Annotated in this window: 45 protein-coding genes and 4 pseudogenes (2 of these 49 running past the window's edge); 22 read left to right on the top strand and 27 right to left on the bottom strand. The window is 47.2% G+C overall.

Annotated features, from left to right (window positions below; genetic code table 11):
• A protein-coding gene (locus tag I3X05_RS17365) for a bifunctional metallophosphatase/5'-nucleotidase (RefSeq protein ID WP_045572224.1) crosses the window boundary here: on the bottom strand, nucleotides 1–318 show its 5' portion. The gene continues 1,443 nt to the left of window position 1, outside the view; 318 of the gene's 1,761 nt are visible here — the first part of the coding sequence; it begins with the start codon at nucleotides 316–318; its stop codon lies off the left edge, out of view.
• A 246-nt stretch (nucleotides 319–564) separates the two neighbouring features.
• On the opposite strand from I3X05_RS17365, the gene I3X05_RS17370 reads away from it, so the two are divergent.
• The gene (locus I3X05_RS17370; protein WP_193187133.1) at nucleotides 565–2,199 is read left to right on the top strand and encodes an ATP-dependent endonuclease; all 1,635 of its coding nucleotides are present in this window, start codon (nucleotides 565–567) and stop codon (nucleotides 2,197–2,199) included.
• A 209-nt stretch (nucleotides 2,200–2,408) separates the two neighbouring features.
• On the opposite strand, the gene I3X05_RS17375 is transcribed toward I3X05_RS17370, so the two are convergent.
• Entirely contained in the window at nucleotides 2,409–2,882 is a 474-nt protein-coding gene (locus I3X05_RS17375) for a DUF1097 domain-containing protein (RefSeq protein ID WP_039427557.1), read from the bottom strand.
• Between the two features lie 213 nt (nucleotides 2,883–3,095).
• On the bottom strand, nucleotides 3,096–4,001 hold the full coding sequence (locus tag I3X05_RS17380) for a LysR substrate-binding domain-containing protein (RefSeq protein WP_039435159.1): 906 nt from the start codon (nucleotides 3,999–4,001) through the stop codon (nucleotides 3,096–3,098).
• 261 nt (nucleotides 4,002–4,262) lie between these two features.
• Here I3X05_RS17380 and focA point away from each other — a divergent pair, with 261 nt between their 5' ends.
• Nucleotides 4,263–5,714 (top strand): formate transporter FocA, encoded by a 1,452-nt coding sequence (gene focA, locus I3X05_RS17385; RefSeq protein ID WP_337971334.1) that lies wholly within the window; start codon nucleotides 4,263–4,265, stop codon nucleotides 5,712–5,714.
• Nucleotides 5,715–5,775: 61 nt separating this feature from the next.
• Here focA and I3X05_RS17390 read toward each other — a convergent pair whose 3' ends face one another.
• Both I3X05_RS17390 and I3X05_RS17395 read right to left on the bottom strand, forming a co-directional pair.
• A complete protein-coding gene (locus I3X05_RS17390) occupies nucleotides 5,776–6,345 on the bottom strand; it encodes a YceI family protein (RefSeq protein WP_337971335.1) in 570 nt (189 codons plus the stop codon).
• Nucleotides 6,342–6,884 (bottom strand): cytochrome b, encoded by a 543-nt coding sequence (locus I3X05_RS17395; protein WP_045572296.1) that lies wholly within the window; start codon nucleotides 6,882–6,884, stop codon nucleotides 6,342–6,344. The genes I3X05_RS17390 and I3X05_RS17395 overlap by 4 nt, the downstream gene beginning before the upstream one ends.
• A gap of 411 nt (nucleotides 6,885–7,295) precedes the next feature.
• Here I3X05_RS17395 and I3X05_RS17400 point away from each other — a divergent pair, with 411 nt between their 5' ends.
• Entirely contained in the window at nucleotides 7,296–7,931 is a 636-nt protein-coding gene (locus I3X05_RS17400; protein WP_045572220.1) for a hypothetical protein, read from the top strand.
• A gap of 262 nt (nucleotides 7,932–8,193) precedes the next feature.
• Nucleotides 8,194–8,997: an EAL domain-containing protein gene (locus I3X05_RS17405; RefSeq protein WP_193167670.1), complete on the top strand. Its 804-nt coding sequence runs from the start codon at nucleotides 8,194–8,196 to the stop codon at nucleotides 8,995–8,997.
• On the opposite strand, the gene I3X05_RS17410 is transcribed toward I3X05_RS17405, so the two are convergent.
• Nucleotides 8,998–10,260, bottom strand: a complete 1,263-nt coding sequence (locus I3X05_RS17410; protein WP_045572218.1) for a DEAD/DEAH box helicase — start codon at nucleotides 10,258–10,260, stop codon at nucleotides 8,998–9,000. It lies immediately after the preceding gene.
• Nucleotides 10,261–10,306: 46 nt separating this feature from the next.
• A complete protein-coding gene (locus tag I3X05_RS17415) occupies nucleotides 10,307–10,909 on the bottom strand; it encodes an ACP phosphodiesterase (RefSeq protein WP_045572217.1) in 603 nt (200 codons plus the stop codon).
• Nucleotides 10,910–11,422: 513 nt separating this feature from the next.
• Here I3X05_RS17415 and I3X05_RS17420 point away from each other — a divergent pair.
• Nucleotides 11,423–12,856 (top strand): methyl-accepting chemotaxis protein, encoded by a 1,434-nt coding sequence (locus tag I3X05_RS17420; RefSeq protein WP_193167669.1) that lies wholly within the window; start codon nucleotides 11,423–11,425, stop codon nucleotides 12,854–12,856.
• Between the two features lie 410 nt (nucleotides 12,857–13,266).
• On the opposite strand, the gene I3X05_RS17425 is transcribed toward I3X05_RS17420, so the two are convergent.
• Nucleotides 13,267–13,953: an HAD-IA family hydrolase gene (locus tag I3X05_RS17425; protein ID WP_045572215.1), complete on the bottom strand. Its 687-nt coding sequence runs from the start codon at nucleotides 13,951–13,953 to the stop codon at nucleotides 13,267–13,269.
• A 305-nt stretch (nucleotides 13,954–14,258) separates the two neighbouring features.
• Nucleotides 14,259–14,762 (bottom strand): hypothetical protein, encoded by a 504-nt coding sequence (locus I3X05_RS17430; RefSeq protein ID WP_193187121.1) that lies wholly within the window; start codon nucleotides 14,760–14,762, stop codon nucleotides 14,259–14,261.
• 309 nt (nucleotides 14,763–15,071) lie between these two features.
• On the opposite strand from I3X05_RS17430, the gene I3X05_RS17435 reads away from it, so the two are divergent.
• The 3 genes from I3X05_RS17435 to I3X05_RS17445 all read left to right on the top strand — a co-directional run bounded on the left by I3X05_RS17435 (nucleotide 15,072) and on the right by I3X05_RS17445 (nucleotide 18,901).
• Nucleotides 15,072–15,554 (top strand): CreA family protein, encoded by a 483-nt coding sequence (locus tag I3X05_RS17435; RefSeq protein WP_045572213.1) that lies wholly within the window; start codon nucleotides 15,072–15,074, stop codon nucleotides 15,552–15,554.
• A 115-nt stretch (nucleotides 15,555–15,669) separates the two neighbouring features.
• The gene (locus tag I3X05_RS17440; protein WP_337971336.1) at nucleotides 15,670–16,974 is read left to right on the top strand and encodes an inosine/guanosine kinase; all 1,305 of its coding nucleotides are present in this window, start codon (nucleotides 15,670–15,672) and stop codon (nucleotides 16,972–16,974) included.
• Nucleotides 16,975–17,152: 178 nt separating this feature from the next.
• Nucleotides 17,153–18,901 (top strand): formate--tetrahydrofolate ligase, encoded by a 1,749-nt coding sequence (locus I3X05_RS17445; protein WP_337971337.1) that lies wholly within the window; start codon nucleotides 17,153–17,155, stop codon nucleotides 18,899–18,901.
• 105 nt (nucleotides 18,902–19,006) lie between these two features.
• Here the strand turns inward: I3X05_RS17445 and I3X05_RS17450 are convergent, their stop codons facing one another.
• Nucleotides 19,007–19,414, bottom strand: a complete 408-nt coding sequence (locus I3X05_RS17450) for an ATP-binding cassette domain-containing protein (RefSeq protein ID WP_045572210.1) — start codon at nucleotides 19,412–19,414, stop codon at nucleotides 19,007–19,009.
• Between the two features lie 100 nt (nucleotides 19,415–19,514).
• Between I3X05_RS17450 and glgC the strand changes: the two genes are divergently transcribed.
• Nucleotides 19,515–20,729 (top strand): glucose-1-phosphate adenylyltransferase, encoded by a 1,215-nt coding sequence (gene glgC, locus I3X05_RS17455; RefSeq protein WP_045572209.1) that lies wholly within the window; start codon nucleotides 19,515–19,517, stop codon nucleotides 20,727–20,729.
• Nucleotides 20,730–20,806: 77 nt separating this feature from the next.
• Here the strand turns inward: glgC and I3X05_RS17460 are convergent, their stop codons facing one another.
• Complete coding sequence (locus I3X05_RS17460) at nucleotides 20,807–23,959, bottom strand: chitinase C-terminal domain-containing protein (RefSeq protein ID WP_337971338.1); 3,153 nt, start codon at nucleotides 23,957–23,959, stop codon at nucleotides 20,807–20,809.
• Nucleotides 23,960–24,322: 363 nt separating this feature from the next.
• Nucleotides 24,323–25,210: an AraC family transcriptional regulator gene (locus I3X05_RS17465; RefSeq protein WP_193157709.1), complete on the bottom strand. Its 888-nt coding sequence runs from the start codon at nucleotides 25,208–25,210 to the stop codon at nucleotides 24,323–24,325.
• Between the two features lie 128 nt (nucleotides 25,211–25,338).
• Here I3X05_RS17465 and I3X05_RS17470 point away from each other — a divergent pair, with 128 nt between their 5' ends.
• Nucleotides 25,339–26,487, top strand: coding sequence for an iron-containing alcohol dehydrogenase (locus I3X05_RS17470; RefSeq protein WP_193157708.1), 1,149 nt, complete (start codon nucleotides 25,339–25,341; stop codon nucleotides 26,485–26,487).
• Between the two features lie 117 nt (nucleotides 26,488–26,604).
• On the opposite strand, the pseudogene I3X05_RS17475 reads toward I3X05_RS17470, so the two are convergent.
• The 4 genes and pseudogenes from I3X05_RS17475 to I3X05_RS17485 all read right to left on the bottom strand — a co-directional run.
• Nucleotides 26,605–27,453, bottom strand: a pseudogene (locus I3X05_RS17475) (sigma-54-dependent transcriptional regulator); the annotation flags it as partial.
• 129 nt (nucleotides 27,454–27,582) lie between these two features.
• Nucleotides 27,583–27,876: pseudogene (locus I3X05_RS23835) on the bottom strand (response regulator); the annotation flags it as partial.
• Nucleotides 27,866–30,217: an ATP-binding protein gene (locus I3X05_RS17480; protein ID WP_226978086.1), complete on the bottom strand. Its 2,352-nt coding sequence runs from the start codon at nucleotides 30,215–30,217 to the stop codon at nucleotides 27,866–27,868. The pseudogene I3X05_RS23835 and the gene I3X05_RS17480, both read right to left, overlap by 11 nt.
• 10 nt (nucleotides 30,218–30,227) lie before the next feature.
• Nucleotides 30,228–31,526 carry an ABC transporter substrate-binding protein gene (locus tag I3X05_RS17485; RefSeq protein WP_139046429.1) on the bottom strand — a complete coding sequence of 433 codons (1,299 nt, stop codon included), beginning with the start codon at nucleotides 31,524–31,526 and terminating at the stop codon, nucleotides 30,228–30,230.
• A gap of 279 nt (nucleotides 31,527–31,805) precedes the next feature.
• Between I3X05_RS17485 and I3X05_RS17490 the strand changes: the two genes are divergently transcribed.
• On the top strand, nucleotides 31,806–33,185 hold the full coding sequence (locus I3X05_RS17490) for an MFS transporter (RefSeq protein ID WP_045572202.1): 1,380 nt from the start codon (nucleotides 31,806–31,808) through the stop codon (nucleotides 33,183–33,185).
• 81 nt (nucleotides 33,186–33,266) lie between these two features.
• Entirely contained in the window at nucleotides 33,267–34,736 is a 1,470-nt protein-coding gene (pyk, locus tag I3X05_RS17495) for a pyruvate kinase (protein WP_193157706.1), read from the top strand.
• Nucleotides 34,737–34,864: 128 nt separating this feature from the next.
• On the opposite strand, the gene I3X05_RS17500 is transcribed toward pyk, so the two are convergent.
• Genes I3X05_RS17500 through I3X05_RS17510 form a run of 3 tightly spaced genes read right to left on the bottom strand, consistent with a single transcriptional unit; the run spans nucleotide 34,865 to nucleotide 39,701 of the window.
• Nucleotides 34,865–35,410, bottom strand: coding sequence for a GNAT family N-acetyltransferase (locus I3X05_RS17500; protein ID WP_193157705.1), 546 nt, complete (start codon nucleotides 35,408–35,410; stop codon nucleotides 34,865–34,867).
• Nucleotides 35,400–38,501: an efflux RND transporter permease subunit gene (locus I3X05_RS17505; RefSeq protein WP_337971339.1), complete on the bottom strand. Its 3,102-nt coding sequence runs from the start codon at nucleotides 38,499–38,501 to the stop codon at nucleotides 35,400–35,402. Before I3X05_RS17505 ends, I3X05_RS17500 begins: the two co-directional genes overlap by 11 nt.
• 21 nt (nucleotides 38,502–38,522) lie before the next feature.
• Entirely contained in the window at nucleotides 38,523–39,701 is a 1,179-nt protein-coding gene (locus I3X05_RS17510; protein ID WP_337971340.1) for an efflux RND transporter periplasmic adaptor subunit, read from the bottom strand.
• 102 nt (nucleotides 39,702–39,803) lie between these two features.
• Here I3X05_RS17510 and I3X05_RS17515 point away from each other — a divergent pair, with 102 nt between their 5' ends.
• Together I3X05_RS17515 and I3X05_RS17520 are read left to right on the top strand one after the other, a co-directional pair.
• The gene (locus tag I3X05_RS17515; RefSeq protein WP_337971341.1) at nucleotides 39,804–40,580 is read left to right on the top strand and encodes a response regulator; all 777 of its coding nucleotides are present in this window, start codon (nucleotides 39,804–39,806) and stop codon (nucleotides 40,578–40,580) included.
• A complete protein-coding gene (locus I3X05_RS17520) occupies nucleotides 40,577–41,647 on the top strand; it encodes an ATP-binding protein (protein WP_337971342.1) in 1,071 nt (356 codons plus the stop codon). Before I3X05_RS17515 ends, I3X05_RS17520 begins: the two co-directional genes overlap by 4 nt.
• Nucleotides 41,648–41,943: 296 nt before the next feature.
• Here the strand turns inward: I3X05_RS17520 and I3X05_RS17525 are convergent, their stop codons facing one another.
• Nucleotides 41,944–42,867, bottom strand: a complete 924-nt coding sequence (locus I3X05_RS17525) for a DMT family transporter (RefSeq protein WP_337971343.1) — start codon at nucleotides 42,865–42,867, stop codon at nucleotides 41,944–41,946.
• Nucleotides 42,868–42,958: 91 nt separating this feature from the next.
• On the opposite strand from I3X05_RS17525, the gene I3X05_RS17530 reads away from it, so the two are divergent.
• Entirely contained in the window at nucleotides 42,959–43,879 is a 921-nt protein-coding gene (locus tag I3X05_RS17530; protein WP_045572195.1) for a LysR substrate-binding domain-containing protein, read from the top strand.
• Nucleotides 43,880–44,045: 166 nt separating this feature from the next.
• Here the strand turns inward: I3X05_RS17530 and I3X05_RS17535 are convergent, their stop codons facing one another.
• Nucleotides 44,046–44,573 (bottom strand): RNA-binding S4 domain-containing protein, encoded by a 528-nt coding sequence (locus I3X05_RS17535; RefSeq protein ID WP_045572194.1) that lies wholly within the window; start codon nucleotides 44,571–44,573, stop codon nucleotides 44,046–44,048.
• A 178-nt stretch (nucleotides 44,574–44,751) separates the two neighbouring features.
• Between I3X05_RS17535 and I3X05_RS17540 the strand changes: the two genes are divergently transcribed.
• The 3 genes from I3X05_RS17540 (at nucleotide 44,752) to I3X05_RS17550 (ending at nucleotide 49,075) form a co-directional block, all read left to right on the top strand.
• On the top strand, nucleotides 44,752–45,558 hold the full coding sequence (locus I3X05_RS17540; RefSeq protein WP_337971344.1) for a substrate-binding periplasmic protein: 807 nt from the start codon (nucleotides 44,752–44,754) through the stop codon (nucleotides 45,556–45,558).
• A gap of 26 nt (nucleotides 45,559–45,584) precedes the next feature.
• Complete coding sequence (locus I3X05_RS17545; protein ID WP_337971345.1) at nucleotides 45,585–46,511, top strand: endonuclease/exonuclease/phosphatase family protein; 927 nt, start codon at nucleotides 45,585–45,587, stop codon at nucleotides 46,509–46,511.
• Between the two features lie 377 nt (nucleotides 46,512–46,888).
• A complete protein-coding gene (locus I3X05_RS17550) occupies nucleotides 46,889–49,075 on the top strand; it encodes a chitinase (RefSeq protein WP_337971346.1) in 2,187 nt (728 codons plus the stop codon).
• Between the two features lie 178 nt (nucleotides 49,076–49,253).
• Here I3X05_RS17550 and I3X05_RS17555 read toward each other — a convergent pair.
• The 3 genes and pseudogenes from I3X05_RS17555 to cra all read right to left on the bottom strand — a co-directional run.
• Nucleotides 49,254–49,429 (bottom strand): annotated as a pseudogene (locus I3X05_RS17555) (IS3 family transposase); the annotation flags it as partial.
• Nucleotides 49,425–49,541 (bottom strand): annotated as a pseudogene (locus I3X05_RS17560) (transposase); the annotation flags it as partial. The pseudogenes I3X05_RS17555 and I3X05_RS17560, both read right to left, overlap by 5 nt.
• A gap of 22 nt (nucleotides 49,542–49,563) precedes the next feature.
• The gene (cra, locus tag I3X05_RS17565; protein WP_337971347.1) at nucleotides 49,564–50,544 is read right to left on the bottom strand and encodes a catabolite repressor/activator; all 981 of its coding nucleotides are present in this window, start codon (nucleotides 50,542–50,544) and stop codon (nucleotides 49,564–49,566) included.
• A 293-nt stretch (nucleotides 50,545–50,837) separates the two neighbouring features.
• Between cra and fruB the strand changes: the two genes are divergently transcribed.
• The 4 genes from fruB (at nucleotide 50,838) to I3X05_RS17585 (ending at nucleotide 55,575) form a co-directional block, all read left to right on the top strand.
• Nucleotides 50,838–51,977, top strand: a complete 1,140-nt coding sequence (gene fruB / locus I3X05_RS17570) for a fused PTS fructose transporter subunit IIA/HPr protein (protein ID WP_193167659.1) — start codon at nucleotides 50,838–50,840, stop codon at nucleotides 51,975–51,977.
• 12 nt (nucleotides 51,978–51,989) lie between these two features.
• Nucleotides 51,990–52,949 (top strand): 1-phosphofructokinase, encoded by a 960-nt coding sequence (gene pfkB / locus I3X05_RS17575; protein WP_337971348.1) that lies wholly within the window; start codon nucleotides 51,990–51,992, stop codon nucleotides 52,947–52,949.
• Between the two features lie 36 nt (nucleotides 52,950–52,985).
• Complete coding sequence (gene fruA, locus I3X05_RS17580) at nucleotides 52,986–54,731, top strand: PTS fructose transporter subunit IIBC (protein ID WP_193187214.1); 1,746 nt, start codon at nucleotides 52,986–52,988, stop codon at nucleotides 54,729–54,731.
• A 271-nt stretch (nucleotides 54,732–55,002) separates the two neighbouring features.
• Nucleotides 55,003–55,575, top strand: coding sequence for a porin family protein (locus I3X05_RS17585; RefSeq protein WP_045572187.1), 573 nt, complete (start codon nucleotides 55,003–55,005; stop codon nucleotides 55,573–55,575).
• Between the two features lie 73 nt (nucleotides 55,576–55,648).
• On the opposite strand, the gene I3X05_RS17590 is transcribed toward I3X05_RS17585, so the two are convergent.
• The 3 genes in view from I3X05_RS17590 to I3X05_RS17600 are tightly spaced (at most 29 nt apart) and all read right to left on the bottom strand, a layout consistent with a single transcriptional unit that may run on beyond the window.
• On the bottom strand, nucleotides 55,649–56,461 hold the full coding sequence (locus tag I3X05_RS17590; protein WP_337971349.1) for a hypothetical protein: 813 nt from the start codon (nucleotides 56,459–56,461) through the stop codon (nucleotides 55,649–55,651).
• A gap of 29 nt (nucleotides 56,462–56,490) precedes the next feature.
• Complete coding sequence (locus I3X05_RS17595) at nucleotides 56,491–57,654, bottom strand: MFS transporter (RefSeq protein ID WP_337971350.1); 1,164 nt, start codon at nucleotides 57,652–57,654, stop codon at nucleotides 56,491–56,493.
• Nucleotides 57,648–57,671, bottom strand: partial view of a hypothetical protein gene (locus tag I3X05_RS17600; RefSeq protein ID WP_045572184.1) — the end only. The gene runs 813 nt beyond the window's last position; the window shows 24 of its 837 coding nt (coding positions 814–837); its start codon lies beyond the right edge, outside the window; it ends in the stop codon at nucleotides 57,648–57,650. The genes I3X05_RS17595 and I3X05_RS17600 overlap by 7 nt, the downstream gene beginning before the upstream one ends.

Genomic DNA, 57,671 nt, shown 5'->3' on the forward strand with positions numbered 1-57,671 from the left:
GGCCAAGGTATTGAGCAGATCCGCATTGGCTTTGCCTTTAAATAGGGAAAAATAGAGCGTGCCTTGGAAACAATCTCCAGCGTGCAAGAAAAGAAACCCTTTTTTCTGTCTCTCCGCTTCTTGTTTGATCTGTTGGGCGCGAGTCGCGATACGAGCAAAGCCGCCTGCACTTACGTAAGGTTCAATGAGGTTCTCGCCGATTTGAATCGCGAGCTGTAATGACGTTGGCTCAAAATAGGAATGAGTGTCATTGATGTGTGCCAGTTTCAGCGTGACTGGCTTATGCGTTTTTATCATAGTCACTTTCTCTCTCTTCATTCCTTTATACTTAGAACAGAATGATGACAGAATCGTGAATTTTATGAAACTCCAATGCAAAAAGAAAAAGTGACTGAGTCGGTTGTCACAGCCTGTTGGTCATGAATGTTTAATAAATCGCCAAGCGCACGCAATTTGTGACTCCATAACAAACAAGCGCTTAGAAATTGACATATGCTTACTATCAGCACCTTTCACTTTACATTCAGATAATTAGTGGTGCAGCGATGTCTCAGGAGGATGCCTATGTTGTTAGAACGGATCGAAGTTGCTGGCTTTCGTGGTATCAAACGGTTATCCCTTGCGTTTGATGAATTAACCACTTTAATTGGCGAAAATACCTGGGGTAAATCGTCTCTGTTGGATGCCTTGTCGGTGGTCCTGCCTCCTAATGGCGTGCCATACCAATTTCAGATGTCCGATTTTCATGTCGACTACTCCATTTCTCATCCACAAACGCAGCATCTACAAATTGTGCTCTGTTTTCGTTCTACCGACAGACACGAAAACAAAGCGGGCCGTTACCGACGATTGAAACCGGTTTGGTGCAGAGATGACAACGGCGATCACCGTATTTTTTACCGTATCAGCGCGTCGCGTAACGGCTACGACATTTCGACCAGTTACGCCTTTTTGAATCTTGATGGTTCGACCAAAAGCCTTCACCATTCGGAAAAAATTGCCCAAGAGCTAATGTCATTGCACCCGGTGATTCGCCTGCGTGACTCTCGCCAGTTTCCTGAACTACCAGGCTCAACAGCCAACGGTAAAAATGCACGGATTGAAAAACGTATCGACAATACCTGCCGCAGGCTGATGGCCATTCCTGGCCATGTGAACAAGGGGGAAATGCGCAGCAGTTTAAAATCAATGCATTCTCTGATTGAACATTACTTCTCTTTCAAAAGTGTCAGTAAAAATGACCCGCGCAAACCACGCGATGGCCTGTTCTACAATTCAACCTCTTCTGAAAAAAACCTTAGCCAATTTATTGAAGAGACGAACAACAAACAGACCAGACTCCTTTTGATGGGCTTGCTAAACGCCTATCTACAAGCTAAAGGTCCGGGCGATTTACGCCGTTGTGCAAGGCCGATTTTGATCATTGAAGATCCTGAAGGTCGTCTGCATCCCACACATCTCGCTCGCGCTTGGAGCTTGCTGCAAATGTTGCCCATGCAGAAGATTCTCACCACCAACAGTGGCGCGCTGCTGGGTTCTGTGCCACTGGCCTCGCTTCGCCGCTTAATTCGTCAATCGGATCGCACCATCGCTAAATCGATTCAGTCGCACCGCTTTAGCGTCGATGAGTTGCGCAAGATTGGTTTTCACATTCGCTTTCACCGCTCTGGAGCGCTGTTTGCCCGTTGCTGGTTGTTGGTAGAAGGAGAAACCGAGGTATGGCTGTTTAACGAGCTGGCCAATCAATGCGGCTATAATCTGGCCGCGGAGGGAGTACAGATCATCGAGTTCGCACAGTCTGGCTTACGTTCTTTGATCAAAGTGGCTAAAGCATTTGGCATCGATTGGCATGTTGTCACCGATGGCGACGCCGCAGGGAAAAAATACGCAACAACCGTGCGTTCGATGCTCGGCCACGACCAAGCACGCCATCGCTTAACCGAATTACCCGATCACGACATTGAGCATTTTCTATATAATCATGGCTTTGATAAGTTCTTTAGGGACCTTATCAAAATTCCTTATGAACATCCGATCCCGGCGAAAAAAGTCGTCACGCGTGTATTGAAGAAACACGCTAAGCCCGATTTGGCGCTGGCGATTGTTTCTCACTGTGAGCTCAATGGCGTGGAATGTATCCCGGTGTTGCTGCGTTGGACACTGAAACGCGTGGTAACGATGGCCAATGGCAACACCTAGTTGCATGAAGAGATACCAATACATTTCAAATAAACATCAATGCGAATGATGACACATATCAACTTGGCTGCATCTCCCATCCAAAACACCGAAGAGAAAAAAAGCGCATCTGAAAAGATGCGCTTGTATCAAGTATCATATTGACTGATAGAAAGTATAAAGCGGGATTAAACTCTACACAGGGATACAAATAGATCGGGGGGTCTACCTCACGCTTGCCTTGCAAGTGATGTAGTGACTGATTTCTGGTGAAGCCACAGGCCAGATGTTTTCATCAGGTAACCAAAGACGCCGCCCAACAACAGTGAAGGGACAACCAACTGCCAGTTACCATCCGCAGCAAATGTTGCACACGAACCGATGAACGTTCCGGGAATGTAAGCCAACCAAGTTTGTTTCGCTTGAATACACATAAGAAACGCCACTACAGCGGTTATCACATAGCCAAGAATCTCAAGGCCAGCGAATGTCGAACCGTAGATGATCACCATCGCCCAAAACACACCTGTCATATTGGTGAGCAAGCTTTCAATCAAGCCCTTAACACCAGCGTTAGGCGAGGCAAAATAGCTGGTGCATCCTAAGAAGCCAGCCCAAGATAAAAGCCCAAACGAGATGGCAATCCATCCCCAAATGCCAGACAGAATGCCTGTTGTCAGCGAAATAGCGACTAATGTACTCATAGTATTCTCGACCCAAACCGGTGAGTAACTGCATCTGCATACTCACAACTCAATCAGGCAACAATACTAAGTGAAACGCCTTCACCCTCTAGTGATAATGATCACAATAGGAAATAATAGTTTTCACTTATTGCATTGATAATTTGACGCAACCGATAAATCAACAGATTTAGGTATGATTGTTTTGAGTCTAAAAACTGAACTGTACTCTGCTTACAACACCGTTGGACGCCCTTTCATCATACGTAGCCCCTCCCTCTTGATGCACTCAAGCAAAGGATTTTCTGCCATATCTGCGCGCCAGATGAAGGACAAGGTCCGTTCCATACTGAGCTCAGGCACATTCAGCGCAACCAGACGCCCCGCTTCGATGTGACGCTCAACGTCTAAATACGGCAAGCACGTCAGATATGAGCCATTTTCCACCAAACTTCTCAGCACTGGGACGTGTTCATACTCACGCCACACATCCAAGTCTTCCACCAAATGATGAATGGAACTATCAAAAACTTTGCGAGTGCCCGAACCATGCTCACGCAATACCCAGCGGGCCTGTTCAAGCTGCGCTAAACTGACCGTGTCACGTTTGGCAAAAGGATGGTTGGCCGAAGCAACCACCGTTAGGTGATCGCGGCACCAGACTTCCTGATTGAGCCGATTGTCATCACAGCGCCCTTCAATGATGCCGAGGTCATAGCGGTAATCCAGCACGCCCTCAATCACCCCTTTGGTACTTTTGACCCCAAGAGAAATGCGCATCTCTGGAAAGTCGTTATCAATAATACTGATGAGATCGGGAACCAAGTGTTCCGCTGGGGTCTGACTCGCGCCAAGTCGGATTTCACCACTGAGCAAATGCTGCTCATAAAACCCCATTTCGATTTGCTGCGCGTCTTGCAACAATCGTTTCGCTTTCGGCCGAAGCCACATTCCCCAATGTGTCAAAGCCATCTGCTTACCTTGGCGCTCAAACAGCGGGCGCCCAAGCATTTTCTCCAGTTGAGCTAACGACATACTCGTTGCCGATTGGGTGAGTGCCAATTTGTCCGCCGCCTGACTGACACTGCCAGAATCGGCAACGGCATCAAATACTGCCAACTGTTTTAACGAATAGCGCAAAATTTCCTCCCTAAATTCAAGCGTCTCATCAAATTGATGAGCAATGGGTTTCATTTTACGCTTCTCTTTTTACATATCAAAGAATTTGATGAGCTTTCTAAAAATTATCAATTTTACCTCTAGATAACCGCCCCTTAATCTGATTGTGCGGTTCGGGAACACCGCACTCACTAACAACGTCAGGGCTTATAACTTAAGGCTTGGATTAACAAATATAAATGAGCTAAGGAGCAACAATGAATTCAGAAAAAAGGAGTCGATATGTCAGTGGCTACCTCTGAAAACACACAATACTTTTCACCAAAAGAGATGATGGCAGAAGCAGAGAAATTCGCACTCAGCAAGGCGAATAAAACCAGCGCCATGACACTTGGGCTCGCCATTATGGCTGGTGCATTTATCGGCTTGGCGTTTCTTTTCTATATCACAGTAACAACGGGGAGCAGCAGTGCGGGCTGGGGATTAAGCCGCCTGGCTGGCGGGCTCGCATTCAGCATGGGGCTTATTCTGATTGTCATCTGCGGCGGGGAGCTATTCACCAGTTCGGTTCTATCAAGCATCTCTTGGGCAAATCGACAGATCAGCTTTGGCAAAATGCTCTCTATTTGGGGAAAAGTGTATGTCGGCAACTTTATCGGCGCGATGTTCTTGCTGCTGCTGGTGACCTCTGCCGGGCTGTATCAAATGGATGGTGGTCAATGGGGATTGAATGCACTCAATATTGCCCAGCACAAACTGCACCACACCACGGTTGAAGCATTTTCGTTAGGTATCTTATGTAACCTGTTGGTCTGCTTGGCAATTTGGCTGACATTTAGCTCCGCTAACGCGATGACAAAAGCCACAATGACCATGTTACCCGTGGCCATGTTTGTCAGCAGCGGCTTTGAGCACTGTGTGGCGAACATGTTTATGGTACCGCTTGGAATAGTCATCGCCAACTTTGCACCGGACGCGTTTTGGTCGCAAATCGGTGTATCGGCAAGCCACTATACCGATCTCAACATTGGCCACTTTATCACGGCGAATCTCATCCCGGTAACGCTTGGCAACATCGTCGGTGGCGCGGTACTGGTCGGGTTAGCAAACTGGTGCCTCTATCGCCGCCCATCACTGAAGGCGGCCAACATCAGCACAATTACACAAACAAAAAATATTACGTCAGTTAAGGAATTTACTATGAAAAACGCTTATATCGTCAAGGACATCATGAATAACGCGCCCGTGGTACTAGGGGTTGAAATGCCGATTGCCACTGCACTCGACACCTTGTTAGACAATCAACTGGTCAGTGCTCCAGTGGTCGATATCGAAGGCCGTTTGGTCGGTTTCCTCTCCGCTCACGATGTGATGGTCGACCTATGGTGTCAAGATTATATTCCCAATGCCGAGCAGAAGGTGGTGGATCTGATGAGCCGTGATGTGATTGCAATTGATATCAATGACCGCTTAGTCGACGTGGTGGAGTTTCTTTGTATTGATAAGGAGCAGCTTTATCCGACCAGCAGTATGGGCATCGCCACCCGCATGACGTCTCTCTCTTTGGAAGAGCGCGCGAAAAGTATGAAAGTGAGCAAGCCACATGTCTTGCCCGTGCTGGAAAATGGCAAACTCGCTGGCGTGGTCTCGCGCAAAGAAGTACTTGCGGCGCTACGACCAATCTACGGCGAGCGACTAAACCTGGTGATGTCTCGCGAATTAGAAAGAGCTTAATACGCTCTCTAATACAGCAAAGCCTCCGAGATGGAGGCTTTGCTTTTTGTTGAATCAAACCTTACTTTTTGATCCCTTCAACATGCAATTCCATGTCCACGTAGCTAGACGCGCCCATGACCGCGATATTGAAATCGGCCAATTCTAAGCGAGTTTCACCGGTAAAACCAACACGCTCACCGCCCCATGGATCTTTACCTGCACCCACAAACTCTGCGGCAATCGTGATAGGTTTAGTGACACCGTGTAGCGTCAAGTCACCCATAACATCCAGTTTACCATTGCCTTTGTCCACCACTTTGGTACTGGTGAACGTCGCTGAATCAAATTTACCCGCATCGATGAAATCGCTGCTGCGGATATGCTTGTCACGCTCTGCATGATTAGAATCTAGGCTGCGAGTGTCAACGACAACCTGCACTTTAGAAGCGGCGATATTGTTTTGATCGTAGCTCAACTCACCAGAAAACTTATTGAAACGCCCTTTGATAAAACTATAACCCAAATGGCTAACTTTGAAGTTAACTGACGCGTGTGCCCCTTTTGTATCAATCACATAATCCGCCGCGTTGGCAGTAAATGGCAGTGCCATCGCAAACGCAAGCCCTGTAGCAAGCAGTGATTTTTTCATTTTGAAGCTCCTATCATTTTTCTTAACGTATTGTCCTTGTTGACAAAGTGATGTTTTAAGGCAGCAAGCGCGTGAAGTGCCGCTAAACCGATCAGCAGCCAAGCTGCGTAGAAATGGACCGTACCGGCGATGTCTGACTGGTTTGCAAACAACTCACCCAAACTCGGCACAGTAAACCAACCGAACACTTCAATCCCACGGCCATCAGAGGTGGAGATGAGATAACCTGATATGAAAATCACCATCATCAGAAGATAAATCGAATGATGGGCCGCTTTAGCTGCCGCAATTTCCAGCTTAGAACCTTCTATTTTTGGAGAAGCGGTAAGTGCTTTCCATAGCAGTCTAAACACAGTGACGAGCAACAGAAGAATGCCAACTGAACGATGCCAGTCTGGTGCAGTTTTGTACCATTCACTGTAGTAAGAAAGATCGACCATCCATAAACCGACAGCAAACATGGCGACAATCACCACCGCCGAAAGCCAGTGTAAGATCCGAGCCACCGCATTGTATTGTGTTACCTGAGTTTCCTTCATGTGTAGATCACCACCCATTGCGAAATAGTTAATAAGCATAAGTCTCGGACTTAATATAACTTTTTAAACAAACTAAACGAAATTATTTACCAACTTTTACCCATCAGCGACCTAGCCAGATGAATCAACTTGTTCGAAAATTTCGAAGGAACTTCAAACACCTGAGAATAGGTCATTTTTATACAAGTACATTGTGAGATACATAGCTCTTTCCATTTGATTTATCGATAGTTTTTTCAATAGGGGCCAGATAACACAGTTGCATAGGATGACAGGTAAGAGGAGTTAACACTATGTTAAAAGGCGCAAAAATATGATGTTTTGATCAAGAACTTGTAAGCAAATGTTAGTTGGAGAAAATCAAACATGCTAACCTCACCCGCCGTGAAACGTATTTGATAGGGAAATGACTTGCTACTCGATTTGGTTATAAAAAGCGTCAATAACTTTCAGGATGATTGTTTGAAGCTTTGCGAGAAACACTATCCAGCAGTGCATAATCACGGGATGAATGAGCATCATCTCGCTTTGGCGTTTGCGCGTCGCATGCAAAACACCCTCCGACTGTTTAACCATGAGAGTGTGATTGAAGCGTTGGAAACCGTTGAGCAGCCCGATCTCCCCCATCAGTACCGAATCTCGTCGGATATCGGCACAGTGTGGGTGCTGTCGCATCACATGATCAGCGCGGGAAAAACATGTCGCGACAATCTATTGGCGTCCATCACCGAGTGGCAAAGTGAATATGGTTATGCTATCCAACCAAACGATCTGCTGTTTTTGGTAGGCGATCATTGGATAAGCCGCAGTAAAACCAGCCGTGAACTGCTCTATTGGTGGATGGGTTCATTGCCAGATCAAGTCACTGAGTACAGTGAACAAGGCATCTCTCTCTACACCTGTGATTCCCAGTTCACCCAAAGTCTAGAAGGGCGTTTTAACATTTCGCCCTGTTACCTTAAGTTTGGCCACCCGTTACGCCGTACAAAGAACCAACAAATGGTACGCAAATATATTCAGTTTTATGCGGTTTTACAGTGGCATTAAACCATATAAAACTGAGAGCACATCCGTTACACAACCGAGGTAAAATAAAGAAACTGCACGAATATCAAGGACGACAACAAAGTTTGACCTGCTTCGATAATCCTTGAGTAAAACCACAAGGGGGCTTGCTAAGTCTAAAACCTGTGGGGTAGAAAGAACGAGGGCGCAAAACCCGCTAGCATATTTTACGTTGTATTTTTGACAACTTTATTAATTTTGGGTGAGCCAGTTTCACCATATTGAATTTTGAGCCTTAATTAGAATGAATACGCTAACAGCAGAAAGACTGGATGAATACATTTACACCGCGTGTGATGGACAGTTCGTTGCTCACTACAAAGATATGACTTTGCGCAGTGTTTTTCAGCCGATCTACAAGAAAGACATGACTTTGGTCGGTTTGGAAGCCTTAGTACGAATAGACTGCGCTGACGGTAGTACAATCAGGCCTGATCTCTTCTTTCATTGCGATGATGTGTCGCCAACTGACAGGCTCAATGTCGAAAGACTGAGCCGCATTATTCATATCCGCAACTTTGCCCTTTCCCGCTACAGAGATAAACATCTGTTTTTGAACGTGCTGCCGCATGCCATTGAACGACTGGCCAATGAAGAGCTCAGTTACAACTTTCTACTAAGGACAATCCAAGAGGCAAACTTACGACCCAGTCAAATTGTCATGGAACTGATTGAAGTGCACGTTAACTGTGAGCAAGAGCTGCAATTTGCCACTCGGTCGCTCAGTCGTAATGGTTTTATGTGGGCAATTGATGACTTTGGCGTAGAAGCGTCGACGCATGAGCGAACTAGGAACATTCTGCCCAACATCATCAAACTCGATCGCTCTTTACTACAAAGATACGAGCAAGGTGAGACGGCATTGCTTCTGGCAGCGCTTGAATTTGCTGATGAAATGAATTCGATGACAGTGATCGAAGGGATTGAAACTGAGCATCAGCTCGCTTTGATGAAGTTGCTCAATTTGGACATGTACCAGGGTTACCTGCTTGCCATGCCCAAATCGTTATCGGAAGAGCATCTGTTCAGCGCGGTTTGTTACGCTTAATCAGTTTTTCTTTCCGCGCCCTTGGTGAATTTTCAGCTTTGCCTTCAGTTTACGCTTGTCGGCCGAACGGCTTTTACGTTGGCCTGTTGCATTGTTATCAATAAAAGTGCTGGCAGGACTTGGCTCAAAGCCGGCTAACCACTCTTGCGGCAGACGTTGATCAAGTAAATTCTCAATCGCTGTCAGCAAATACTCTTCGTCGTGGGACATAAAAGAGACAGCTAAGCCACTTTGCCCTGCGCGTCCGGTACGGCCAATGCGGTGCACATAATCTTCCGCTTTGTATGGCAGGTCATAGTTAATAACTTGCTCAAGCTGAGCGATATCCAGCCCACGCGCGGCAACATCTGTAGCAATCAAGGCTCTCACTTTACCGCTTTTAAAATCATCCAACGCTTTCTGACGTGCGCCTTGCGCTTTATCCCCGTTTATCGAAGCTGCTTTAATGCCATCAAGTTTCAGTTCATTGACCAATTGATCACTGCCCTGCTTAGTTTTGGTAAACACCAATACCTGCTGCCAGTTGCGTGAACCGATCAAATACGCCAACAGTTCACTTTTGCGCTTTTTATCCACCGGATAAACCATCTGCCGCACTTTCTCAGCAGTGCTGTTTGCCGCCGCGACTTGGATCTCTACCGGCTCTTTCATCAAGCGATAGGCCAAGGCTTTAATTCGAGTGTCAAATGTTGCGGAAAACAGCAGGGTTTGTCTTGCTTCTGGCATACGCTTTAAAATTCGCTGAATATCCGGCAAGAAGCCCATGTCCAACATGCGATCGGCTTCATCGAGCACCAACAAGTGCGCGTTAACTAAAGTGGTTTTTCTGGTAAACAGGTGATCAAGCAGACGTCCTGGGGTCGCGATCAAGATGTCTACGCCATTGGCTAAGTTCTTCACTTGAACATTGATGCTGGTGCCACCGTAAACAGTAACGATTTTTAACGAGGTGTGCTTGGCGTATTGACTCAAATTGTCGAATACCTGCTGCGCCAATTCACGGGTAGGCACAACCACCAGCGCTCTTGGCGTTGCTCTTTCTTCTTTAGTATCCACATGATTGGCTAACAACATTTGGATAAGCGGTAAACCATACGCGGCGGTTTTACCTGTCCCAGTTTGTGCCCCAGCCAACACATCTCTGCCAGCAAGGACAGGCGGAATCGCTTGCTGCTGCACGGGTGTCGGTGTTGAAAAACCAAGTTCAGATAAAGTGTCGCTCAACGCTGGTTCTAAACCGAGTTCAATAAATTTCGCTGTCATGGGGCCCCCGTAAAAATGAGCGCGGATTTTATCAGAGCTAAGATGATTAGACTATCGATGAGACCAATTCTTTCTGCTGATTGAGCGCATACGTCATCACTTCAGGATACAAATACGCAAACTGCTCGGCGAAAAATGGATAGTGGCGAGCAAGCGTCGTACCACACTCACTTAATGGCGCCATACGTAGACTGCGCTGTGACATTCTTGACAAAGCAAATTCGATATTTTGCATCGACTGGTAGGACTGTAGCCAGCGTCCTGACCAAATTTTACCGTTAACCAAGACAAAACGATGCGGCAAGACCACTTGCGGAGCGTTATTGACCGCCCTTTGTGCTAGCTCGACAAAATCCTCCAGTGTTTGTGGGTGATAGTTCGACCAATGACGCGCTAGACAGTGATCCCAAAACACATCTAACGCGATAGGGGCAAAGCGCCTTAGTTCAACTGGAAAGTGCATTTTGCATTCTCTGAGTAAATCATGCTGATCAGTGAAGCTATCGATCAATCGATGTAAACGGATGCCGTCTGCAATGGCTTTCGGGTAGTGTGCATAGGGATCGCCTTTGACAAAATCGCCCAGCAAATTGCCTAACAGATTACTGCCAGCAAACTGGGCGAGATGCAGATGAGCAAGAAAATTCATTTCTAGATGGGCAATCAATGCAATGCGGGAGGCAAGTGTCGGCGTTTAAACACGAGATTATGCCTCGGATTCCGCCCCAGATTCTTGCTCTTGATAATCAGATAGGTCAAAGCCGATTTCCAGCGCATCCAACCATTCCAGAGATTCTTCATTCTTGAGATATTGGTCTGACATAAGACCTCCTTGTGTGTTGAGCAAATACACTCTGCTCTTTTATCTTTATCACGACAGCTGTTATAGGCCACATTAGTAACACAAGAAAGACGCAACTTCTATCTCCGAGACACAGCTCATAAGTAACCGTTTGCTTTAATTTAACTGCGCGACGTTGTACAAAAGCTTAACGGCAAGTGAGCAGCTCATTTGTCATGGAAATGACATAACAATGAGCTATTGTTCACAATTTTAAGAATGGGATGAATTGTTATTACATGATTTTCTAATCTATATCTCATAATCTCAGCCAATATATCGATAACTTTAGCCATGAATCGATCTCTAAACGGAGTTTATATGAGAGAAGTTGAATTCAGAACCATTGATCGCTTGTTTATCAAGATGTCCATCAATGACAAAATCTGGGTAATTTTCGCGCTGTTTATTGTTGCATTATCCGCCGTTGCGGGTAACCACTATTTAACCAGCTTAGAGCACATAGAAAGCAAAGCAAAATTGGCGGCTGAATCCCAACTTAAAGGGATACTCGCCACCAATGATACCAACGTGATCCTCGCGCAAAATGGGGTATCGCGAGTTAGTAGCGCCCAAGCGGCTGTTTACCAAGACGGCGTAACACGTGTCGTGCAGCAAGGTCGCGATGGGCAATACTATCAACTGACGATCAATAGCAAAAACGCAGACAATACTCAGCGCTCTTCTGCTCTCACGACATTTTTGCTGAGCTACCTGTGGGCGATTCCATTTGCCATTTTCTGCTATTGGGTAGCAACCTTCTTGGGCGGGGCTTTGTGGGTGCTCTACACCACCACACAAAAAATTGCTGAAGGTGACCTCACCTCTCGTTTGGGCTTTCACCCCGGTCGAGATGAGTTCGGCACTATAGGTTGTGCTCTCGATAAAGCGATGGATACCCTGACTCAGCTGGTAAAAAGTGTCAAGCAAAACGCCACCACTCTTAGTGAAACCAGTGCCTCGTTTGAAAGTGAGATGAAGCAAAGTGGCGTACAAATTAATAACCAGTACTCCTCTCTCGATTCCGTTGCCACCGCCATGGAGGAGATGACCGCTTCAGCGAAAGAAGTGTCAAACATTTCCCAGCAAGCCACACACCAAACTGAGTTGGATGCCCAACACATCGAAGGTAGCCATAAACGCGTTCAATCTGCAATTGCTGAAATCGAAAGGTTGTCTGGCTATATTGAAAAAGCGTCGACATCGGTCTCCACGCTCAACGAGAACACCACGCAGATTAACGAGGTGATCACCACCATCAACGCCATTTCAGAACAGACCAACTTGCTGGCACTGAACGCTGCGATTGAGGCGGCCCGCGCGGGTGAACAAGGTCGAGGTTTTGCGGTCGTAGCAGACGAAGTTCGCACTCTCGCCAGTCGCACTCAAGCAGCCACGGTTGAAATTCAAGCGATGATTGAAAAACTGCAGACAGAGAGCCAGAACATTGCTTCGATCACCGCGCAGACAGTAAACCAAGCGAAAACCAGTAGTGGCTTGATTGCCGATATTGGCTCAGATGTGCAAGCCATCGCCAGTTCTGCACGTTCTTTGATGGACATGAGTATTCAAATCTCGACCTCAGCGGAAGAGCAAAGTGCGGTTGCTAACGACATCGCCGCTGAACTCAGTGATATCCGTACGCAGTCAAACGCGATTCGTCGGTTTGCTGAACAGTCTTCTCTGGGGGTTGCTAATCTGACCAAAGCCTCACTTTCATTATCACAAATATTGAAACAGTATCGTACCCAATAAGCCGGTTCAGTATAAATGGCACGAAAAAAGCTCCCTAGGGAGCTTTTTATTTATTGGGGAGATTTCACTGAAAAGACGTTCAAATACTCACTAAGTTGTATAATTAGCATGAAGCTCGTCTCAAGTTTTTGTTAATTCGCATGAAAAAGTGTCGTGAAGTTAAACATTTGACCTATCCTATCGATGCCAATTTTTTTGCTGCTGGTGACTAAAAATGACAACTTACAAATATATAAACACAACCGATGAGATCCTCTGCCCTCTCTGCCAGAACGATGAATACATGCTGTCATCGGACGGAGAGAAATTTACCTGTGCCGCCTGCGGGTTTCACACTAAAAACTTCAGCGCCGTTCAATCGGCACAAGGAATACCTGCTTATCATCGTAAACCCGTGCACATACACAACATCAGTACTGCTTGTCACTGATCTTGTTCGTATCTGCGACTAACGCTATCAACTCCTCCAGATGCTCAATTTTCGTTACCCGAGCATCTTGGATTTGATTTGGTTGAAAACCATTGGCCAAATAATATGTCCGAATCCCCGCACTTAAACCGGCTTTCACTCCTTTCGCCGTATCATCAACATAAATACATTCTTCGGGTAAAAAGCCCATATTGAAAGCGCTGTACATCACCAGATCCGGATCTGGCTTCCAGCTATTGGCATCAAATGCCGAGAAAATGCGCCCATGAAAACGTTCTAGTAAGCCTGTGAGCTGCAAAGAATACTCAATCTTGTCTTTAGGGCCATTCGAGATCACGCAGTACTCAATCCCCATTCCCGTAAGAAAATCAAGCAGCGCAACCGCCCCCGACATGGCCTTTAGATGGCGATAAAACAATTTATTGACTTCACTACGATAGAGCGGTTCTAGGACATCTAACGACACATTTAAGCCAAACAAGGATCTGGCGTCGTCGAGAATGTCCGCCAGTTTGCCCCCTTTAAATTGTGCGATCACTTTCTCAAGCGGTACATCAACATTAAAACGAGCAAAGACACGTACGAGCGCCTGGCAACAGAGTGTTTCACTGTCAACCAAGGTGCCATCACAATCAAAAATTACGCACCGAATTGGACTCATCGCCATCGTGCCCTCTCTTATCCCAGCCAAATTTGAATATTTTTGTCGCCATGATGGCAACTTAGGTATTCACTATAAGACGCGGTAATGAAGAGAAAAGGACACGCTCAGCAAAAGACGACAATGACTCGATTTAATTTGCCAATATTTAGGAGAGATCACCTATTTATTGGCACAAGCCAAGAATTTGCATGCTCTGCTTCCTGATGCAGATAGCGAGTTGTTGTTAAGAAAAGAGATCGAAAACTATTTGTTAATCAGTCACAAAGTTCACATTACCCCTTACTGATCGCTAGGAGCCAGAAACGCGATCAAACCTCGAGCAAAATTGGCGTTGGAACAGGGCTTTCCTTCTGCACGGTCGCGATAAGATCTGCGACATATTTTTCTATCTCTTCCAACCTTGTTTTGTCTCGATAAATGACATCAGAGACCAGAAGCTGGTCGTCGCCATATGTCAACATGGCCGCCCCTACTGGCTCGCCAGCTGAAAAACTGACATAAAGCGCATGCTCTGGAGCAAGAATAATCTGGGTGAGAAACTCCACAATCAATGCTTGTTCCGCTTCACTTGTCCAACGCTTTGATTGCATTATGGAAAACAGAATGGTTAAACGGTGGAAATCGACCAGAAAATGTTCCAGTTCGTCACTGCTTCTGCCTGCTGAGCAGCTTAGCGGTAACAAAGTGCGCTCACTTAATGAGCGCTGATAAAGCGCCAGCCCTTCCAGGCTTTCTTTGGTTGGAAATTCACAGTCCACCTGGTTGTGGAGCCATTGATTCTTTATCTCAACCAGCGGCGATTCAATATGCATTAATTAATCCCAAATATCGCAAATTTTCGGAGTACAGATAGTAGACTTCGGCGAAGCAGTACAGCCAGCCAGCAACCCCAGCGTGATCACAACGACAATTAGTTTAGCTTTCATAACTGGTTCCCTTGGTGTTTTATGTTTCCCAGCAAGCTTTATACCATACCACGCACTATAGCCGCTGTTCTAACAAAAAATGGTCACTCCACAGCGTGAAAGACACCGCTGCACTTTTGCTGGCAACTTGGGAATAAACGCAAAAGCTGCTAAGGTAGCTAGGTTTACATTGGCTCGGTCAATAGGAAAAAGTATATGAAAACAAAGATGTTAGCCCTGCTGCTTTGTGCAACGCCACTGCTTTACGGTTGCGGTAGCGACGAAGTCGGTGATGTCTCTTTAGGCTTGTTTACCATGAAAGACATCAAACTTAATACGCTGGTGGATCCTTTGGTTCCCGGCGTAACCTGCCATATTGCGAGTATTGAGGCGGATTTTAGCTTGGCTGATCCCAGTGATAGCTCGATCGCATGCCGCCAAACTGGGGAAATCACCCCTGAGATGATCGCCGCCATCGACATATCCGATTCGGGCGAGGTGGTGTTTAAGAAATCAAAAAGTGTCTTTTTTAAGTCGATGAAGATTCGCCGCATCTTTGATGCAAAAAATCAGACATTAATGTACGTCTCCTATTCCACCAAAGAGACTTCCGGCAGCTTCAAGCACAGCTTATCAACGGTCCCACTTTGGGGAACAAAAGCTTATCAAGAGCCTGCAACTTCGACAAACAACCAATAACCCGAACTTCTGCTGTTCATTTCTTCATCGGCTAGGGTGAGTTGTAACAAAAAGGCGCTTGATTACAAAAAAATGTGATATCATGCGCCTCCTTTTTTCTCAGTCATTAACTAGCATGAAGTTTCCTGGTCAGCGTAAATCTAAACATTACTTCCCCACGAACGATCGAGATCCTCTGGTCAACGAACTAAAGACCGCACCCAAAATGTTTCGCCCAACTGTGGTTGGCGTTGAACAAACTATCGTCGATATCGAAGCGCGTGTGGACGACGATTTCTTAGCCAAATACGAACTGAGCAAAGGACACTCGCTGGTTCTTGAAGAGAGCAAAGCGGATGCGCTGTACGATGAGTTGGTTGAATGCGGTTTAATCACCCATCAGTACCCGGGCGACACCATTGGTAACACGCTGCACAATTACTCTGTGCTGGCCGACAGCAAATCGGTGCTGTTGGGCGTGATGTCCAAGAACATTCAAGTGGGTTCTTACGCCTATCGCTATTTGTGCCGTACGTCGTCACGAATGAACCTCAATCATCTACAAACCGTCGATGGGCCAATTGGCCGCTGCTATACCCTTATTTCTCAAGATGGCGAACGCACTTTTGCTATCAACGAAGGCCACATGAACCAGTTGGCGCCAGAGAGCATTCCTGAAGAAGTATTTGAAAAAGCGTCAGCACTGGTCGTCTCCTCTTATTTGATGCGCGGCAAGCCCGAAGATCCGATGCCACAAGCGGTACAAAGAGCAATCGAATATGCGAAAAAGCACCAAGTGCCCGTGGTATTAACACTCGGTACCAAATACGTGATTGAAGGCAATCCACAGTGGTGGCAAGAGTACCTACGTGACAACATTACTGTCGTGGCAATGAATGAGGAAGAAGGCTTTGCGCTGACGGGGGAACGTGACCCGCTACAAGCGGCGGATAAAGCACTGCAGTGGGTCGACTTGGTTCTTTGTACTGCCGGCCCCGATGGTCTCTACATGGCGGGTTACACCGATGAAGATGCCAAACGCGAAACCACGCATGATATTTACCCTGGTAGCATTGAAGGCTTTAATCAATTCGAGTTTAGCCGTGCGATGCGACGCAGTGATTGTAAAGCGCCAATACGTGTTTACTCGCACATTGGTCCTTACCTCGGCGGGCCAGCGGAGATCAAAAATACCAATGGTGCTGGAGATGGCGCGCTCTCTGCTTTACTGCATGATATGGCAGCCAACGCCTTTCACCAAAGAAACGTGCCAAACTCGGTGAAACATCAGCATATTTGCCTGACGTATTCTTCCTTGTCACAAATTTGTAAATACGCCAATCGCGTGAGCTATGAAGTGCTTACCCAGCACTCTCCTCGCCTCTCACGTGCCCTTCCTGAGCGGGAAGACAGCTTGGAAGAAGCCTACTGGGATCGCTAGTAGGGACATTGAGCTAGATGGCTGCCAACGGGCAGCCTTTTATTTTTGATCTCAACCAATATTTACCGAAATAATCTAGTTTGCTCCCAATCAGGTTAGATATACTGCTTTACTACCATATTTAGATCCGTATTATTCGAACGCAAACGTTTGCTTTGGCGAAATCAAAAGGTTCAGCATGCTTTCAGATATCGATATTTGTCGCTCCACACCACTCCTTTCCATTGACAAGATTGCTCAGCAGGCCGGTCTGCTGCCAGATGAATTTGAGACTCACGGTAAATACAAAGCGAAAGTATCTGCAAAGTGTGTCTCTCGCTTAGCGGACAAACCCGACGGCAAGCTGATTTTAGTCACGGCTATCACACCAACACCTCTAGGCGAAGGGAAAACGGTCACGACCATTGGTCTTGCGCAGGGTTTACGCGCACTTGAACAGTCTGTCATGGCGTGTATTCGCCAACCTTCCATGGGGCCAGTCTTTGGTGTTAAGGGCGGCGCTGCTGGCGGCGGTTATTCGCAAGTCGCACCGATGGACGAACTCAACTTGCATCTGACCGGGGATATTCATGCGGTCACTGCAGCGCACAATTTAGCCGCCGCCGCCATCGATGCCCGAATCTATCATGAACAACGCGAAGGCTATGCGGCGTTTGAAGCTCGTACGGGCTTAACGGCACTGCGCATTGACCCGCATCGGGTGGTGTGGAAGCGCGTGATGGATCACAACGATCGTGCGCTGCGCAAAGTTCTTGTCGGTTTGAATGACCAGGGCAAAATCATTAATGGGTTTGAACGAGAAGAAGGCTTTGATATTTCTGCGGCGTCAGAGTTGATGGCCATCCTCGCTTTATCCAAGAATTTGCAAGATATGCGTACGCGGATCGGCAAAGTGGTTTTGGCGTACGATCTCGATGGCGCACCAGTGAGTGCCGAGCAGCTGCAAGTGGCCGGAGCGATGACGGTCACCTTAAAAGAGGCGATCAAGCCAACGTTAATGCAGACTCTTGAGGGAGTGCCTACACTGATCCATTCAGGCCCGTTTGCTAATATCGCACATGGTAACTCCTCGATAATTGCTGATGAGATCGCGTTAAAACTCTCCAGTTACGTTGTCACCGAGGCAGGATTCGGTTCTGACATGGGGCTTGAGAAAGCGTGCAATATCAAGTCGTCCACTTCTCACAAAGCGTCAGACTGTGTGGTGATTGTCGCCACGTTAAGAGGTTTGAAAGCCAACTCAGGATTATACGATTTGCGGCCGGGCATGCCTTTACCAGATTCCCTCTTTTCCTGTGACGCCAAAGCGCTCGAATCCGGTTTCAGCAACCTTAAATGGCACATAGACAATGTGCAAAAATATGGCTTACCTGTGGTGGTCGCGATTAACCGCTTTCCACAAGACAGTGACGAAGAGCTTTCACAGCTTGTCGAATGGGTACAGAAATTATCTCTGAATTTACGAGTAGCGGTGAGTGATGGTTTTGCCAACGGTGGCAAAGGAATGGAAGCCGTCGCACGTGAAGTCATTGAAGCGTGTGCAGAACAGGCTGATTTTCGCTCGCTTTATCAGCCTCAGCAAAGTTTGCAAGAGAAAATCACGACCGTATGTCGCAAAGGGTATGGCTGCGGCGAGGTGGAGTTCACTCCCTTGGCGCAGCAGCAACTGTCTCTGTACCAAGAACTTGGCTTTGGCGAGCTCGCGGTTTGTATGGCGAAGACGCCGCTCTCCATATCTTCCGACTCATCATTGAAAGGCGCACCCAGTGGCTTTCCCATCACCATCCGTGAAGTGAAGCTCTGCGCTGGTGCGGGTTTCGTCTATGCGCTGACTGGCAATGTAATGACCATGCCAGGGTTGCCAGACAAACCTGCGTTTATGCAGTTGGATATCAATGAGAATGGGGAGATTGTCGGCTTAAGTTAAGCTCACCGGACAAATACCTAAACTAACGCATTTACAGTGTAAATAGGCACCAAGTTGGCTTGGCGCCTATTTAACATTTGCCAGTTTAATTTAAATATCAGTAAGTTACTCGGCGTTTGTATTAGTTTGAAACGCTTGAACATCCACGTTTCTATCTGGCCAATCATCAACAAACTCGCGCTCGTGAGAAACCACAATCACCGCTCCTGAGTATTCGATCAACGCCTGCTTTAGTGCCGATTTAACATTGATATCCAAATGAGTGGTGGGTTCATCCAACACCAATAAATGCGTCGGTTGTAGTGCGAGGCAACACAGTTTCACTTGGGTTTGCTCGCCGCCACTTAGCGACTGCACCGCTTGTAATGCTAATTTACCGCTAAGGCCAAATCGAATCGATACGTCAATCAAACCGGCTATTTTATTGCCTTTCCACTGGTCAACAAAAACGACCCGATGCCCATTTATCGTGCAAAAACACTCAATGAATGCATGTTTTTTGTGCAGAATCATAGATTATCTAACAAAAAAATGAGCTTTTTAGGGCGATTAAATTGTGGCGTAATTCTTGTACTAATCTGATTAGGGATGCACTAATTCAGGGAGAAAATATATGCAAGATATCCTCGCTGTGATACTTGCCGGCGGTGTGGGATCGCGTTTGAGTCCGTTAACCGACAACCGAGCCAAACCAGCCGTACCATTTGGTGGAAAATATCGCATCATTGATTTTACGTTGACCAACTGCCTTCATTCCGGTCTGCGTAAGATTCTGGTGCTGACGCAGTACAAGTCTCACTCGTTACATAAACATTTGCGCGACGGCTGGTCGATTTTTAATCCCGAACTCGGGGAATACATCACGGCCGTACCACCACAAATGCGCAAAGGCGGCAAATGGTATGAAGGCACTGCCGATGCGATTTATCACAACCTTTGGTTGCTAAACCGTAATGACGCAAAGCATGTTGTTGTGCTTTCAGGCGATCACATCTACCGAATGGACTATGCCGCGATGGTTGAAGAACATTTGGCCAATCAAGCCAAGTTAACCGTTGCCTGTATGGATGTTGCCTGTAACGAAGCGTCCGCGTTTGGTGTTATGGGGGTTGATGATCAAAACCGTGTTCACTCATTTATTGAAAAGCCAGAAAATCCACCACATATACCGGGCAATGAAAGTCGCAGCCTAGTGTCAATGGGCATCTACGTATTTGAAATGGAAACGCTAAAAAGTGTTCTGTTGCAGGATGCTGAGAATGAACAATCCTCGCATGACTTTGGTAAGGACATCATTCCTAAACTGATTGAAACCGAAGGGGTTTATGCGTATCAGTTTTGCGGAGCAAAAGGACGTGTGGATCGTGACTGCTACTGGCGAGATGTCGGGACCATTGACTCTTTCTATCAAGCGAATATGGACTTGTTAGAGCCTATCCCGCCAATGAATCTTTATCAGAAAAACTGGGCGATAAGAACCTACGAACCGCAGTTCCCCCCTGCACGTACGGTCTCTTCGGGCACAGGCAATGAAGGGATATTTATCAACTCGATCATTGCCAACGGCGTGATTAACTCAGGTGGCTCAGTTCAGCACTCGATAGTCTCTTCCAACGTGCGCATCAACGACGGTGCCACTGTGGTTGACAGCATTATTTTTGATGCGGTCGAAGTTGGCGAAGGATGCCAACTGGTCAACTGCATTATCGACAAACATGTGAAAATTCCCCCCTACACTCAGATAGGTATCAACCGCTTCGAAGACGCCAAACGATTTAAAATTTCAGAAAGTGGTGTCGTCGTGGTTCCAGAGAGCTATCAATTTTAACCTCCCTCCTACTGGTATTAAAAACCCCCGTCTGACATTCAGACGGGGGTTTGCCTTTTGGGGCTATTGATAACTGGTTATGGACACGTTACTTCATCCCAGAACCAGTTCGATTGTGTTGGTGACTCCCACACGCCCGGGTTGTTTTTCGCCACGAAGCACTTCCCGTTATAGATGACGGTATCGCCGCTTTTCGCTTGCGTTACCCCCGGTTGCCATTGAATGACCTCACCCGATCCTGTGTTTCCAACAGTATCGCCGCCCGTGTCACCGCCTGTGTTGCCACTGCTAAGATCCGCGACAGGTAAATCTGGCTGCTCAAATTTGAACGCGTAGTCGACACCGTTGATGCTCACACTGTAATTCGCCGGTCCAGAAATCGGCAGATAGTAGACCATGTCCAGTTCATAGGTTCCGCCCGCTGGCAACTCTTTCCAAGCCGGAAGAGAGAACGCCACACGGTGCATCACACCATCCAGACCGCCGATATTGTTTGCGCGAGTATGACCAGAGGCAATCACTTTCAAACCGCCACCAGACTGATCTTTTGCGTTATCCGGCGCGGAAACAGGAATGTCAAATTGGAACTCCGTTCCACCGGGTATCGCGGTGCCAGTGTTGTTGGTAAAGGTCACTTTCGGGTTAATTGGGTAGTTTTGATCGCCGACTTTAAAGCCACCCACAGAAACCGCGATATCCACTGTTTGCGCGGGAACTGCACTGGTTGCGACCGCATTGCCGTAAAGCGTTGCTGACTTAAACTTATCGTAAATCGCTTTGGTCATGGTATTACCCATGTGGTATTCACCGTTGCCTGAGGCACAAGCTTGTTCCGTCTCGTCGATCGTGGTGCGCTTACCGTTTTCATCAAGCACATAACAGCTGTAGTCGCCCGCCAGTTCCCAGAACATAATGCCGCCAATCTCTTTGTCGATCACGTAATCCGCTTTGACATTAATCGAGGCTTTATCTTCCGTAGAGAGGAAGACCGATTTTTCCGCGTTCCACAACCATGGCGCGACTGCGACACTGTCATAGTGGCGGACATAGTTGCCGATCAGCTTGTCTTGTGGATCAGTGATAGGGTCAAGCTGATAGGCAGACGCGTACGAGCCGAAAATGCCATTCTCTAGGTTTTTCGCGTGCCACATTGGGTTGGAACCTGCCCCCATCTCATCACCAGCGGCGTTGACATCATGCCACATGTTATCGATACCGGTTGCACCATAGCCACAGTTGTTCTTCTCACCTTCGCCTGTTCCCGGCGCACATTCAGACTGATTTGGCAACGCTGCACGCCCCCACAGACCGTTGGTTCCGCCCTTCACACCTTGCCAGCCGCGCGTGTAGTACGGCACACCAATGTTAATGCGTCCTGCTGGCATGGAGCCGCGGAAGTAGTGGTAAGCCCAGTCAGTGTTGAGGTACCCAATACCGCCGTACTGCGCCGTGCCATACACATTCCACTGCGCCAACTCAGAGTCTTCGCCTGTGTCGAACAGCGCCGCGTTGTGACCAACGTGATCGTTCCACGCACCATGCAAGTCGTAAGACATGATGTTGACGTAATCGAGATACTTGGTGACATCGAACGTTTCCATACCGCGCAGCAGATAACCCGATGAAGGTGCCGCGATGGTCAACATGTAGTGGTGACCATCTTGCGCCGAGGCTTGATCGAGTTTTTCACGTAGAACACGCATCAACTCTTGGTAAGAGGCCCAGAGATACTTACGACGGGGTTCCATAAAGGCTTTATCGTCTGGGTTCCCCGCGCCAGCCATAGAGGTTGGGTATTCGTAATCGATGTCCACACCATCAAATTTGTACTTGCGGATCATGTCGACGGCGGACGCAGCGAATTTCTCGATGCCTGCGTGGTTAATCGAACCATCCGCATTCGTCGTCATGCTGTAGAAACCGCCATCGGCCACACGGCTGCCATCTTCAGCAAAGTGACCGCCTGTCTCGGCCCAACCACCAATCGAAATCAGCGTCTTAACACCATATTTCTGTTTGTAGGTAGCCAACGCACCAAAATGGCCTTTAAAGCCCAAGGTTGGATCAATTTCGACGCCCGGCCACTCTTTGCCCACCGCCGCATTATTGGGATCATTGACGTTACCAACATTGACTTTGCCATCAGAGCCAATGCTGACAAACGCATAGTTGATGTGTGTCAGTTGTTCCCACGGAATGTCTTTGACCAGATAAGCGGCTTGCGGATCGTCGCCACTACGCCAACTGGTGAAGTAGCCAATCACACGGCGAGGATGATCAGCGCCCATTTTTTCGCGGCCTTCCTCGTCATACACAGTACAGTAAGGCACGTTAACGCCCTCGGTCTGGTACAAACCATCCGGACGACAAGATGCCACGGTCGCCGCACCGTTTACTTTGAGCGTTTGCGCCGCAGAGTCAGTCGTTGCGCCAAGATTATCGGTCGCACGAGCGAACACAGACAGGGATCCCGTTTGAGTGGTGGTGTAGTCGAGAGAATAAGGAGTGGTCGCCGCCGTACCGACCAGTACACCGCCAACAAAAAAGTCAACTTTCTCAACCGTACCATCGCTGTCTGCGGCATTTGACGTTAAGGTCACCACAGCACCTTGCTCAACTGTCGTTGCAGACAGAGCCAGATCGACCGTTGGCGCATTGTTGCCCGGTTGCGTCGATTCGACCGTCAACGTGACTTTACTTGGCTGGCTAGCGGCGCCTTTATCATCATAAGCGACTGAGCTGAACGTGTGCACGCCAGCTGTCGCCGTCCAGGTTGCAGAGAAAGGCGCAGAGCTGTCTTGACCAACAACCACTCCGTCGACCAAAAACGCCACTTTTGCCACCAAGCCATCTTGGTCTGCTGCGTTGGCTGACAGTACAACCACATCCCCCTCTTTCACCACATCACTAGAGAGTGGTGAGGTCAATGAGGTCGTTGGAGCTTGATTTACGGGATCCACCGGGCCACCATCACACGCGCCCAGCGCTTTCCACTGCGCCCAGTCCCCTGAAAATTCGACAGGGTTATTATTTTGTGTCCAGTAGCGGGCCTGGTAAGCTTGCCCTTGATGCTGTACTTTATCGCCTCCGGTATAAACCGTTGCAGAGTTCCATTCTTGCAATGGCGAGCAGTCAATGGCGGCGTAACTGTTGAAGGCCATCAAACATGACGCCGTGAGGGTACTGAGTGTAAAGACACTCTTGGCGGCTTTTCCATTCTTTAAGCGCATACTTGCTTTTCCTTAAGTGATTGTTTCAACGTGAATCTGTCAGCGAATTTTCGTTTCGGCGACTTATGTTTCATCGTGAAATAACTTAAGTACAAGATGGAATTTTCACACCTACCAATTGCGATATTTATAAATTCACTCGCAAGAAAGCAGTGCAAACGTGCAACGGGATCGATCTTATTTTGCACCGACAACTAATTTCTGATTAATTTCGCATACTTAAATAATCTGGAAAAATCGTTCCAAAAACGCGCTTTTGAGTATATCTCTCTGTGATAAAGCTCATTGCTAAAAGATTATTGCGCAATCTGTTTTATAATCGCTGTACATCAGATAAAACGTGGTCATAGGGATGACATATTTCTATGCAGTTGCACTGCCACTCGGCGTTTCATTGAAGTGTCTTTTGTATTCGCGGCTAAATTGAGAAGTGCTGGTGTAGCCGACCATTCTCGCCGCATCGTTGACCCGACGCCCTTCAAGTTTGATCAGTTCACGCGCCTTATTGAGCCGCACCTTTTTGATGTACTGGATCGGCGACTCCAAAGTAACGGAGCGAAAGGCGTTATGGAAGGCAGAAACGCTCATGTTGGCTTCGGCCGCCAAACCTTGCACCGTCATCGCGTTGGGATAATCCTGATGTACTTTTTCCAGCACACGGGCAATTTTTGAGTAGAAGCCCTCTTTTTGAGCCAGTTCAAACAACACGTACCCTTCTTGGCTAAGCAATGCGCGGAACACGATTTCTTCGAGCAAAGATTCACCGAGCATTTCACTTTCAACATCATCACACAGTGCGCGCATCAAACGTTTGCAGGCATCAAGCATCAAGTCATCCATCTTAACTGACTTTAAACCGCAAGCTTCTTGATTCACAGGTACGCCAGTACGGTAGTTGAGGCTTTCCAATTTATGCACCATTTTTTGCAGCAAGGGCAAAGGAATATCGACCGATATGCCCAGCAGTGGTTGATGCTCGGAAGCAAACGCCTCACACTCCAAAGGCATCGGCACGCCCACCACTAGATAGTCATTCGGGCCGTAGCAAACTGGCGTATCACCAATGTGGATATTTTTACATCCCTGACCAAGCACTATGATTCCAGACTGATAAACAAATGGCTGGCGCGAATTTCCTCGGCTACTGCGATAAAACCACACGCCGGGGATTGGCGTCTGTGTGATCCCTTCCAAGGCGCTTAATCCACGGCAATCTACATAGCGCTGCATTATCTCTGCCAGAGTTTCCATTTATCCCCCACACAATTTTTGTAGTAATAGGCAAAATAATTCGAGTTTTAGGCCTGCAAACATCCAACATTCTGGACTATTATGCAACAACAAAAGCAAGACAAGTCAAACCAAGCAAGAGGTGAAGCATGAAGTTTTCTTACTCCAACCCAACTCAGATCTTTTTTGGTCAGGGGCAAATTAGCGCCATTACTCGCGCCTTGGATCCGCAAGCGAAAGTTCTGGTTATCTACGGTGGCGGTTCCATTAAGAAAAACGGCGTTTATGACCAAGTGGCCAGTGCTCTAGAAGGATTTGACTGGGTGGAATTCTCTGGTGTTGAGCCCAATCCGACCAAGGAAACCTTGGACAAAGCGGTCCACATCGTGAAACAGCAGCAGATCAACGTTATTCTGGCCGTGGGCGGTGGTTCGGTGATTGACGGTTCGAAATACGTGGCAGCGGCGGCGAAATACGATGGCGATGGCTGGGACATCTTGACGGGCAAGCACCATGTCACCAGTGCAACACCACTGGGCGCGGTACTGACGTTGCCTGCAACGGGCTCTGAGTCCAACTCCGGCGCGGTGATCACCAAAGCAGAAACACAAGACAAGCTGGCTTTCCTTAGCCCCTACGTGCAGCCTAAGTTTGCGGTAATGGACCCGGATGTGATGAAAACGCTGCCTGAAAAGCAGCTCCTGAACGGCATTGTCGATGCGTGGGTACACGTGTGTGAGCAGTACATCACTCGTCCAACCGGAGCAATGGTGCAAGACGCTTACGCTGAAGCGCTTCTCAAAACATTGAAAAAGCTTGGCGAGCGTTTTGCTGATCGCGACAGTGACGAATGGCGCGCCAACCTGATGTGGGCCGCCAACCAAGCTCTGAACGGTTTGATTGGCAGTGGTGTGCCACAGGATTGGGCAACGCACATGATTGGCCATGAACTAACAGCGCTGTGGCATGTTGACCACGCTCGTTCTCTGGCCATCGTTCAGCCTTCTCTGCTACGTAACCAGATCGAGTTCAAACGCGCGAAACTGGAACAGATGGGTCGTGAAGTGTTTGCCTTGCAAGGTAATGAACAGTTGGCAGAGCGTACCATCGATGCCATTGAAGCCTTCTACCACAGCATGGGCGTTGCCACTCAACTTACCGAACATGGCGACGACAAAGAAGCTGCGATTGATGCGGTGATCAGCCAACTGAACAACCACGGCATGGTGGCGTTAACTGAGAACCAATCAGTGACGCCAACCGAAGTAAAACAGATCCTATCGACGGCGATTGCTTAACATCTAGATAAGCAGGTTATTCGCGGGTTTAGTCGCCATTAAGACATCTAAGCGGTACCGATAAAGGTGCCGCTTTGCAGCGTAGTTTATTTGTGTAATGTGAAAGTGCAAAATCTTCTAGCGAGACTTGTAGTTCTCTTTATCGATGTCGTGTTTTTTCATCCGCAGATAGAGTTTCTTACGCGGGATCTGCAAATAGCTAGCCGCATCGGCCACTTTTCCGGCATGCAGAAAAAGTGCATCTTCGATAATCTGCTTTTCAAAATCATCCACCAGTGTATCAAGTGGTGATTGCAGCTCATTTTGACTAACCAACCGTTCCTTTCCTGTCAGTTTAACAATACCAATCGCGTATAATTCCGCGACATTGCGCAGCTCACGCACATTGCCCGGCCACAGATGTGAACGGAGTAAAGCGAGATAACTGGAATCCACTGCAGGCAATGCTTTGCCTAGTTTCTGGCAACTCTGTTTAAGGAAATGGTGAAACAGTGCCGCAATATCGTCCGGTCGTTGCCTTAAACTGGGTAGCTGAATCATGCCTTGATTAAGCACATAGTAGAGCTCTGGCAACAGTTGGCCCGAGGACATTAAAAGGTCTGGGCTTTCGTCAAACACGCTGATCACCCGGACCTTCTTCCCCTGGTTTCGCTCCTGCTCTAACAATAATTGCACCCATTCGCGTTGGGTGGATTCGCTGAGCGCCGATACGTTTTCGACAACCAAAGTCCTGAGCATCGTACTTTTTAGATGCTCCACAAGGCTATCACCGCTTGTTTGCTGAGTGACATACCACGCTTCAATTGATGCTCTATCATCGCTTTTTCCGCCCATTTCATGCACTAGATGGGCGATATTATGCCGACCTGATCCCGATTCTCCACAAATCACCAAATTGATATTAAGCAGAGCAAAACGCGCAACATACTGACGAATTTGCTCTATCTGTGCTGATTTTCCAATGAGTGCTTTGCCTATCGATTGCTTCACTCGCTTGTTTTGTTCACAATAAACGTGACGCTGCTGCACATACTCTCGGACTTTGGCCAACAGTTGCGGTGGCGAAATGGGTTTTTCAAAAAACTCACAGGCACCTTTTTTCAATGCATCAACCGCTAAAGGAATGTCCCCATGTCCGGTGATGACGATAACTGGGATTTGTTCGTCAAAGCTTTTGATTTTACTAAGTAACTCCATACCATGCATTTGTGGCATGTACATATCAAGCAAAACAACTCCCGGCCAGTCTAATTGCAATAACTCACACACCCGTGTTGGATCGCTTACCAACTTAGCGGTGAGTCCAGAAATCGACATGAGATGGGCGTAAGACTCAAGAACGTCTTGATCATCATCCACCAGCAGTACATCACAATGATTAATGCTCATAGGGCAGCTCCAATACCACCATTGCACCGCCACTCAGCGCTGACGCTAAGTAAATGTCACCTTTATGTTTTTTTACAATCGATTGGCAGATATTCATCCCTAACCCCAAACCTATCTCTTTCGTGGTAGTAAATGGTGTAAATAGTTTGTCAACAATACCGATGTCAAATCCCGCCCCATTATCGGCCACGGCAATCATGTGTCTTGTCCGCGTAGTATGCAAATGCAACAAAGTCACGCAGCGTTGTCTTTGTTGCTCACTCAATGCATCGCAGCTATTGACGAGTAAATTGATAAACACTTGTTCAAGTTCAACGCTGTTTCCCCACACGCACAACTCATTGGGGATGCCATTCGAAATTGAAACCTGTTGCCGTTTCGCTTTCGAGCTAATCAAAAGAATCGCATGTTCAATCACATCGTGCAGATTATTCAATGTCTCAGGCTGTGCAGTGTCCGTTTTGCGGGCAAAATGACGTAAACCATTGATTATTTTGCTCATTCTTTCTTTTAAACTCTCAATATAATGGAGAGAATCCGCGACCTGCTGTGGCTGCGACTGCTGATTGAACATCGAAGCACTGTAGAGATAGGTAGACATCGCATTCAATGGCTGATTTAACTCGTGGGCTAAACTGGTCATCGCCTGCCCGACTACGGCCATTTTGGCCGCTTGAATTAACTCCGATTGTGTTTTTTGCAAATGCCGCTCTGCCCGTTGCCGCTCCTCAACTTGCAGTTTTAGTTCCGCATTTCGCTCGATCAGATCGCGTGTTTTCTCGGCAACTCTTTGCTCTAATGTGCGGTTAGCAAGCATCTGTTCAGTCACATCGTTAATGGTGACGATCACTTTTTCACTATGCCCATGGGTGAAAAGGCTGAACTCACAATGTAGATACTGAGTTTGGTGGTTGAGGTCAAACAGTACCGTCAGTTCAATGTGGCAATGGCTCATTAACTCCGATTCCCGGAAAAAAAGCGCTTGCAGCGCCTCCGTACAGCCGCTTGGAAACACCGCCCAAAGGGGTTGCGCCGTAATGGTATCATCTAGTTGCAACAGACGACGTGCGCTGACATTCGCCGACTCCACTGCGCCATAGAGATCGGTGGTGATCAAACTGGCGCTGGTGTTATTGATTAAGCTGAGTGCGTTGGTACGCTGCATCTCTTTCACCTTGTCACCATATTCGATCAGCTTAGCACTCAGGCGGCCGATTTCATCCCTTCCATCCACCACAATCGGATGGTGCAAATCGTCATTGATAATAGCATCGATACTGCTGCTTAAACTCAGCAATCGCACCACAATCCGTCGATGAATAAAATAATATGCAAGCAAAAGACTAGTCAGGATCGAGATAGTGAAACAGGCAATCAACACCTGATTACCGTATTTCACTACTTTAGTGGTTTCTGATTTGACCGTATGAAAAGCCGCATCCGCCTCCGCGACCATCGCACCGATCTGCTTGTGAATATCCGCAATCACTTGCTCTATCTCTCTCTGCTGCTCCGTAATTTGGCCGTTTAACGCCACATTATCTAGTAGCTGTAAATGAAGTGACCCTCGATGCTGTAAAAGTGTGTTGAGTTCATTGAGAAGTTGCTGAAATGCAATAGAAGAAGACCAATCCAGAAGCGGTTGACTGATCTGAAACAGCTCTTCGCTGCGATATTGGATCACCTTCATTCCATTATTTACATGACCAAGTTGAGACGCACCAGTCACATCCAGCACTAAGTCATAAACGTTCGTTTCAAGGTCCATCACTTGCTGAATGCTATTGAGTTGAGTTAGGAGATCTCGTACTTGCTCTTGTTTTGTATTGCGCGAGATCTGCCAGTCTACTTCTTGGCGTAGTGGCATTAATTCCGTGCGAATATCTATGTGAATCCAGTCGAGCTGTTCTTGCAATAAGTCAATTTGCCTTTGCGAGTCAATGCGTAATGAGATCAAAGCAGCATATTTTTGTGTCGCTGCCGTTAGCTGCTGGTAAGAGTCTTCCAAGCGATCCAATTGCGTATTTTGAAGCGGTTGTTGTGTTTGTAACTGGCCTACAATGCTTTGTGTTTGCGCCAGTTGTGATATCAACGCCTGAAGCTGGTTGTCTAAATCGACCTTGCTGTTCACGCGACGAATCTGTTCAATTCGCCGCCGAGCTTCACTGCTACGGCTCTCTAACAGGTAGCTGGCGTTGTAACGCGGAACATTCTCATGCAAAAGGCGGCTAACCCTAGAGTCGAGCCCACTCCAAGTTGTCCAAGCGATCAGGCAGACTACGGTCAATAAAAGCGTGCTGCTAGCAAATGCCATGACGAGTTTGATGCCAATGGTGTTCATTTTGCGCAACTTATTTCGACCCTTCGCGTTTCAGTACTTTTAGCTGCTCATCAGCTTCTGCTAATTTCTGTGCCAAGCGACGGCTCGCCTCATGGCTAAACTCGGCCAAAAAAGCCTGTACATGCGCATCACCTTCTTCATTGCGCTGAGTTTCCTCTCGCAGTTTTCGGCTGATGTCCAACACTTCCGATTCCGCAATACCAATGTCAAACGCCTTGATACGAATCACCTCAATTCTATCCAACATATCGGCATGGCCAGCAAAACGCTGTTGAAGCTGAATAATGCTCAACCACGTATCTTTTAATTGCGGCAAGCGTTTCGTAATGGCGAGATCAAACAACTTATTGGTGAGTGTTTCGCGAAGCACCACTTGATCAACCCTCAAATGCGGCAACTGACCATCACTAAGCGATGTGTCGTGCAAGGAGAACTTGGCAAAACTGTTTTGCCCAAGAGTTTGCTGCATCTTGTCCGACAGCAGCATCGTCATGAATTCGTTGACCAATGGATCGTCTTGGGGCCTTTGTAGCTTAGCGATATAAGTAGGCATCAGGGTAAAATCCGCTTCGTAACTGAACCCCACATGTTCGAACTTTCTCTGCGTGAGCAAGGCATAACTGTCAATGGTTGGTCCAATGCCAAACTGCCCTTTCGCAATGTAATCACTAACACCGAAACTTCGCGAGGAAATAGTGGCAAGATTAGCACCAATGTTGAGTAAAATTCGCCAACCCTCCTGCCAACCGTATCGACTGAGAATACTTTCCACCATCATCTGCGTGGTTCCGGATCGACTCGGGCTGCTCATAGTCAGATGGCCGAAATATTGAGGTTGCACAAGATCAGTAAACGCCTTAGGTACCTGTAAATGGTGGGTTTGCAGATAATCTCGGTTCCAAATCAGCCCTGCGCCAGAGTAGCCGATAGTCATGACTCGCGCCTGTGGGGATAACACATAAGGCTCGAACCAATTCGGCAGTTTTTCCTGATATAGCACTGGCGCTAAACGCTGACTTTGCAATAAATGTTGCATCAAAAAAGGTGAAGAGCTGAGCACTAGATCGATATCTTTCATATGGCTTTTATTTAGCAGTTGAATACTCGATTGGCTCCTGCGGTGGATGAAACGCACAACGGCTTCTGGGTGCAACAATGCAAACTCTTCTGTAAGCGCTGTCAGCGGCTCTTTGGAAAAGGTGGTTAAAACGACAATTTCCTTGTCTGCCGCCAGCCCTGAGACAGAAAGCAGACAAGCCCCCACGATCCCCATTAACGAAAGTCCTCGTTTTATCCTGTTATCCATCATCCGCTATATCCCCAAATTTTGTGCGCTCACTCATAACTCTGAACATCGATGAAAAAAGACATTTTTCATCGTGAGTCAGAAGTGACGCACTTTGACTTACTGATATTAATTTTATCAGCAAATATTGACTCGACGTTATCTAGAAAAGCCCTATTTTGACTCACTAAAGAAAACAATTTGAGTCACATTTGCCCCAAAATCCTCCTTTTGAGCCAAATATGCAAAACACTCATTCTGCTCTCGCCAACATATTTCTGTTGATCTACATGGAGAGCAAATATGCTTAATTTCTTTAAAACCCGCCCAGACCTACCTTTAATGGGTAGTTCAAAAGCGGAAATGTTAAAACGCTACAAAAGTTATCAGTGGCAAGTCTTTATTGGCCTGATTTTCGGTTACGCCATGTTCTACGTGGTACGTATGGCGCTCGGCGTAGTGAAAAAACCGATGCTGGATGCGGGTATCGTCACCCTCGAAGAACTCGGTATCATGGGTTCGGCATTCTTCTTTACTTACGCATTTGGTAAGTTCCTGAACGGCTTCCTGTCTGACTATGCCAACATTGGCCGCTTTATGTCGTTCTCACTGCTGCTGTCGGGTATCGCCTCTATCTTCATGGGGATGAACACCGTCGCTTTCTTTTTCGTTCTGCTATGGGGCTTGAACGGTTGGTTCCAGTCGGTCGGTTCTGCGCCATCTTGCGTATCTATCTACCAATGGTTCTCGCCAAAGCAACGTGGTAGCCGTTACTCAATCTGGGGTGGATCACGTAACATCGGTGAAGGTATCACTTGGATCCTAACCGCAAGCTTGGTGAGCTACTTCGGCTGGCGTGCAGGTTTCATCGGTGCGGGTATCGCAGGTATCGTGGCTTCTCTCATCATGTTTAAACTTTTGAAAGACCGTCCACAAACTTACGGTATGCCAGATCCAGGCACAGCGTTTGACGAAGGTACTGAAATCAAAAAATCGAACGACCCAAAAGAAACTCGTCGTGCGCAAATGTTCATCCTGAAGCAACCAGTTGTATGGTTAATCGCTCTAGCTTGTGCGGCGATGTACATCTCTCGCTACGCGATGTCTTCTTGGGCCGTCCTGTTCTTACAAGAACAAAAAGGCTACTCACTGATTGACGCCGGTTTTGCCATGTCCATGTATCCAACAGCGGGGCTGGCCGGTGCAATTCTGTCCGGTGTGCTCTCTGACAAAGTGTTCAAAGGTAACCGTAACATCCCTAACCTGCTGTACGGATTGACCAACATCGCTGGTATGTGTCTGATGTTCTTCGGCCCAGATAACCGTATCGTTGATGCGGTCGCACTGAGCATGATCGGCTTCTCAATCGGTGGTCTAGTGGTGTTCCTTGCAGGTCTTATCGCTTGTGACCTGATGCCGAAAAACGCAGTAGGTGCAGTTAAAGGTCTGATCGGTCTATGTTCTTACATCGCCGCTTCTGCTCAAGAACTGATCTCTGCATCACTCATCACAGTAACGGAAGTCGAAGGCGTAAAACATTACGACTTCGGTAACGCTCAGTACTTCTGGCTGGCAGCAGGTGTGGTTTCAGTACTGCTCGCACTGACCGTGTGGAATGCCAAGAAAGTCGTCGATATCGACGAAGCTGAAGGCAAGCCTCTGAAAACTCAAGAAGCCTCTTAATCTACGCCAAGCAGGAGCCTAGCTCCTGCTTACTTTCTCCTTTTTTATTTTCTTGTTGAGCGTCGTTATAGGAATTGCAATATGTGTAAAACCAAAATTGTGGCCACTTTAGGCCCTGCTAGCCAAACTCGTGAAACCCTGACTCAACTCATCCGAGCTGGCGTGAACGTGGTTCGCCTTAACTTTTCTCACGGCAGCGCTGAAGAACACATTGCTCGCGCCGAAATGGTGCGTGAAATCGCTCAAGAGCTGAATGTGAGCGTTGGTGTACTGGTTGACCTGCAAGGCCCTAAAATTCGTATCGCTTGCTTTGCAGAAGGCGCGATTCAACTCGCCGCAGGCGACACCTTTATTCTTGATGGCAATTTAGATCGTCAAGCCGGCACGCAAGAGCGCGTGGGTTTAGATTACCCAGAGCTGCTCGATGACCTGAAAGTGGGCAATATCCTGCTACTGGATGATGGTCGCATTCAACTGGAAGTGACAGCGGTCGATACGCAAACTCGCCTTGTTCACACCATCGCACTTAATAGCGGCAAGCTTTCCAACCGTAAAGGCATTAACTTGCTCGGTGGCGGCCTTTCGGCTCCTGCTCTGACGGAAAAAGACAAGCTCGATATCATTACCGCTGCGGAGCTGCAAGCCGACTTCCTAGCCGTGTCTTTCCCACGTAATGCCGAAGACATTGAATACGCACGCCAACTCGCCGTACAAGCAGGTTGTCATGCACACATTGTCGCGAAAGTTGAACGTGCCGAAGTGGTAGCCAGTGAAGAAGCGATGGATAGCGTGATCCGCGCGTCAGATGTAATCATGGTAGCTCGTGGTGACTTAGGGGTTGAGATTGGCGATGCTCGTTTGCCAAGCGTACAAAAGGCGTTGATCGCTCGTTCCAAACACTTAGGTAAACCTGTGATCACCGCGACACAAATGATGGAATCCATGATCGAAAACCCATTGCCAACACGTGCAGAAGTGTTAGACGTGGCGAATGCGGTGATTGATGGTACTGACGCGATCATGCTTTCTGCGGAATCGGCCGCGGGACGTTACCCCGTTGAAGCGGTGCAAGCCATGGTGCGCATCGCCCAAGGGGTTGAGCACGAAACTCACTGCGCGCAAAATTGTTGGGATGCGCTACAACATCTGTGCAGCGATGCGGGCAAAAGCTTTGCTCTGTCATCGATGATTTCAGCATCCAAAGTGAATAAAGATCTCGGTGTAGCGATTGTGACGGAGCAAGGTGAAACGCCGCTTTTGATGTCACGCTGTCAAAGCCAAGCCACCATTTGGGCGGTGTCTGACAAACTGGCACTATTGCGTAAGCTAGCAATTCTTCGTGGCGTGACCCCAGTTTATCTACCCACGCTAGACAAACGTGGCGATATTGCCCATCAACTTGTCAGCCAACTTGAGGCCGATGCAAAGCAAAGACATATCACATCCATCATGATGACCCAGCTAGAATCGGTTGAAGGTGTAGGTGATATAAACATTTGCCGCCTGATTACCCTAAAAGAACCATCCGTGGCCACTGCTGTTGCGGCATAACTTATTCCCTCCACCTGCTCCACAGGAATTTTGGCCTACTTTTTTGGGTAGGCTCTTTTTTAAACAAAAGCACTCATCGGTCCAGGTTTCTGACTAAATCACGAAGTACAATTTATAAACGGAAAGACTTATTTCATTCTCTTCTCAAACCTGAAAAAGTCTTCTTCATACAAGCCGTTGTTATCGACATCCATGTCGATATCGCGAACCTGAGAATCATCTTCTAGATGGTATTTGTTGAAGAATTCTACAATATGAAAACCACACTTATTGATATAGAAGTTGATGTTCCTTTTTTCAAAATAAGGCGTAACGGTTGTCCAAACCTTAGTTTCTGGATATGTAGCTTCAATGGCTCTCCATGATTTCTGCCCTAAACCTTTGTTATGACTTTCGGGATAAATAAAAAACAGGTCGAGACTGTTATATTGGGTATCCGTATTAATATTCAGCACCACACCACCCACTCTCTCCTCGCCGAGTACGATATGATTTATTACGGCACCCTTGGCGTTAAAAGAACCAAATATATCTTCATCGGAAGGTATCGGCTCACTGTAAGATGGGCCAAACTGTTCGATTAACGCATTGGTAAAAGTCTGCTGTAACTTAGTTTTAAATTCGGGCAGCTCGTCACTTTTCACTTTAGTGAGTTTTATAATTTCATTTTTCATTTTTAAAATAACGCTCTTGAATACTCATCACGAACACGAAGAAAACAGGTACAAAGTAAATGGCAAGTAATGTAGCGCTGACCATTCCACCGAACACACCGGTTCCGATAGCTCGTTGAGTTTCGGCACTAGCACCTGAGGCTAGCATCAGTGGTACAACACCAAGACCAAATGCCAGAGAGGTCATCAAGATAGGTCTTAATCTCAACTTCGCCGCTTGAACGGCTGACTGTACCAACCCGTTGCCTTGCTCTCTCAACTGTTTGGCAAACTCAACAATTAGAATCGCGTTTTTCGCCGAAAGACCAATTACGGTGATCATCCCGACTTTGAAGAAAACGTCGTTTGGCATGTCACGAGCCACAATAGCGAGTACCGCACCTAACAATCCCAAGGGCACGACCAACATCACCGATAAAGGAATAGCCCAACTCTCATAAAGTGCCGCAAGCACTAAGAAAACGACTAGCATCGATAGCGCCATTAGCATCGGTGCTTGTTTTGCTGAGTGAAGCTCTTGTAATGCCTGTCCTGTCCATGCAATGGTAAAGCCTGACGGAAGTTGCTTCGCCATTTGTTCTATTTCAGCCATCGCATCTCCGCTGGCAACGCCCGCAGCTGCACTACCAGAAATTCGAACCGCAGGATAACCTTGGAAGCGAATAAACTGCGGAGCTGACTCAGACCAAATAGGCGTCACAATTTCTGATAGCGGAACCATTCCACCATTAATATTTCGCACATAGAGCTTGAGCACATCCTCAATCTGCATCCTTGATGAAGCATCTGCTTGCATAATGACTTGCTGCATTCTGCCTTCATTAGGAAAGTCGTTGATGTATAGTGATCCAATCGCCGTTGATAGCGTCTCACTAATACTCGTGAATGAAACACCTAACACCTCAGCTTTCTGGCGATCAATATCTAAATGAATACTTGTACCCGCAGGAAGCCCATCAGAATAGACATCGCTAAGTGATTTGCTATTTTTCGCCAACTCTAACATCTTCGTCTCAACGGCTTTTAATGCCTCGTATCCCTGATTTCCGCGATCTTGCAAGAAAAACGTAATATCAGAGCTCGTACCTAGCTCTTCAATAGAAGGAGGTAGCATGTGCATAACCGTGCCTTCTTTTACGTCAGCCATCGCCTCCTCAGCAAGTCTTAACTCATCCAGTGCTGTGGTATCGTCGCGTGATTCCCAATCTTTCAACGTGGTAAAACTCTGCGCGGTGTTAGTACCTGAACCGGAAAATCCAAAACCAATCACTGTCATTGTTGACTCAATTGCTGGACGGCTTAACGCATGCTGTTCAAATTTTTTCACAACATCCAACGTACGCACTGTGGTTGCGTCTGCTGGAAGCTGAATATTGGTAATAAAATATCCTTGGTCTTCTTCTGGCAAAAACGATGACGGCAGCTGCCTATACACTAGAACCAAAATCGCGCACAGAAACACAAAGCCAAGCATCATTCGTCCTTTGCGATTCACTAACACGTTGACCTGAGATTCATACCGATTGTTCATTCGGTTAAAGCCACGATTAAACCATTTCGCAAATCTTGTTTGCTCATGGTGATTAGCATTAACCGGCTTTAGCAACGTGGCACAAAGCGCCGGTGTTAGTGTTAGAGCCAAAAATGCTGAGAACAGAATGGATACTGCCATCGATAAGGTAAACTGCTTATAAATGGCGCCAACCGAATCACTGGCAAATGCCATCGGGATGAAAACTGCCGTTAACACAAGTGTGATGCCTATAATGGCGCCAGTAATCTCTTTCATCGCCTTAGATGTCGCTTCTTTCGGAGATAAGCCTTTTTCCGACATCAATCGTTCCACGTTTTCGACAACGACAATCGCATCATCGACGATAATACCGATCGCCAGAACCATACCAAACATCGTTAACACGTTGATTGAAAAGCCAGTTAACAACATGACGGTGAACGTCCCCAACAAGGCTATCGGTGCAACAATAGCGGGGATCAAGGTGTAACGAATATTCTGTAAAAACAGAAACATAACAAAAAACACCAGCACCATAGCTTCAACTAAGGTATGAATAACCTTATTGATCGAAACTTTAACGAAAGGTGCTGTATTAAATGGAATTGAATAGGTCATCCCAGAAGGTAGACTTTGACTCAACTCCGCCAAACGCTTTTGTACCGCATCTGCAGTTTTAACGGCATTCGCTCCCGGAGTAAGCTGAATAGCCGCAGCCGTCGCTGTTTTACCATTTTCACGATTCAAATAACCATAGGATTGAGAACCGATTTCAACACGCGCAACGTCACTTAGGACGACTTTCGAGCCATTGTTGTTTGCACGAAGAATGATATTAGAGAATTCTTCAACGCTGGTTAACTGGCCTTGAACGGTTAATGGAACCGTTACTCGTTGCCCTAAAACCGTCGGTGCAGCACCGATACTTCCGGGTGCGATTTGTGTATTTTGCGAAGTGATAGCCTGACTAACATCATTCATTGTTAAACCCAATGAATTGAGCTTACTCGGGTCAACCCAGATCCTCATTGCCTTCTCAGCACCAAATGACTGAACACGCCCGACACCTTCAATACGGCGCAATTCATCTACGATGTTGCGAGCCAAATAGTCGTTCAATGCGATTTCATCAAAGCGGTTATCATCAGATTTCAACCCGACAATCATCAAAAAGTTGGATGTAGCAGATTCTACGGACAAGCCGCTTTGACGCACCACCTGCGGTAAACGAGATTCAACCGCTTTCAGTTGGTTTTGAACGTCAACTTGCGCCATATCAGAGTCTGTTCCCGGCTTAAATGTAACCGTAATAGACGCAGAACCGGAGTTGTCAGCAGACGACTCGAAATACATTAAGTTCTTAACGTTCGACAGCTCACCCTCAATAAGACTAAGCACACCATCATTCATTTCCTTCGGACTGGCTCCCGGATACGTCGCCATAATACTGACCGTTGGAGGCGCCACAGACGGGTAACGAGAAATAGGTAACTTCGGAATAGAAATACATCCAAACAAAATAATGAAAAGAGCAATAACCCAAGCAAATACGGGGCGATGAATAAAAAACTGAGACATAAAAAGCCACTCTAACCTTAATCAGTTTGTCGCAGATGTTAAAAGAACCTCAGGTTCTTCCCATTTGCGTTGGTCTACGAGAACGCCGCTCTCAAGCCTTTCCTTGCCCTCGACTACGATATTTTCTCCTTCATGAACGCCCGATTTCACGCGGTACTGACCATCGATCAATTCTCCGAGCTTTACAGGTTTTAAATGTGCATGTCCTTCCTGATCAATACTCCAAAGGTGAGGAGCACCGGCAAGATGCATAACCGCCTGTTGCGGAACCATTAACGCGTTGTCATAACTCGAATAAAGTACCTTTGCCTTCACAAACATACCCGGTAATAGCAAACGTTGGGAGTTGTCCACGAGTACACGTAACAACACATCTCCTGTGCCTTCATCGATATTGATTCCAGAAAACAGGATTTCACCTTTGACTGGGTAAGGAGCTCCGTTGCTGCGTAAAATTTTAATTTTTGTTCTAGCAACGCTAGGTTGTCCGTCAGAACTGGCCGCTAAAGCCTCACGAATCGCTTCTAGTGAAGACGCAGGTCGACGAATATCAACAAAAACTTGATCGATCTGTTGGATACGCGTCATCGGTGTTGCGTCTGTACTGCTGACCAGAGCACCCTCAGTCACCAAGGTTTGCTCTATCAGTCCAGATATCGGTGCGGTCACATTTGCAAACTTCAGATCAAGCATACGACGAGTGAGCGTCGCTTTAGCGACCGCAACTTCTGCGGCGGCTTGGTCACGTTGTAATACAACATCGTCATACTCTTGACGACTGATAGAATCTTTTTTAACCAAAGGCTTTAATCGTAACTCTTTTTCCAGAGCACGTTGATAAGTCACCTGCGCTCTCTGTAAGTTTGCTTTGGCAGTGTCAACTTCCGCTGCAAATGGCGCAGGATCAATCTGGAATAGCGGTTGGCCTGCTTTCACTTCAGCGCCTTGTTTGAACAAGCGATGTTGTACAATCCCAACCACTTGTGGACGAATCTCCGCAAGGCGCACGGCCTTCACTCTTCCAGGAAGCTCTTCATACACATCTAATTGTTGTGGTTGCGTCGTTATCGTTGAAACTAAAGGCAAAGACTCTTTTAGTCCGACTTCACTTTCGTCTTTATTGGATTGATTACAGCCAACTAAAAAGAAAAGTACCAATATATGTAAGCTGATAGATACACATATATTTATCTTTTTCACTGAGGTATCCTCTGAACAAATTAAAGCGGACTATCCGCTGTCGATAGTTGTTGAGTCTAATACCTGTGTGTGGAGGTCCCGCTGAGTGAATGTGGAGATTTGATGGAGATGAACAATTTGTACGTTGAAGGGCAGAAATTTGCGGCAGATTCTGGTCCAGATGCAGGAACCGGGTCTTATCGTCAGGCGTTAATTCTGATCGCTGAGGATGAATTTGAAATTGTCGATATACTCTCCGCTTACCTAACGCGCAGTAATATGCGTACGATTCACGCTGCAGATGGTCAAAGGGCACTCGAACTTCATTCATCCATGAAGCCAGATCTTATACTGCTTGATATCCAGATGCCTAAAATGGATGGATGGAAAGTGTTGTCGGAACTTCGTCAGAAAAGTAATACCCCCGTCATCATGCTTACCGCCATGGACCAAGACTTAGATAAATTGATGGCTCTCAGAATCGGGGCTGATGATTACGTTGTTAAGCCATTTAATCCGGCAGAAGTCGTCGCGAGAGTCCAAGCCGTTCTAAGACGCACATTAGAAGTTCATCAACCTCACAAGAAAAATATACTGCGAGCCGAACCGTTTGAAGTCGATTTAGAGAGTCACGAAATCGCTGTTAATGTGGACGGAGAACGTCATACCCTGCTACTCACTTTAACTGAGTTTAAGTTGTTGACTCACTTCATTCGTTCACCCAAGCGAGTGTTTAGCCGAGGAGAGTTATTGGACTCTTGCTTACCTGAGGGCGATGCTCTGGAACGCACAGTTGATAGTCACATCAGCAAAATCCGCAAAAAACTTGAAGCCTACGGTATTCAAGGCGTTCCAGCTGGTGTTCGTGGTGTCGGTTACCGTTTTAAGGGCGACCAATGAAATTAAGTGGTTTGAGCCGTCAAATTGCATTCTCAATGATAAAAATCGCAATCGGATCAGCATTGCTTGCAACGATAGGCTCGTTTATTTTTTATTATCTTTGGGATAAATATTGGCCCAATTATATACCGAGTGAGGACGCTCTCACTCCTTCTTGGCCAGAATGGATTTGGCTCGCACTAACCTGCGTTATTGTCATTCTGCTAGCCGTCAATCTTGCTACGAAGTTATCCCAACGCATTTTGGAACCGCTAAGTGCTGTTGCTGAGGGAATGCGGAAACTCGCTGAAGGCGACCTACATTTTCGCGCTAATGTTGGTGACCGTTCATTAGGTGAAGCCGCTTTATTGGTAGACGATTTCAACCTATTGGCGGATAAACTTCAACGAATGACAGAAGAGCACGCCTTTTGGAATGCGGCGATCGCCCATGAACTCAGAACCCCTGTGACGATTTTACGGGGCCGATTACAAGGGTTAGCTGAAGGTGTCTTTACGCCAGATAAAAACCAGTTCACTAAACTATTAGTACAAATTGAAGGGTTATCTCGATTAATAGAAGATCTACGTGTTATTAGCTTAATGAACAGTGATGAATTAAGAATAAATAGAAAAGAAACCAACTTAGCGACAGAAATAAAATTACTTACTGATTTGTCGGTCAATATGCTTAATGAAGCAAATCAACATGTAGAACTTAATGTAACAACACAACCTGTCTTTTGTGACCCCACCAGAATAAGACAAGCTTTATTGGCTATATTGGAAAATGCAAGTAAATATGCTCTTCCGGGTGTAATAACCATCTCGACCCAGCTTAAAGATGGTTTTTGCTATTTAAGTGTGGAAGATTCTGGTCCGGGAATATCATCTGAGTTAATTCCGCATATTTTCACTGCATTTCGCATTGCTGAAGATAATCCCAAAAGCGGTAGCGGATTAGGCTTAGCGGTTGTTGCTGCGATTGCAACAGCGCACGAAGGAAGCGTTAGTTGTCGTATAAGCAATAAAGGCGGAACAATAATAGAACTCTGTTGGCCAACAAATGCGACTCAAATAGAAGTATAAAATCTTAAAGCAGTCATAGAAAAAGCAAGTTAATAAATTATTTTCGGATATTAACTCACTTGCTTTTTTATTTGGACAGACGAATAAATATGTTTGAAAGTGAAAGATAAGAATAAGAAGGCTGGTTAGCTTAACAAGGTCGGAGATAAGCAACCTTGAAACTTTTCTTGGGCGGACGAATTAATCGCTAACCAGCCATAATCTTAAAATAACATCTAAACCTGTCGTTAAGCTGATAAAAACAAAAGACGTTACTTCAATGAAATAACGCCTCTTTAAGCTTCCTTTTGAATCTTCTACACAAGATGAGCTTTGATATGAGAGAAGTACTTAAACAGTTTGGCTGCAAAGGTATTCATCAATACTGCGAATATTACGAGCGTAATCCCGACTATCTGATGTTTAGAAAAACTTTCATCAAAAAACAGGACCTGCCAGATCATCGTAAACAATAAATTAGTGAAAATAAGCGGCGCAAGCTGAGAGCTACTCTCCACCAGCTTGTAAGCTTTCGAACGTAAGATTTGATTACCCACGACGGTTACTGAAAGGCCCAATAAACATACCCATACAAATGCATTGTTTTGAGGTTCCAGCAGTATCTGAGTATCAAGATCAGATAACCCAAAGACAAACGCTAAAGGAAGCACGCTTACCGCTGCGATGAGAAATGTCCAGCTATTGAGCACTGATGCTTTAACCTCACCTTTACTGGCACGAAACAAACTCACTTGCGATCCTGCGTTAAACAAGCCTGCACCCAAGCCAATGAGCAACTCTGGTCGAAACTGAAATCCAGACACATCCCCAGCCAACATTAAAACACCGGCGAAAGTGGCAACTAGGCCAAACTTCGTTTCAACTTTAATCTTTACCTTAAAAACCAGTTTCTCGATAACGGCAATAAAGATAGGGCCTGTTGCAAACAGTACGGTTGTTTCTACAAGAGACAAGGTGTTCAGTGAAGCGATAAAGCAAAGTTGACATGCCGTAATACACAATCCACGAATGATCAAAGCTTTTATGACTGATCGAGGTGGCAAAGGTAGTTTGGAAACTCCCACTATGGCAAAAAGCAGTAATGCAGGCATAAAGAATCGTAAAAATGTAAGGAGCTCAATGCCCATCATTTCGGTAAGTTTTTTTAATACAAGCCCAGTTAACGACATACTGAATGTTGAAATGAGCATATAAGGTACAGCGCGATTTTTTAACAACATAATCTCCCCCTATTGACGCGCTCATAGTAGAGCAATGACAACAGAGAAAAAAACGAATATATTTAAACAAACCTGTTAGATAAACTTACATATGAATAGACGACCACCACTCAAATCTCTTTACGCATTTGTCGCTGTCGCAGAGGCAGGCAGTATGACTGAAGCTGCAGGCTTACTTAGCGTAAGCCACTCTGCAATCAGCCAAGCTGTTAAAAGTCTTGAATCGTTAATTGGTCAACCACTGTTTCATCGGGTTGGCAGGCAGGTTCAGCTCAATGCCATAGGTCAGAGGTACTACAACGATATAGCTCCTGCATTAAAGGCAATTATCACAGCGACGGAATCGGTCACTCAACAACCTCAGTCAAACCGAATTACGGTAAATATGGTCAACTCACTGGCTATGCACTGGTGGGTTCCACGAGTCGATAACTTCCAACAATATGCACCCAACGTCGATATTCGACTTTCCAACTTAATTGGTTCATTTGACTTAAACCAAGAAGGTGTCGATGTCGCGATCCTGCATGGCAAAACCGACGAGTGGCAAGATTATTATTGTGAAAAGCTCGGTGACGATGAACTCCTATTGGTATGCAGCCCTGAACTACTGGAGTCATTCGAAACGTTTCCGTCTGCAGCTGATCTCCTAACACGTTATCCAGCCATTTATGCAGAGAACCTGCGTAGGAAGCATGACTGGAGTGTTTGGTGCGAAGGAAATTCACTTCACGTACCTAAGCAAAACAAGAACCTTAACTTCATCGCTTCCATTCATGCGGTGCAAGCTGCGATTCGTAAGCTGGGCGTGTTGGTCACTCATCGCTTGTTTGTTCGTGATGATATTAAACACGGAATGTTGGTCGAAATCGGCACACCAGTGAATAACCCGCATCAGGAATTTTTCTTCGTATGCAAGCCAGAAAAGCTGCTCAACGAACATGTAGCCACACTGAAATCTTGGTTACATAAGGAGTTCACTGAAAGCAAAAATGAAGAAACGGCTGGTTGAAGTATTGAGTAATCTCAACGCTCTACGCTCATTATCTACAGATAGGGAAGCGTCGGATCGTGCCAAGCCCAGACTCTATCATTGTGCCCAGATTCTATCATTGTACAGTGTGGGATCAATTAGGCACTAAAAAGCCCGGCAAGCGGGCTTTGACAGTAGCAATAGATTAGAAGAAGTCAATGGAGTTGCGACCACTGCTTGGATCGCGCGTCGCTTGTGGCTTTTCTTGTTTCTTCCCTTTACCCGCAGCCTGAGAAAGCGCGTTCTTCTGTGCTTTTCGCTCTTTGTGCGCCGCTTTGCGGCCTGTGGATTTGGGCCCCGTCCCTTTGGGTTTAGTCGCGTTATTTTGACGAGACTTCTCTTTACGTGCGGTGGCTAGCGGCTTTTCAGCTTCTTGCTCCACCGCTTCTGGCTCAATCACGGGCGCATCGCACACCACCATGTAGTATTCCTGATTGAACTCAAAAAAATCCCCATCGTACATTTTGCGGCGTTTACGCGTTTCCAATTCGCCGTTCACCGCCACATAGCCTTCGGCGATGACATGTTTCGCTTCACCGCCACCGCTCACCAAGTTGGCAATTTTGAACACTTTATACAGTTCAATCGGTTGACTGGAGACTTCAATACCGATCGCTTCTATTTCTATCTCTTCAGCGCAATCGGCATCGTCATAAGGGTAGTCTTGAGTCATGTGTTTATCTCGTTACAGAATTTGCCGCAGTTTAAACTGATAGCCTGCCAACCTCAAACGAAATAGCTGAAACCCACTCGCGGCCCTGCTCATCTTCGCTCTTCCAGAGATGAAATTCCCATGGTAGGAGACGTAATGAGCTAAAGTTAAATAAAACTCGGGCAGATGAAGAGGGATTATGCGGAAATCCAATAAGATAGGTTGGCAACTGTTGATCGGACTGAGCATACTGGCAACGACCTCGCACGCGCGTTCAACCCAAGTCATCATCTACAGTGACGACGCCTACCCGCCCTACAGTTACCAAATTCAGGGTAAAGCAACGGGCATCTATCCCGATATTTTGCGCCAAGTCTTTGAAAAAATGCCGGAGTTTACCGTCATCATTAAACCCGTGCCATTCAAACGCGGTTTACGCTTGCTGGAAACCGGCAAAGGTTTTGCTTTGTTTCCTCCCTACAAGTATCCGAATCGTCGCCCCTACGTTAACCCTTACTCCGTACCAATATTGCAAGAAGAGGTGGTGGTGTACTGTCACAACGACGTTTCACTTCCCAACGGGCCAAGATTGACGCGTTGGCCAGAAGACTTTTACGGCAAGACTATCGGAATCAATGCCGCTTTCTCCATCGGCGGAGAGGCTTTTTGGAACGCAGCTCGCGATGGCCAACTGCGAGTCGAAGAAGCCAAGGACAATCAAGAAAACATTCTGAAAATGCGGGCAAAACGCATCGACTGCTACATCAATGACAAGCTTTCTATCGCTTGGGAAATCAAACGATTAAAGCTTTCTGGCCGTATTGATAAAAGCAATTTTTTTCAACTTGCCGCACTGGTGAGCACAGAATATGGCTATCTCGGCTACACCGCCTATGGCGAAGATTTTCCCTACAAGGAAAAGTTTGTGGCACAATTTGACCGGATATTACTCGACCTACAACAAGCTGGCGTGGTCAAGCAGGTGATTCGCACCTATACCGATTAACGCCTATCTTGAGGAGTGGTTTGTCCTTGATCACACTGGCAACTTGTAACCTTTTGAATTATTTGGCTCCCCCTGGGGCTTTTTACGATTTCAGTAATATTCTGACTTTAGAAGAGTGGCAAAAAAAGCAGACTTGGTTAAAGCAAAAGCTGCTGGAGATAAATGCCGATGTGCTCGCGTTTCAGGAAGTCTTCAGCCCAGACGAGTTACAGCAGTTGTGCCAGACACTTGGCTACGGCCATTTTGCTGTGGTTGATCAGCCCGATGTGAGTGACGAATTTATTTATACTTCCCCTGTGTTAGCGCTGGCTTCACGCTATCCGCTGCTTTCGGTTGAGCCTGTGGTGCCCGAAAGCCAGCAGTTGACACTGTTGGGTGCAAATGGTGAGTTTACTTTTAGCCGCACACCACTGCATGCAGTGGTTGATTTTCCCCATCTTGGGCCATGCCACCTTATCGTGGTGCATTTTAAATCTCAACGCCCTACCATGCTCCAAAATGGGGCGGATGACGCTCAGATGCGAGTTGCTGGAAGCTGGTTGTCCACCATACAAAGAGGTTGGGAAGCACTACTGCTACGTCAATATCTGGTGGAGATTTACCTGAATTCTGAACAGCCCATGGTGGTACTGGGCGATTTTAACACGCACTTAAACAGCATGGATCTGCGCCCTTTGCTCGACACAAGCCAGACGCCGCTCATGCAAGATATTCGTCAACTTGTCTCTTCTGCCGACACGCAAACTTGGCCGCCAACCCATTATCATGGTGAACTTGGACTGACGATTGACTACATTTTGCTTTCTGAAGAATTTTTCTCCAGCAATGCCGAGAAAGTGGCTGAAATAAGCCGAATTGCTGTTTGGGATCAACACTTAGTCAGCCCCAATTTTGCCGATGATCAGTTCGCCAGCGACCACGCGTTTGTCTCGGTCACTTTGTTATTAACCTAAGTTCTGGATAAGAAACTGAGCTAACAGAGAAAATGCTTGCTCGTTCCCCGCTCTGATCATTCGACCAAGAGTGAACAGATACCTCCAAGTAACGAGCATGGACAAATTAATTGAAACCTTCTGTGGTGTCGATAACTTCTGTCAGTTGTTTACAAAGAGGGGGAATCCCCCTATATCCGATTTGTCATATCGGACTTCATTGAGCATCATGCAGACCTTCGCGGATCAACGGATTCGTAACTGACAATATCGTTATGACATCTATGTAAGCATCATAATTACTTATTTTACTTGTTAATTCTTCGATGATTGTCTTTCCTAAACATCACAATTTATTAAGTGATTAATGAAAAATCCATTTAATTGAGGATTAGATTTTGCTGAAATCAAATAGAACAAAAGTCGCACTGAGTTTGAGAACAATATTAAAACATGGTGCCATTGCTACGCCTGTATTCTTTGCCTTGTCGACCTCGGCTTTTGCCGCCGATGGATTAACACAGTTGCCTTTGAGTAAAGTTCTGGCTGATGAACAAGAGGTTATCGCCCAGCAGCCAGAATCGTATCAATTGGTCATGGAATCTATTCAAACGCGTGATAACGATACCGTAGAAGCAATTTCACCCAACAGTGTGAATAACCCAGAAAATGTTAAACGCATAGAAGCAATATTATCCGAAGAAGATTGGAACTATCTTTTTGCCGAGCGAGATCCTGCCTATACCTATTTGAACTTTCTGAAAGCCGCCGGTAAATATCCAGCATTGTGTGGCAGTTACAGCGACGGCCGCGATTCTGAAGCGATCTGCCGCAAAACCTTAGCCACCATGTTTGCTCATTTCACTCAGGAAACGGGGGGACATAACGCTTACAGCGAGATCCCACAATGGCGACAGGGTTTGGTTTACCTAAGAGAGATTGGCTGGACAGAAGAGGCTTCGGGTGGGTACGGTGTGTGTGATACCAATACTTGGCAGGGTGAAGCGTACCCTTGCGGAAGCAATCCCGACGGCACGAATAAAAGCTATTTTGGCCGTGGGTCTAAGCAGCTCAGTTACAACTATAACTATGGTCCGTTTTCGCAGTCGATTTATGGCAATGTAGAAAAACTGCTAAACGAACCAGAATTGGTGGCCGATACTTGGCTCAATCTAGCCAGTGCGGTGTTTTTTTATCTGTATCCTCAACCACCGAAGCCAAGCATGTTGCACGTGATCGATGGCACATGGCAGCCGAATGAACATGACCGAGCAAGTGGCTTGGTGCCCGGTTTTGGTGTGACGACACAAATTATCAATGGTGGTGTAGAGTGCGGTGGTAGCAGCGAACACGCACAGTCGCAAAATCGTATTGATTATTATCGCGAGTTTGCCAACTATCTAGATGTGCCTATTGCCCCTGATGAAGTGCTGGGTTGTAAAGGCATGAAACAGTTTGACGAGGCGGGCGCTGGTGCGCTCAACATCTTCTGGGAGGAAGACTGGAACTGGGATGCCTCCACGCCAGATGGCCGTACTTATAAATGTCAGCTTGTCGCGTATCAAGGACCGTACTCTTCATTTATCGAAGGGGATTACACCAAGTGTGTAGAAGATAAGTTTGGTGTTGATGTCTACGACGATCTAGGGGGTAATGTACCACCAACGGCTAACGCGGGCGCAGACCAAACCATTGATGCCACTAATCCACTGACTATTCACTTATCAGCAGATGGCTCTTCTGATGACCACGAAATCGTCAGCTACCAATGGCGCCAAATTGACAGCACGGGCATCAACTTGAACATCACCTCACCAAATACATCTAATACGGATGTGGCGGTTCCAGCTATCTCTCAGGATAGAATATTTACCCTTGAGTTAACCGTAACTGATGCGCAAGGAGCGAGCGCGAAGGACAGTGTGAACATCGTCGCTAAGGTTCAAACAGAGAATCAACCGCCAGTGGTCACTTTAATGGCACCACAACAGGTTGACGAAGGTGACACTAATGTCATCGTAAGTGCCAATATCAACGATGCAGATGATGATGTGTTTGATCTCCAATGGAGTGTATCAAATGAGGTGGAGTTTACCACTGCAGCAGATGGCCGTTCTATTCAATTAAATGCTCCACAAGTTGATTATGACACGAGTGTTACAGCGACATTGCAGGTTATCGACAGCGCACAAAATGAAGTGACGGCGTCAACAACCCTGCTGATACTTGATGTTAGTGGCGGTGGCACAGGCGAAGGTGAATGTGCAATGACGGATCCTAATGCTTCACAATATCCAGCTTATAACTCAACTACTGTGTACACAGAAACGAGTGACCCAGTTTCACACCAAGGGTTGGTTTACCAAGCGAAATGGTGGGTTCAGGGCAGCGAACCATCACCGTCGAATGAAGCTTGGGCTTTATTGAGCGATGCTGAATTACCTTGGGATGTTGACATTGCTTATAACGGTGGTGAACAAGTTAACTATGGTGATTCTCGTTGGGAAGCGCAATGGTGGACTCAAGGTGAGCAACCTGGCTATGCGACTGTATGGCAGAATATCGGCCCCGCAACCTGTCAGTAGCCTTTTGCTTCCATCTCCCAAACAAGAGGGTATATAAACCTGGTTCTGTCGCAGTTTTGGATTTAAACGCGGCAGAGCCAATCTCCATGTTGCCAACACCGACTCCATATTTACCGGGGTGATTCAGGGGGTTCCGTCGCAAAGTGAGTGGCCTGCACCTGCAATACTGGACACTGAATTAAGCGACATTTTGATTTTCAAAATTAACTTGGCTTAGATACCCAAAAGAGCGCTGTGCCTTCTTGTCCGATTATAATCAACTTCTATGTACTCAAACACTGTATGGCGCATCGCCTCTCTCGTCATCATCGGTTCATATTGGATCGCTTCAACTTTCTTGGAGTGGAGGGTTGATGAACAGATGAAGTTTGAAGCCAAAGGACCAGCCCATAGTCCCCTTTCTGCGGCGGGCGACACCTTCAAACACTTTGTTTCTTTTGACCCAGATGATGTGGCAAACCTCAATCTTGGGCTTTATTTTACCAACACTACATCCTGCGTACGATTTTACGTGGGATCAGCTCAACCCCTGGTTTGTAGCGTTTGGCTGAGGCGTTGAGTGCCAATTCCAGCGCGCTGTCGGCAATCAGCTCAAACTGTTGTGGTAATGAGTTCACTTTAAACGGCAGAAAATCCAACAAGCGATTATCACCAAACGTGGCCAGTTTTAGCGCGTCAATCAACTCCGGCTCTTCGAGAAGCACATCCAGCACACCTTCTAAAAGTGTGTAAGACGTCGTGATGATGGCGTCGGGAACGCGGTTTTGCGCTATCCATAAGCGCATAATTCGATAGCCCTCATCGCGATGAAAATGCTCGCCATAGGCAGATTGCACCGTTTTTCCCCACTTGCGCAGCGCCGACTCATACCCTTGGTGACGCTCACGTGAGATGGTCAACTCTGGCAAAGCGCCAAGCAAACCGATGGTGTGTATCTCATCACTCACTAATGAACTGGTGAGCTCGAATGCCGCGCCAAAATCTTCACTGACAACGCAACTAAAGTGCTCATCATCTAAAGGACGGTCAAGGGCGATCACTGGCGTGCCCGCTTGCTGCATCTTGAAGTAGTAGTCATTGGCATCCGGCATACTGGTCGCGACAAACAGCGCATCAATGCGTCGACTCACCAGCGCTTCCGCCACTTTTTGTTCGGTATCAGGGTCATCGTCAGAACAGCCAATCAAAATTTGGTAGCCCGCTTTGCGCGAGTTTTGCTCAAGCAGTTTTGCCAGCCGCGCATAACTGGTGTTTTCGAGATCGGGAATAATCAAACCAAAGGATCGCGAGTTCCCTGCTCTTAGGGACGATGCCGCATGATCGGGGCGAAAATTGTACTCTTCCACCACAGCCATCACTTTCATTTGCGTCTTTTCGCTGATCCGATATTTCTGCGCTTTGCCATTAATGACATAGCTGGCTGTGGTCTTAGATACACCAGCCAACTTGGCGATTTCATCTAGGGTCATTGTTCTCACCTTAATCTGTGCGCCGGATCATAGAATCCGCGTCTTGATCTTAAACTCGGTTGAATTATACGCTGAATCGATTCAGTATAAAAGCTGAAAGGATTCAGCAAATTTTGAAAGTTGCCCCAACTCAAGCTTAACGGGACAACAGAGCGCACAGCATAGGTATTCATAGAGAAAGTACCGTTTGCTGAATTTTTTTAAATGACTTGCTGAATCGGTTCAGCTGAAAATACAGCACTAGACTAAGAACCGAACCATGAACGAGTGCCACACAAAGGCTAAGAGGCAACATGCTTAAACTCAATGAATCAGATATCACTCTACAACAGAGTGCCGAGAACAAACTGGACGCCATCCGCCACATTGCAGCGGCTTTAACTAGCAAAGGCCTCGTTGCCGAAGGTTATGTACAAGGCATGCTCAACCGTGAAGGACAAAACTCAACATTTCTCGGTAACGGCATCGCCATTCCACATGGCACCACCGATACACGTGATTTGGTCAAACAGACCGGAGTGGCGGTTTACCACTTCCCACAAGGAGTCGATTGGGGTGATGGCAACACCGCTTATCTGGCGATTGGGATTGCGGCCAAATCCGACGAACACTTAGGCATTTTGAAGCAACTCACCAAAGTACTCAGCGCAGATGGCGTTGAAGCGCGTTTAAAGCAAGCCTCCACAGCCAAAGAGATCATCGCGCTATTAAATGGTGAAGTGCAACTTGAAGCGGAATTTGACGCCGCATCTATCCAGTTGCAATTCCCTGCCAGCGATATGGTGCAGATGAGTGCAGTGGCTGGCGGTTTGCTGAAAAACAGTGGTTGCAGTGATGCCAGTTTTGTTGCGGATTTAGTCACCAAAGCACCAACCCATCTTGGTGGCGGTTTATGGTTGGTCGGCAGCCATGTCGGTGTCTCTCGCACAGCGGTTTCTTTTGTAACCACAGCCAATCACTGTGAATACAACAACCTGCCAGTTAAAGGTCTGCTGGCGTTTTCTGCCTGTAACGATGCGCACCAGCCCATTCTGGCCAACCTTACCCAACTCGTATTCGACAAACAGCAATCGACTCTGCTAAGCGCCAGCGCAGAACAAGTCATCGCGCTGTTGAAAGGCGAAGAAAGCAACGCGACCAGCGACACATCCAGCGCTGGCAATGTCGCGGTGTTTAAGATCAAAAATGCTCACGGCCTGCATGCCAGACCTGGTGCGATGTTGGTGGCTGAAGCGAAGAAGTTTGAATCGACGATCAAAGTATCGAACCTCAACGGTGACGGCTCTACCGTCAACGCCAAGAGCTTAATGAAAGTGATTGCGCTGGGTGTCAAACATGGCCACCAGTTGCAGTTCACCGCAGAAGGCCCAGACGCCCCCCAAGCGCTAGAAGCGATTGGTGCCGCTATCTCATCAGGCTTGGGTGAAGGCTAAAAGGTGGCGAGCATGAGTAACAAGACCAATAACGTTGTCACCATTACCCTCAATCCAGCGCTTGATCTCACTGGCAGCTTAGCAGCATTGAATATCGGTTCAGTGAGCTTGGTTAACCAGAGCAGCCTGCACGCTGCGGGCAAAGGGGTTAATGTGGCGAAAGTGCTGAGCGATCTTGGCGCGAAGGTCACGGTAACCGGGTTTCTTGGCAAAGATAACCCAGAAATGTTTCATCAGCTGTTTAGTGACATTGGTGCGCACGATGAGTTTGTCTATGTCAACGGCGCAACTCGCATCAATGTCAAGTTGGTGGAAGCGGATGGCCGCGTGAATGACATCAACTTCCCAGGCGTCACCGTCAGCAGTGAAGACATTTCCGCGTTCGAACAGACATTGCAGCGCTTGATGGCCGACCATCAGTACTTTGTTTTTGCTGGAAGCTTGCCACAAGGCGTCAGCCCAGAGCAGTGCGCTAAATGGATTGCTCTGCTACAAAGCGAAGGCAAAAACGTCCTGTTTGACAGCAGCCGCGCGGCCTTAAAAGCCGGCCTAGAAGCAACACCTTGGCTGATCAAACCCAACGATGAAGAGCTCAGCGAGTTTGTCGGTCAACCATTAACTTGCCGAGAAGCCTGCCAAAACGCGGCGCAAAGCTTGGCGGAAAAAGGCATCGCCAACGTGGTGGTATCGATGGGTGCTGAAGGTGTGATGTGGCTGAATGACCAGCAATGGTTGTGCGCACAGCCACCAAAAATGGCTGTGGTCAGCACCGTTGGTGCGGGCGATACCCTCGTTGCGGGGCTCTGCTGGGGCCACATGCAACAGATGCCAAAAGCCGAATTATTGAAGTTTGCCACCGCGTTGTCCGCTATGGCGGTCACGCAGGTTGGCGTGGGATTAACCAGCCAGCAAGAGTTGGAAAATATACAACAAAGAACGCAAGTTCAACTGCTCTGTACTGAAGCGAACTAACGCCAGTGCAAGCTACGAGACAAGAAGGTTAACAGTATGAAAATTGCAATTATCACTGCCTGCCCTAGTGGCGTCGCAAACAGCATCATCGCTGCCGGATTGCTAGAAAAAGCGGCTAAAGCCCTGAACTGGGATGCCAGCATTGAATGTCAATCAACGGTAATGGACTCCGCTACACTGACCGAGCAGCAAATCGCCGCCGCCGAAGTGGTGGTTATCGCCGCCAATACGGAGGTGGATGACCGCCGCTTCGTCGGTAAAAAAGTCTATCGCGCTTCGATAGATCAAGTTACCAGCGATGCTGGTGCCTTTCTACAAACCGCCGCCAGTCAAGCGCAGTTGCTTGAGAAAGCGTCGGTGACCACCAGCCAAACGGCACCCGCGGCAGCAACTAAGAAAATTGTCGCTATCACCGCTTGCCCAACTGGCGTCGCTCATACATTTATGGCGGCAGAAGCGTTAGAAGAAGAAGGCAAACGTCGTGGACACCAAATCAAAGTGGAAACTCGCGGCTCTGTCGGCGCGAAAAACCAACTTACCACACAAGAGATTGCAGAAGCGGATCTGGTGATCATCGCCGCCGATATCGAAGTGCCATTAGAGCGTTTCAACGGCAAAAAAATGTACCGCACAAAAACGGGTCCAGCGCTGAAGAAAACTGGCGAAGAGATGGACAAAGCGTTTGCTCAAGCCACTGTTTATCAGCATTCTGGCTCCGCCAACGCCTCTTCTGAGACAGAAGAGAAAAAAGGCGTGTACAAACACCTGATGACTGGCGTGTCGCACATGCTGCCTGTGGTTGTCGCGGGTGGTTTGATCATCGCCCTCTCTTTCGTCTTTGGTATCGAAGCATTTAAAGAAGAAGGGACCTTAGCCGCTGCCCTGATGACGATTGGTGGTGGCTCCGCTTTCGCCCTGATGATCCCAGTTTTGGCGGGCTTTATCGCTTTCTCTATCGCCGACCGCCCAGGGCTTGCACCGGGCCTTATCGGTGGCATGCTGGCAAGTTCGACAGGCGCTGGCTTCCTTGGTGGTATTGCAGCCGGCTTTATTGCAGGTTACTCGGCGAAATTCATTGCCGACAAAGTTCAGTTGCCACAGTCGATGGAAGCGCTGAAACCCATTTTAATCATCCCGTTTATCGCCAGCTTAATCACCGGCCTCACCATGATCTACATCGTCGGCGGCCCTGTCTCTGGCATCATGAGCGCCATGACTGAGTTCTTAAATAACATGGGTTCAGCCAACGCAGTGCTGCTGGGTGTGATCCTTGGCGCGATGATGTGTTTCGACCTAGGTGGTCCGGTGAATAAAGCGGCATACACTTTTGGTGTCGGTCTACTGGCTTCACAAACTTACGCGCCAATGGCGGCCATTATGGCGGCGGGCATGGTGCCAGCGCTGGGTATGGGCTTGGCGACCTTCCTCGCTCGTGACAAATTTGAGCCAAGCGAGCGTGAAGCGGGTAAAGCCTCCTTTGTACTTGGCCTGTGCTTTATCTCTGAAGGTGCGATTCCATTTGCAGCGAAAGATCCAATGCGTGTCATCCCCGCTTGTATGGCTGGCGGCGCATTGACTGGAGCTCTTTCTATGCTGTTTGGCGCGAAGCTGATGGCACCTCACGGCGGCTTGTTTGTTCTACTGATCCCTAACGCGATCACACCGGTACTGATGTACTTAGTCGCGATTGCTGCGGGTACCGCGCTGACTGGCTTTGGCTACGCGTTTCTCAAAAACCGCACTGAGCAAAAAGAAGCAGCAACCGCACCATCCAACGCTTGAACCTTGATGCGCTAAATCCCCCCGATTTGGCCTTTCACACCTCCCCATGCGGGAGGTGTTTTTTTTATCCGTTACACCTTCAGCCCTCAGTGTCCATAACCCTAACTTATGGGCAAATAACCTACTATTTGGCTATCAACCTAGCCAACGCTTAAATGTGACTCAATTTTGAGACATTGCATTTCTCTGACAAATCAATACTTGCACTACTCCTCACTTTCCATAAAATGCACAGCGTTTTATTACAAATAACAAAACGGATAACAATATAATGAAAAAACGACTTCTTGCGCTTGCTGTCATTTCTGCTTTCGCGCAAGCGAACGACCAAAGCACAACAACAACTAACGATGTTTCTGGTTTTTACCTAGGTGGAGGCTTGGGTACGACAACGGTTGAAACCGACGCTAACTGGTATAATGACCCTCGATTGGATTCGAGCGATAACTCTTACAAGTTGATCGCAGGTTATCAGATCAACCGTATTGTCGGCATCGAGACACAATACACCCGTTATGGTGACATCTACTCTAAGAACTTAGAGACACGCCAGTACATTAAACCAGAAAATTTTGCGGTGATGGCCAACCTTGGTTACACCTTCGACAACGGCTGGCGCCCTTTTGGCACCATTGGCCTAGGCAAAACTGAGCTCAGTGCGTTCGGCGATTCACTCAAAGAGACATCAGTCCACGTTGGTGTCGGCGGTGAATACTCGCCAAAAGAGCTGAAAAACCTTAACTTCCGTCTTGCTTACGAAGTCGACTCAGCCAAGTTTGACAAACTGGATGATACGACCGTTACTCTCGGTACATTTTACCTAGGCGCTAGCTACAAATTCTAATCTGTGGACCAACTCCTAGAACAAAAGGTTGCCTCGGCAACCTTTTTTCTGCCTATCAATCAACAAAATACAACTACAACTGGCTTTCCTGCACACTCTGATTGCCTGCAATCGCGACATAATCCGTATATATTTGCGGCGCGCCAGAAAAAGAAGCCAATGTTCTCCATTCAGCATACATCTGTTCAGTATCCGGATGCTCCGCGACAAACTGCATAGCCTTGTCAGTCGAAACATCCATATCGGGATGAAATGCGTTAAGCGAATCTAGGCTTTCAATAATCAACATAACCGCATACTGATCTAAGCGATTGCCTCCCTGACCTTTGAGCAGATGAAATTTCCATCCGGGATAGTCTTCAATGCGACCAATATTGTTGGTGATAAATTCTTCAAACTGCACTGGAGTCACGCTGGGCTTTAACGCCAGATTATGAATACCAACCACACGCTCAATTTTCTCCTCGCCGAGCACATTGCGGTAATTCGGGCCTTTTGGCAGTGAACTGTTGTTATTTTCAGCGACTAAGCTGTAGTAAGTATAAAGTGTTGGCAGCTCTGTAAACGATGCAAAACTCTTCCACTCTTCAATCAGAACAAGGGTTTGCGGATGTTGCTGCCAAAACTCATGCGCCTTAACCGTCAACTCGCCATTGCTATCTACGTATCGAGCGTAGGTTGCCGCATCTTTTGCTTGATAAAGCATCAAGTATTGATGTTCCCGCTCTCCTCTCAGGCCACGAAGCAATGTCCACTGCCAGTCAGGATAGGCTGGGATATGCACTCCTTTGCATTGAGCAAAATCCTCAAACTGCTGAGAAGCAATCCCTCTTTTCAGGTTGATACCCACATAATGTATCGAGAATACGGGTGTTGAACTTTTCATAGCACTTTCCTTCTTAGGCGTCGATTGCGTTATCGAGTTATCTTTCTAGCCTTCAGCGTAACCAGCAACAGACAGAAAATGGTGCTACCCAATGCGACTGTGAGGTTAACAGAGTGAGCGATAAAACCAACAAGGGCAGGCCCAACGAGCAGGCCAACGTAGCCAATGAGTGTGACTGCGGGAAAAGCCAGATTGGCTGGTACCTGCGTTTGATTGCCAGCCGCATTAAATAAAATAGGAACGATGTTTGCTATCCCGAGACCAACCAAGATAAGCCCAATGAAGGTAAGCCATGTGAGATGGGTTGCGATCATCAGCACTAAGCCTGAAATGGCCAGTAGGCTACCAAAAAGCAGTATGCGGTAGCATCCCATCGCATTGATAAGACGATCGCCATACAGACGAGCAATGGTCACCGCGACCGCGTACAGGGTAAAACCTAGACCCGCTTGAGACTTAGCGACACCGAGTTCTGTATGAAGAAAGAGTGCCGACCAATCCAACATTGCCCCTTCCGTTAAGAAAACGAAGAAACAAAGCAAGGCAATAAAGGCGACTTTAGACTGGGCAAGTGCACTCAACACGCCTCGTTTATGTTCGTTACTCACTTCCACCGCGGGTAATAGATCCCGAGCAGCGATCAACAGAAGCAACATCAAGATGCAGGCAATCAAGCTTGTGGCAAGTTGCGGTGGCATCCCACTCCACAGCAGCGCACTGACGCAACCCGCACCGGCAATACTGCCAAGGCTGTAGAAACCATGAAATCCAGACATTTTCGCCTGACCACTTTCGCGCTCAACAACGATTGCCTGTGAGTTCATTGCCACATCCATAATTCCATTAACAGCACCAAACAGCAGTAAAGCGGCACTCATCAATACCAGTTCATCTATTAACGTCAGCAAGGGCAAATCAAGACACAATAAAATGCCCGCGCTTACCAGTATTTTCCGACAGCCAAACTTAGTAAGAAGTTGACTCGTAATCGGCATGATCAGCATCGAGCCTGCACCAATACAAAACAGCATTAAGCCAAGTAGGCCGTCGTCAATCTCTAAACGCAACTTGGCGAATGGAATCAAAGGAGCCCAAGCCGACATGCCAACTCCCGCGAGAAAAAAGATGATTCGAGTTGCGATTTGCTGGCGAAAATTACTCGTTGCACTGGTTTTTACCAGGAGCTCTAGCATAACGGCGATGTCTCCGA

It is taken from the genome of Vibrio navarrensis (genome assembly GCF_015767675.1).
In the GTDB taxonomy this organism is placed as follows: domain Bacteria; phylum Pseudomonadota; class Gammaproteobacteria; order Enterobacterales; family Vibrionaceae; genus Vibrio.

Excerpts from the sequence above, each read along its gene's own strand:
- I3X05_RS17420 (WP_193167669.1), top strand. The coding sequence starts at position 11,423 with ATGAGAGAAGTTGAATTCAGAACCATTGATCGCTTGTTTATCAAGATG.
- I3X05_RS17435 (WP_045572213.1), top strand. The coding sequence starts at position 15,072 with ATGAAAACAAAGATGTTAGCCCTGCTGCTTTGTGCAACGCCACTGCTT.
- I3X05_RS17465 (WP_193157709.1), bottom strand. The coding sequence starts at position 25,210 with ATGGAAACTCTGGCAGAGATAATGCAGCGCTATGTAGATTGCCGTGGA.
- I3X05_RS17505 (WP_337971339.1), bottom strand. The coding sequence starts at position 38,501 with ATGTCTCAGTTTTTTATTCATCGCCCCGTATTTGCTTGGGTTATTGCT.
- I3X05_RS17500 (WP_193157705.1), bottom strand. The coding sequence starts at position 35,410 with ATGAAAAATGAAATTATAAAACTCACTAAAGTGAAAAGTGACGAGCTG.
- I3X05_RS17530 (WP_045572195.1), top strand. The coding sequence starts at position 42,959 with ATGAATAGACGACCACCACTCAAATCTCTTTACGCATTTGTCGCTGTC.
- I3X05_RS17590 (WP_337971349.1), bottom strand. The coding sequence starts at position 56,461 with ATGAAAAGTTCAACACCCGTATTCTCGATACATTATGTGGGTATCAAC.
- I3X05_RS17450 (WP_045572210.1), bottom strand. The coding sequence starts at position 19,414 with ATGATTCTGCACAAAAAACATGCATTCATTGAGTGTTTTTGCACGATA.
- I3X05_RS17415 (WP_045572217.1), bottom strand. The coding sequence starts at position 10,909 with ATGAATTTTCTTGCTCATCTGCATCTCGCCCAGTTTGCTGGCAGTAAT.
- I3X05_RS17535 (WP_045572194.1), bottom strand. The coding sequence starts at position 44,573 with ATGACTCAAGACTACCCTTATGACGATGCCGATTGCGCTGAAGAGATA.
- I3X05_RS17520 (WP_337971342.1), top strand. The coding sequence starts at position 40,577 with ATGAAATTAAGTGGTTTGAGCCGTCAAATTGCATTCTCAATGATAAAA.
- I3X05_RS17410 (WP_045572218.1), bottom strand. The coding sequence starts at position 10,260 with ATGACAGCGAAATTTATTGAACTCGGTTTAGAACCAGCGTTGAGCGAC.
- I3X05_RS17485 (WP_139046429.1), bottom strand. The coding sequence starts at position 31,526 with ATGATGGATAACAGGATAAAACGAGGACTTTCGTTAATGGGGATCGTG.
- I3X05_RS17540 (WP_337971344.1), top strand. The coding sequence starts at position 44,752 with ATGCGGAAATCCAATAAGATAGGTTGGCAACTGTTGATCGGACTGAGC.
- I3X05_RS17470 (WP_193157708.1), top strand. The coding sequence starts at position 25,339 with ATGAAGTTTTCTTACTCCAACCCAACTCAGATCTTTTTTGGTCAGGGG.
- pfkB (WP_337971348.1), top strand. The coding sequence starts at position 51,990 with ATGAGTAACAAGACCAATAACGTTGTCACCATTACCCTCAATCCAGCG.
- fruB (WP_193167659.1), top strand. The coding sequence starts at position 50,838 with ATGCTTAAACTCAATGAATCAGATATCACTCTACAACAGAGTGCCGAG.
- I3X05_RS17430 (WP_193187121.1), bottom strand. The coding sequence starts at position 14,762 with ATGCATATTGAATCGCCGCTGGTTGAGATAAAGAATCAATGGCTCCAC.
- focA (WP_337971334.1), top strand. The coding sequence starts at position 4,263 with ATGTCAGTGGCTACCTCTGAAAACACACAATACTTTTCACCAAAAGAG.
- I3X05_RS17445 (WP_337971337.1), top strand. The coding sequence starts at position 17,153 with ATGCTTTCAGATATCGATATTTGTCGCTCCACACCACTCCTTTCCATT.
- I3X05_RS17595 (WP_337971350.1), bottom strand. The coding sequence starts at position 57,654 with ATGCTAGAGCTCCTGGTAAAAACCAGTGCAACGAGTAATTTTCGCCAG.
- glgC (WP_045572209.1), top strand. The coding sequence starts at position 19,515 with ATGCAAGATATCCTCGCTGTGATACTTGCCGGCGGTGTGGGATCGCGT.
- cra (WP_337971347.1), bottom strand. The coding sequence starts at position 50,544 with ATGACCCTAGATGAAATCGCCAAGTTGGCTGGTGTATCTAAGACCACA.
- I3X05_RS17425 (WP_045572215.1), bottom strand. The coding sequence starts at position 13,953 with ATGGCGATGAGTCCAATTCGGTGCGTAATTTTTGATTGTGATGGCACC.
- I3X05_RS17405 (WP_193167670.1), top strand. The coding sequence starts at position 8,194 with ATGAATACGCTAACAGCAGAAAGACTGGATGAATACATTTACACCGCG.
- I3X05_RS17440 (WP_337971336.1), top strand. The coding sequence starts at position 15,670 with ATGAAGTTTCCTGGTCAGCGTAAATCTAAACATTACTTCCCCACGAAC.
- fruA (WP_193187214.1), top strand. The coding sequence starts at position 52,986 with ATGAAAATTGCAATTATCACTGCCTGCCCTAGTGGCGTCGCAAACAGC.
- pyk (WP_193157706.1), top strand. The coding sequence starts at position 33,267 with ATGTGTAAAACCAAAATTGTGGCCACTTTAGGCCCTGCTAGCCAAACT.
- I3X05_RS17375 (WP_039427557.1), bottom strand. The coding sequence starts at position 2,882 with ATGAGTACATTAGTCGCTATTTCGCTGACAACAGGCATTCTGTCTGGC.
- I3X05_RS17395 (WP_045572296.1), bottom strand. The coding sequence starts at position 6,884 with ATGAAGGAAACTCAGGTAACACAATACAATGCGGTGGCTCGGATCTTA.
- I3X05_RS17525 (WP_337971343.1), bottom strand. The coding sequence starts at position 42,867 with ATGTTGTTAAAAAATCGCGCTGTACCTTATATGCTCATTTCAACATTC.
- I3X05_RS17515 (WP_337971341.1), top strand. The coding sequence starts at position 39,804 with ATGGAGATGAACAATTTGTACGTTGAAGGGCAGAAATTTGCGGCAGAT.
- I3X05_RS17490 (WP_045572202.1), top strand. The coding sequence starts at position 31,806 with ATGCTTAATTTCTTTAAAACCCGCCCAGACCTACCTTTAATGGGTAGT.
- I3X05_RS17480 (WP_226978086.1), bottom strand. The coding sequence starts at position 30,217 with ATGAACACCATTGGCATCAAACTCGTCATGGCATTTGCTAGCAGCACG.
- I3X05_RS17390 (WP_337971335.1), bottom strand. The coding sequence starts at position 6,345 with ATGAAAAAATCACTGCTTGCTACAGGGCTTGCGTTTGCGATGGCACTG.
- I3X05_RS17370 (WP_193187133.1), top strand. The coding sequence starts at position 565 with ATGTTGTTAGAACGGATCGAAGTTGCTGGCTTTCGTGGTATCAAACGG.
- I3X05_RS17460 (WP_337971338.1), bottom strand. The coding sequence starts at position 23,959 with ATGCGCTTAAAGAATGGAAAAGCCGCCAAGAGTGTCTTTACACTCAGT.
- I3X05_RS17585 (WP_045572187.1), top strand. The coding sequence starts at position 55,003 with ATGAAAAAACGACTTCTTGCGCTTGCTGTCATTTCTGCTTTCGCGCAA.